This is a genomic window from Pseudomonas sp. PA-5-4B (assembly GCF_021606215.1).
Classification (GTDB): domain Bacteria; phylum Pseudomonadota; class Gammaproteobacteria; order Pseudomonadales; family Pseudomonadaceae; genus Aquipseudomonas; species Aquipseudomonas edaphica.
Genome location: NZ_WKDB01000035.1, coordinates 1 through 56,113, shown reverse-complemented (window position 1 = coordinate 56,113; position 56,113 = coordinate 1). Strand labels below are relative to the sequence as shown.

Sequence of the window (56,113 nt, the reverse complement as noted above, 5' to 3'; positions counted from 1 at the left end):
CTGGAAGCCGCCTATGCGCGTGGCGAGAGCGACGAGTTCGTCAAAGCCACCACCATCGGCGAGCCGGTGAAAGTGGAAGACGGCGACGCCGTAGTGTTCATGAACTTCCGCGCCGACCGTGCCCGCGAACTGAGCCATGTATTCGTTGACGCCGGTTTCAAAGACTTCGAGCGCGCCCGCCAGCCGAAGGTCGAGTTCGTCATGCTCACCCAATACGCCGCCAACATCCCGGCCCCGGCAGCTTTTGCCCCGGGCAGCCTGGAAAACGTGCTGGGCGATTACCTGGCGAAAAACGGCAAGACCCAGCTGCGCATCGCCGAAACCGAGAAATACGCCCACGTGACCTTCTTCTTCTCCGGCGGCCGTGAAGAACCGTTCCCAGGCGAAGAACGCATCCTGATCCCGTCGCCCAAAGTCGCCACCTACGACCTGCAGCCGGAAATGAGCGCGCCGGAAGTCACCGACAAGATCGTCGATGCCATCGAACACCAGCGTTACGACGTGATCGTGGTCAACTACGCCAACGGTGACATGGTCGGCCACAGCGGCAACCTGGAAGCGGCCGTTAAAGCCGTAGAATGCCTGGACCTGTGCGTCGGCCGTATCGTCGACGCCCTGGAGAAAGTCGGCGGCGAGGCGCTGATCACCGCCGACCACGGCAACTGCGAGCAGATGTCCGACGAATCCACAGGCCAGGCCCACACCGCTCACACCACCGAGCCGGTGCCGTTCATCTATGTCGGCAAGCGCGACCTGAAAGTGCGTGAAGGCGGCGTGCTGGCGGACGTAGCGCCGACCATGCTGAAACTGATGGGGCTGGAGAAGCCGAAAGAGATGACCGGTACTTCGATTCTGGTCTGAAACAGTTCGGGGGTTGCTCAAAGCGAGTAGCCCGTCAATAATGAAGGTGAGCGCGAAACCAGTTGCCTCCAGCGGCGATAACTGGCGTAGGAACCCCGTTGATGACTGGACATCAGCGTAGGGTGAGACCTCCACACCCCTGCTTGAGGGTGTGTATATGAATATCAAGCGCTCTAACTTAGGGCAGTTCGAGAGAACTGCCCTTTTCTTTGCCTGTTATAAAAGTTGGTAGCGTTTGTAAAGCAGCTCCCCATGGCGATGCTTATTCAGCGCCTTGGCATCGGTCTGCATGAAATTCAACAACACATTGCCTGCCTGGATATTCACCACCACCAGCATTTGTCGCTTGGTTTCATAAGCACCGATGAACGCCAGCCGAGCCGAGCCGTCGCTATAGGCGACACGCCAGATTTCCAGAGGCCCTGTCAGCGTATCCAGCGCGAATTTTACGTATCGTTCTCTGGCATCCTGCCGCTTTTCAACAATGTGCCCCAGCGTCGTGCGCTGGATCAACACCCTGCCCAGAGGGGAATCTATACAAACCTGAGGGCATGTCGAATCGGTAATCCCCAGATTTGAAGCTACGATATCGACAGCATCGGCAATGTCTTTGCCCGCCAACACCTCCTCGAGTGCGCAAGATCGTAGAGCCCGATCAAGGCTACGCAGGTCGGGCAATCCGTAATCGAGCCAGGTTTGCTGGCCTTTTGACTCATGAACACCGGACATTGCCGATCGCGCCAACTGACTGATTAGAGGGCTCGTGAGTCTATTCTCAGCAGCAAACACCAGTGCAGGTGGAGCGTTTCAAAGCGTTTCTTCGATAGTGTTTAACCTTCAAACCGCCCAATTAAATCGCCCTGAAAGGCTTTTTATGACGAACGCCTCAAAGCAGATGGCGTTGAGGCGTTTTTTTTGCGGCGCTTGGCGGGCATACTAGGCCGTCCATTTCCCTGGTGTCGCCCGCCTCTATGCTTCGCGCCTTGATTTCCCTCGCTCTTGTCTGCCTGCTCCAACCGGCGTTTGCCGATGAGCGCGCACAAACCCAACAACAGTTGGACGCTACGCGTCAGGACATTACCGAGCTGAAAAAGCTGCTCGGCAAGCTCCAGGAAGAAAAATCCGGGGTGCAGAAAGACCTGCGCGGCACGGAAACCGAGATGGGCAAGCTCGAGAAGCAGGTCCAGGAGCTACAAAAAGAATTAAAGAAGAGCGAGTCGGAACTGGAGCGACTCGACGCTGAGAAAAAAAAACTCCAGAGCGCACGCGTTGAACAGCAACGCCTGATCGCGATCCAGGCCCGCGCCGCCTACCAGAGTGGCCGCCAGGAATACCTCAAGCTGCTGCTCAACCAGCAGAACCCGGAGAAATTCGCGCGCACCCTCACTTACTACGACTACCTGAGCAAGGCGCGCCTGGCACAATTAAAGGGTTTTAATGAAACCCTGCGCCAGTTGGCCAATGTCGAGCAGGAAATCGCCGACCAGCAGTCGCAACTGATGGATCAGAAAACCGCCCTCGACACTCAGCGCGACCAGTTGGACAAGGTGCGCAAGGAGCGCCAGCAAGCCCTGGCCAAGCTCAACAATGACGTGAAGGCCCGCGACGCCAAGCTGCAGGCCCGCGAACAAGACCAGGCCGACTTGGGCAAAGTGCTCAAAACCATCGAGGAAACCCTGGCTCGCCAGGCACGTGAGGCTGAAGAAGCGCGGCAAAAAGCGCTGATTGCCCAGCAGGAAGCAGAAAAAAAGCGCCAGCGTGAAGCCGAGCTGGCCGCTACCACTGATGCGCCAGCGCCGCGTAAACCGGCGCGTGCAGCGCCCGGGCCGCTGGTTTCCAGCTCCGGCGAGAACTTCGGCGGCCCTTTTGCTTCAGCCCGCGGCAAACTTCCATGGCCCGTTGATGGTCGACTGCTGGCACGCTTTGGTGAAACCCGTGGCGATGACACCCGCGCCAAGTGGGATGGGGTGATGATCAGCGCCGCCGCCGGCAGCCAGGTCCACGCCGTTCACGGTGGCCGTGTGGTGTTTGCCGATTGGCTGCGCGGGGCCGGTTTGTTGGTGATTCTTGACCACGGCAATGGCTATTTGAGCCTTTACGGCCACAATCAGACATTACTCAAGTCGGCAGGTGATGTTGTAAAAGCCGGTGAATCCATCTCCACTGTCGGTAACAGTGGTGGCCAGGACACCCCGGCGCTGTACTTCGCTATTCGTCAGCAGGGCCGCCCGAGCGACCCTGCACAATGGTGCCGTTCCCAAGGATAGGGCTGCACCTACATTAGGAGTTCGTTCGACATGCTGCATTTGTCCCGCCTCACTTCGCTGGCCCTGACGATCGCCCTGGTGATCGGCGCGCCGCTGGCTTTTGCCGACCAGGCTGCATCGGCACCCGCCGCCACCGCAGCGACCACCAAGGCGCCGCTGCCGCTGGACGAGCTGCGTACCTTTGCCGAGGTCATGGACCGGATCAAGGCAGCCTATGTCGAACCCGTAGACGACAAGACCCTGCTGGAAAATGCCATCAAGGGCATGCTCAGCAACCTCGACCCGCACTCCGCCTACCTGGGGCCGGAAGACTTTGCCGAGCTGCAGGAAAGCACCAGCGGTGAATTCGGCGGCCTGGGCATCGAAGTCGGCTCCGAAGATGGCCAGATCAAAGTGGTCTCGCCGATCGATGACACGCCTGCGTCCAAGGCGGGCATTCAGGCCGGCGACTTGATCGTGAAGATCAACGGCCAACCAACCCGTGGCCAGACCATGACCGAAGCCGTCGACAAGATGCGCGGCAAGCTCGGCCAGAAAATCACCCTGACCCTGGTACGCGACGGCGGCAACCCGTTTGACGTGACCCTGGCCCGCGCGACCATCACGGTCAAGAGCGTGAAGAGCCAGCTGCTGGAGTCGGGCTACGGTTACATCCGTATCACCCAGTTCCAGGTCAAGACCGGCGACGAAGTGGCCAAGGCCCTGGCCAAACTGCGCAAAGACAACGGCAAGAAACTCAACGGCATCGTGCTCGACCTGCGTAACAACCCAGGCGGCGTGCTGCAGTCGGCGGTTGAAGTGGTCGACCACTTCATCACCAAAGGCCTGATTGTTTACACCAAAGGCCGTATCGCCAACTCCGAGTTGCGCTTCTCGGCCACCGGCAACGACCTGAGCGAAGGCGTGCCACTGGCCGTGCTGATCAACGGCGGCAGCGCTTCGGCGTCGGAAATCGTCGCCGGTGCCCTGCAAGACCAGAAACGCGGCGTGCTGATGGGCACCACCAGCTTCGGCAAAGGCTCGGTGCAAACCGTATTGCCGCTGAACAACGACCGCGCCCTGAAGATCACGACGGCGCTGTACTACACGCCGAACGGTCGCTCGATCCAGGCCCAGGGCATCGTGCCGGACATCGAGGTGCGCAGGGCCAAGATCACCAACGAGGTCGACAGCGAGTACTACAAAGAGGCCGACCTTCAAGGTCACTTGGGCAATGGCAACGGCGGCGCCGACCAGCCGACCGGCAGCGGCAGCAAAGCCAAGCCGATGCCGCAGGACGACGACTATCAACTGGCCCAGGCGCTGAGCCTGCTTAAAGGCCTGAGCATTACGCGCAGCCGATGATATGCGTTTTGCCCTGATCATCGCTGTGCTGTGCAGCCTGGCAGGCGTCGCCCATGCGACCCCTGCCGGCGAGCCGCAAAAAGCCTACCTGACCCTTATCATCGACGACCTGGGACAAAACCTGCCCAGGGACCGTCGTGTGCTGGCCCTGCCTGGGCCGGTGACCACGGCGATCATGCCCGACACGCCCCACGCCGCCGAATTTGCCCGTGAGGCACACAAGGCCGGCAAGATCGTGATCCTGCATATGCCTATGGACCCGGCCACCGGCCCGTTCGCCTGGCACCCCGACTTGCCTATCGAAGAACTCGGCAAACGCCTGGACGCCGCCTTCAAGGTTGTGCCCTATACCGCCGGCATCAACAACCATATGGGCAGCCGCATGACCGCCCAGCCAGCGGCGATGGCGTGGCTGATGGCCGAGCTGCAACGGCGCAACAAGTTCTTTGTCGACAGCCGCACCAGCGCACAGACCGTCGCCGCCGCCGAGGCGCAGAAGATCGGGCTGGCGCATGTGTCGCGGGATGTTTTCCTGGATGACGAACGCACCGAAGCGGCGATTGCCACACAACTGCAAACCGCGATCAAGCTGGCCCACAAGCAGGGCTCGGTGGTGATGATCGGCCACCCTTACCCGCAAACGCTGGCGGTACTGGAGCGTGAGTTGCCCAAGCTCAAGGCCCAGGGCATCGACTGGATTGATATCAAGTTGATGATCAGCGTGCGCAGCAACCTAGCCATGGCTGCACACGGTAAAAACGGGACGTATCTTCCGGCGCGTAGATAGTTACCGCTCGGCGCCGAGTGCACTGCTCGATAGTTGATGCTCCCATCAACTGGAGAGCCCTCCATGAAGCCTCTGCAATTCAATGACCTGCTCATCAGCTTTACCAGCGAGTTTCTGCCGCTGTGGAACGACAAGGGGTCGGGCGCGCACAAAGCCGTCGGCCTCTGGCGGCCGAGCACCGCCTCCGATGCACTGAGACCGTTTTTTACCTTGGGTGATATTGCGGTCGACCACTATCGCAATATCAACCAAGGCAACGTTGTCGCCGTCGTCAGCGACGCGAACAACGTCGACGGCACGGCCCTGCGTGCGCCCGTCGATTATCAATTGGTGTGGCAGGATGAAGGCTCCGGAGCGCTGAGCAATGCATCTATCTGGCGCCCGCTGCCGCCAGAGGGCTATGTGGCGATGGGGCTGGTGTACGGCGTGGACTACGACAAACCCTCACGCCATGCCGTGCGGTGCGTGCGAAAAGACCTGGTGATGGCCGCTAAAACGGGCGAATTGATCTGGGACGATAAAGGCAGCGGCGCCACCAACGACTTAAGCCTCTGGTCGGTGACACCTCCCGATGCACCCGCCGGCGAAATATACCTCGCCCCCGGCACCTTCATAGGCCATGGCGACTATGCCAAGCCAAGCCTTGAGACCTATTCACTGCGCCTGACATTGACAGCGCAACTGCACGACCTGCCGCCACCGCCCGCGCTCAGCGGGTACGAAAGCCCGGGCAATGATGAATCCGTCCACGCGCCTCAGGTGTGTGAGCTGCCATGGTTCTGTGTCAAAGACCCGGAGTTGGCCGTGATCGAACAGTTTCAGGCATCGCCCACCTACCGCCTGGAGCGCACGGACCGCCACCTGTGTGTCGGCTTTGGGCACAACACCGAAGCTACCAGTCAGCCATTCATGTGGACGGCCGCGAAAGGTGAAGTAAGCGGGACTGCCAAGGCAATGGCGGCCAACACCAGTATCGGTCTGGGCAAAGAGTGGCCGGTGGGCGAACACGTCTTTGAATTGAGTTTTTCGGCGCACCTGGATCGCGACTTCACACACACGCAGCGCTCGGCGAAAGGCTGGGACCAGGCTTCGTCGCTGGAAATCATCACTTATGTTCCGCCGAAAAAAGCCGTTGCGGCGTACCTTGTCCAAAGCGAATACCGCCTGCTGCGAGAAGACGGCAGTCAGGTTTCAAGCACCGCCAGCTATACCAATGGTGACCACGTGTACATAAGCGAGTCTCCAAACGCAGAGGTGCTGCCTGATGAGTCACCTCAAGCAGAGCCCGAACTAGAGGTAACGGGCCATGATCTGATCGACACCACCCTCACCCCGTAACTGCTCGAGTGCCGCCTGAAGCTTGGCCACCACCTCATCCGGCACGTCTTTGTTCAGCGCCAGGTACAACTGGGCACTGTTGAAGCGCAGCACGGTTTTCAGTTGGGTCACCCCCACTTGGCGAGCCAGATAACGGCCCGCCGGATCGCCGGTGGCCCACAGGTCGATCTGGCCATCCACCAGCTTTTGCGCATTGTCCTGATCACGCAGCGCAACGATGGGCTTAAGGCCCTGCTTTTCCAGGGTCTCGGCAATGGCGTCACCTTTGTAGGCGCCGACCTTGTATCGACGAGCCTGTTCAAGGTCTGTCAGCTCAATCTTGCTGTCGGCCTTGGCCAGCATCACCCAATCATCCGGGCCGATGGGGCCGACCCATTTGAACAGGGCTTCGCGGTCTGGCAGGCGCGCCATCACAAAGACACCGTAGCCGGGCTTTTCCAGGGCGAGTTTGTAGATGCGCTCCCAAGGAAAACGCAAAGTCAGGTTGTAGGAAATGCCGGCTCGCTTGAACGTCTCGCGCACGATATCGACGGCGATGCCCTCGATGTTTTCTTCCTTGGCGAAGTTCTTGCCGTTTTTCGCCATGTTGTAGGGCGGGAAGTTTTCCGTCAGCAACACCAGGGAGGCGTCGGACGGTTCCTCGGCGTGAGCCGAGCCCGTCAACAGAATGGACGTACTGGCGAGAGCAAGCAGAAGGGTCTTGAACATGAAGGCTACCGGAATCCATGGCAAGCGCAGAGAGTGCCCCGCGCCTGCCAGGGTGTCCAGCAGCGTTTAGCGAACGACGATACCGCGCGCGGCCATATAGGCTTTGGCCTCAGGCACGGTGTATTCGCCAAAGTGGAAAATGCTCGCCGCCAGCACCGCACTGGCGTGGCCTTCGATCACGCCGTCGGCCAGGTGCTGCAGGTTGCCGACGCCGCCGGAGGCGATCACCGGGATGCCCAGCGCATCGCTGATGGCGCGGGTCACGCCCAGGTCGAAACCGTTTTTCATGCCGTCCTGGTCCATGCTGGTCAGCAGGATTTCACCGGCGCCCAGGGCTTCCATCTTCATCGCCCATTCCACCGCGTCCAGGCCGGTCGGCTTGCGACCGCCGTGGGTGAAGATCTCCCAGCGCGGGGTTTCGCCCGGGCCGGAGACCTTCTTGGCGTCGATGGCGACCACGATGCATTGCGAGCCGAAGTGCTGCGCGGCTTCGCCGACGAACTCCGGGTTGAACACGGCGGCGGTGTTGATCGAGACCTTGTCCGCACCGGCGTTGAGCAGGTTGCGGATGTCTTGCACGGTACGCACGCCACCGCCCACGGTCAGCGGGATAAACACTTGGCTGGCCATGCGCTCGACGGTATGCAGGGTGGTGTCGCGGCCGTCGACGCTGGCGGTGATGTCGAGAAAGGTAATCTCGTCGGCACCTTGCTCATCGTAGCGACGGGCGATTTCCACCGGGTCACCGGCATCGCGGATGTTCTCGAACTTGACGCCCTTGACCACGCGACCGTTGTCGACGTCCAGGCAAGGGATGATGCGTTTGGCCAGCGCCATGGTCAGTCCTCAGCCGTTGTAGGCGTCGCAGTAAGCCTGGGCTTCGGCGACGTCCAAAGTACCTTCGTAGATCGCGCGGCCGGTGATGGCGCCGATGATGCCGGGCGCCTTGGCGTCCAGCAGCGACTTGATATCGCCCAGGTTGTGAATGCCACCGGAGGCGATCACCGGGATCCTGGTTGCAGCGGCCAGCGCAGCGGTGAACGGCACGTTGCAGCCCTGCATCATGCCGTCTTTGGCGATGTCGGTATAAACAATGGCGGACACGCCGTCGGCTTCGAACTGCTTGGCCAGGTCGATGACCTGCACGGTGCTGATTTCAGCCCAGCCGTCGGTGGCGACGAAACCGTCTTTGGCGTCCAGGCCCACGATGACTTTGCCCGGAAACGCGCGGCAGGCTTCGGCCACAAACGCGGGGTCTTTCACCGCTTTGGTGCCGATGATCACGTAGCTCACGCCAGCCTTGACGTAGTGCTCGATGGTTTCCAGGGAGCGAATGCCGCCGCCGATCTGGATCGGCAGGTTCGGGTAGCGCTTGGCGATGGCAGTAACCACTTCGCCATTGACTGGCTGGCCTTCGAAGGCGCCGTTCAAGTCCACCAGATGCAGACGACGGCAGCCCCCTTCTACCCATTTGGCAGCCATGCTCACCGGGTCATCGGAGAACACGGTGGAGTCTTCCATGCGGCCTTGGCGCAGGCGTACACAAGCGCCGTCCTTGAGATCGATAGCGGGGATAATCAGCATCTGGCAAACCTTATTCGATATTCAGCAATGCTTGGGAAATCAGGGTTTCTCAAGCGACCACAGGTCGCTTTCGATGCTTTCGAACCTTTCTTTAAGGAGCGTCTGCGTGTCGAAAATCGCCCTGTTGTAATAGTGCGGCGCCACTTCGGTGGTGAACAGCTCAAGAATCTCGGCGACCTCGAACGAGCCCAACTTGAGTTCGAAGCGGTCCTCCATGAAACGCTTGATCTTGTCGGTCGCCTCACGCTCCTGTTCGGGCGTGAGGTTCAAGATCGGCGGCTTCGGCTTCTTGGCCATTACCAGCGACCATCCCACGCGGCGAAGTTCTGCAGCAATTGCAGGCCATGGGTATGGCTCTTCTCCGGATGGAACTGCACGGCAAAGCGCGAACCGTCGGCCAGCGCTGCGGCGAAGTCGACGCCATAATGCCCGCCACCCACCACTTGGCGCGGGTTGCCAGCATTGATGTAGTAGCTGTGCACAAAGTAGAAACGCGCCAGGTCCGGAATGTCGTGCCACAGCGGGTGATCGACGGTCTGGCTGACTTCGTTCCAGCCCATATGCGGCACTTTCAAGTGCGCGCCGTCTTCGTGCAGGTCTTTGCCGAAGAACTTCACCTGGCCGGGGAACAGGCCGATGCAGTCGACGCCGCCGTTCTCTTCACTGCTGTCGAGCAAGGCTTGCATGCCCACGCAGATGCCGAGGAACGGGCGGTCCTGGCTGACTTCGCGCACCAGGCTGTCAAAGCCCAGGCGGCGGATCTCGGCCATGCAATCGCGAATCGCGCCGACGCCGGGGAACACCACGCGGTCGGCTTCGCGAATCACATTGGCGTCGCTGGTGATCAGCACCTTGCCGGCGCCCACGTGCTCGAGCGCCTTGGCCACCGAGTGCAGGTTACCCATGCCGTAATCGATAACCGCGACCGTCTGCATTACAGAACGCCCTTGGTCGACGGCATTTGCCCGGCCATGCGGTCATCCAGCTCTACGGCCATGCGCAGTGCGCGGCCGAATGCCTTGAACACGGTTTCGATCTGGTGGTGGGTGTTGGTGCCGCGCAGGTTGTCAATGTGCAGGCTGACGAGTGCGTGGTTGACGAAGCCCTGGAAGAATTCCTGGAACAGGTCGACATCGAAGCCGCCCACGGTGGCGCGGGTATACGGCACATGCATCTGCAGGCCTGGGCGGCCGGAGAAGTCGATGACCACACGCGACAGCGCTTCATCCAGCGGGACATAGGCGTGGCCGTAGCGACGGATACCTTTTTTGTCGCCGATGGCCTTGGCAAACGCCTGGCCGAGGGTGATGCCTACGTCTTCCACCGTGTGGTGGTCGTCGATATGCAGGTCGCCCTTGCTGACGATATCCAGGTCGATCAGCCCATGACGGGCGATCTGGTCCAGCATGTGCTCAAGAAAAGGTACACCGATATCAAATCGGGCCTTTCCGGTGCCATCCAGGTTGATCGAGGCTTTGATCTGGGTTTCCAGAGTGTCGCGCTCGACGGATACCTTACGTTCGGCCATCACCAGCTCCGCAAAATCATTGGGCGAAAAAGGCAGCCATTATAGGGGCGCGGGCGCTAAACAGAAACATCGAAGGGGATAAGACTGATGGAGTGTCGGGGATAGACATGTGCATACAAGCAGGCGCTCCAGGATGGTGCGCCCCGCCGCTGTCTTGAAACGAGTAGAGATCCAGTGTGGGAGCTGGCTTGTGTGGGAGCTGGCTTGCCTGCGATGCAGACACCTCGGTATTTCGGCCACACCGCGGTGATGCTATCGCAGGCAAGCCAGCTCCCACACAAGCGCGGTTCCTGTGGGAGCCGCGCTCGCCCGACTACAGCGGCATCAGTGGAACAACACCGCCGTCTTCTGCAGGGTCACCCACACACCCCACGCCAACGGAATACCTACCACCAGCCAGGCGGCAACAGCCATCGGCACAGTACCAGGGGCCGCTTTCCACTCCAGCGAAGTGCTGGCATCGGCGCCTTTGTCATGGCCCAGCGCCTGTTCGGCAGCCAGTTCAGCGTCGGTCATGAAGTACTTGTCGGCCACCGGGCGCACCAGCAGGTTGCAGAGGAAACCCAGCACCAGCAGGCCTGCAAGGATGTACAAGGTGATGTCGTAAGCCGCAGCGCGCGGAACGCCGATGCTCAGCTGGTATTCGCGAAGGTAGTTCACCAACACCGGGCCCAGCACGCCAGCCGCCGCCCATGCGGTCAACAGGCGACCGTGGATCGCGCCGACCATTTGGGTGCCGAACAGGTCGGCCAGGTACGCAGGCACAGTCGCAAAACCGCCGCCGTACATCGACAGGATGATGCAGAACGCCGCCACAAACAGCGCCACGTTGCCCAGGTGCCCCAGGTTCGGGATCAACGCGTACAGGGCAAAGCCCAGGGCGAAGAACACGAAGTAGGTGTTTTTACGGCCCAGGTAGTCGGAGAACGACGCCCAGAAGAACCGGCCACCGATGTTGAACAGGCTCAACAGACCAGTGAAACCCGCAGCGATGGCCGCAATAGAGGCCAACTGGCCCGCGTCCAGCTGGCCGAACGGCACATCCACACCCAGCAACTTGCCACCGAACACTTCCTGCAGCAGCGGCGAAGCCATGCCGAGGATGCCGATACCGGCGGACACGTTCAGGCACAGCACCAGCCATACCAGACGGAATTGCGGGGTTTTCCACGCCACGTTCACGTGCACGTGACGGTGGGTGATCATCGCGTTGCTGGCTTTTTTCGCCGGCGCGGTCCAGCCCTCAGGCTTCCAGCCGGTCGGCGGAACGCGGTAGGACAGTGCGCCACCGATCATGAACACGAAATAAATCACGGCCATGACTACAAAGCTCTGCCACACGCCCACGCTGGTTGGCGAGGCGAAGTGGCCCATCAGCGCTGCGGCCAACGGTGCACCCACCATTGCGCCACCGCCGAAGCCCATGATCGCCATGCCAGTGGCCATGCCGCGCTTGTCCGGGAACCACTTGATAAGCGTCGATACAGGCGAGATATAACCCAGGCCCAGGCCGATACCGCCGATCACGCCGGAGCCGATCCACATCAGCCAGATCTGGTGGGTATAAATCCCCAGCGCCGAGATCAACAGCCCGCCGCACCAGCACAACGCCGATACAACGCCCGCCTTACGTGGCCCGGCATGTTCCAGCCAGCCGCCCCAGATGGCTGCCGAGCAACCCAGGAAGATGAAGAACAGGGTGTAGATCCAGCCCAGCATGGAGATGGGCCAGTCGCACTGGGACGAGAAGACTTGCGCGATAAAGCTCATGTCCGGCGCGCAGGCGACCGGCGCGGTGATACCCAGAGCCTTGGACAGCGGCAGCCAAAACACCGAGAACCCGTAGGCCATGCCGATGCAGAGGTGGATGGCCAGGGCGGCCGGCGGAACCAGCCAGCGGTTGAAGCCGGGCTTGGCGATAATGCGCTCCTTGGACAGGAACGCGGGCTGCGCGGCAGTACTACCGGCCGCAGTGCTAGTGCTCATTGGTGTTTCCCCCAGTTATTAGTATGTGTCCGTCAGGCGCTCTCTCCCTCGACCTTGCACGCAGAGCGTTGGCCGTTGTTGTTGAGTAAAGCTCCTTTTAAGCGCGACGCTGTGTCGCAGACGACAGACGAACCCGCGAAGATTAGCACCAGTGGATGACAGAAAAACCAAACTGACATCACCTTTTTCACTCAACCTGATCTGCCTGACGGCAAAATCCTATTTTGCCGTCCCTGGATACAATGTAACGATGCGTGAACTGACGCAGGCCTTCGGGCGTTATACTCTGCGGCTAAATTTTGAAATCGACATACAAGGACTCGCCCATGAAAGCGTTCGGCAAAATCCTGGGTCTGGTACTCCTCGGGCTGTTGCTGATCATTGTGGCCCTGGGCTTTGCCCTGACCCACCTCTTCGATCCCAACGACTACAAAGACGAGATTCGCCAGATTGCCCGCGACAAGGCCCACATCGAGCTGACGCTCAATGGCGATATTGGCTGGAGCCTGTTCCCCTGGCTGGGCCTTGAGTTGCACGAAGCCAGCGTGGCAACCCTGACCACCCCGACCCAACCGTTCGCCGACTTGCAAATGCTCGGCCTGTCGGTGCGCGTGCTGCCACTGCTGCGCCGCGAAGTGCAGATGAGCGATGTGCGTGTCGAAGGCCTCAACCTGCGCCTTAACCGTGACAAGCAAGGCCACGGCAACTGGGAAGACATCGGCAAGAATGTGCCCGACGCGGCCGACATCGCCAGCGCCCCTGCCCCAGCACAAGCCCCTGCCGAACCCGAACCGGAGAAGCCACCCAAGCCGATCCGCCTGGACATCGACAGCTTGACCATCAACAACGCCCGCGTTGAATACAACGATGAACAAACCGGCAAACAGTTCAGTGCCGAAAGCATCCAGTTGAGCGCCGGCGCCGTGCACGAAGGCGCGAGTATTCCACTCAAACTCACTGCATTCCTGGGCAGCAACCAGCCGCTGATGCGCGTCAAAACCGAACTGAACGGCAACCTGCGCATCCAGCGTGCCCTGCAGCGCTACCAGTTCGAAGACATGAAACTCAGCGGCGAAGCCACCGGCGAGCCGCTGCAAGGCAAGACCGTGACCTTCTCCACCCAGGGCCAATTGCTGGTGGACCTGGCGGCCAACATCGCCGAGTGGACCAACCTCAAGCTCTCCGCCAACCAACTGCGCGCCTTGGGCGAACTGAAGGTCAATGACCTGAACAAATCCCCGCAAGTCAGCGGCGCGTTGTCGATTGCCCAGTTTGACCTGGCCAAGTTCCTCGACAGCATCGGCCACCCGCTGCCGCCCATGGCTGACGGCAGCCTGAGCAAGGTCGAGCTGGTCAGCCGCCTCAAGGGCACCCCGACCAGCGTGGCGCTGGAAGACCTGAACCTGAAACTCGACGGCAGCACCTTCACCGGTCGCATCGCCGTGGATGACTTCGCCAAGCAAGCCTTGCGCGTGCAGCTCAAGGGCGACACCTTCAACGCCGACAACTACTTGCCGGCCAAGTCCGAATCAGCCAAAGGCGCAACCGCTGCCCGCCAGGCTGAAGTACAGAACAGCGAAGCCGGCGCCATGGCCGCCGGTGGCACCACACCACTGCCGGAAGCTCCGACCAAAGGCGCGTGGAGCACCGACAAGCTGCTGCCACTGACCCGCCTGCGCACCCTGGACGTCAACGCCGACCTGGCTTTTGGGCAACTGACCCTGAGCAAGCTGCCGATCCAGAATGCAGCGCTCAAAGCCTCCGGCGCCGATGGCCAGCTCAAGCTCGACACCTTGAGCGGCGGCCTCTACAACGGCACCTTCCAGGCCAACGGCACACTCGATGTGCGCCAGGACATCCCGCTGCTGGCGCTGCAAACCCACATCAAGCAAGTGCCGGTTGAACGCATCCTGCAAGCCCAGGGGCAAAACCCGCCGGTCAAAGGCCAGGTTACTCTCGACAGCAACCTAACCGGCCGTGGCAACAGCCAAAAAGCGCTGATCGACAGCCTTAACGGTACCGCCAGCTTTGTGATCAATAACGGCGCGCTGCTCCACGCCAACATTGAACAGCAACTGTGCACCGGTATTGCCTTGCTCAACCGCAAGACCCTGAGCACCACGCCGCAGGGCAAGGACACGCCGTTCCAGGAACTGCGCGGCACGCTTAACTTGCGTAACGGCGTGGCGAGCAACCCGGACCTCAAAGTGCGTATTCCGGGCCTGGCGGTCAACGGCAACGGCGACGTCGACCTGCGTGTGCTGGGCATGGACTACCGCGTTGGCATCATCGTCGAAGGCGACCAGCGCGATGTACCGGACCCGGCCTGCCAGGTCGGCGCCAACTTCCAGAACATCGAAGTGCCGCTGCGCTGCCGTGGCCCGCTGGAGCTGGGCGCCAAGGCCTGCCGCCTGGACAAGGACGGCTTGACTCAGGTCGCCATCAAAGCCGCCGGCAACAAGCTCAGCGACAAAATCGAAGAGAAGCTCGACAAGGTTAATCCGCAGCTTAAAGACGCCCTTAAAGGCCTGTTCAAACGATGAGAAACGAGCAGTTTTCACAGGCGGTGCTGGATTGGTACGACCGCCACGGTCGCCATGACCTGCCCTGGCAACAGGGCATCACGCCTTACCGGGTGTGGGTCTCGGAGATCATGTTGCAACAGACCCAGGTGAGCACCGTGCTCAATTACTTCGACCGGTTCATGGCTTCCTTGCCGACGGTCGAAGCCCTGGCCGCCGCGCCGGAAGATGAAGTGCTGCACCTGTGGACCGGTCTGGGTTACTACACCCGTGCACGTAACCTGCAGAAGACCGCCAAGATTGTCGTTGCTGAATACGGCGGCGAATTTCCCAAGGATGTGGAAAAACTCACTGAGCTGCCTGGCATTGGCCTGTCCACTGCCGGCGCCATCGCCAGTTTGAGCATGGGCCTGCGCGCGCCGATCCTCGACGGCAACGTCAAACGCGTGCTGGCGCGTTTTACTGCGCAAGAGGGCTACCCAGGCGAACCCAAGGTCGCGAAACAGCTCTGGGCCACCGCTGAGCGCTTTACGCCACACGACCGCGTCAACGCCTACACCCAGGCAATGATGGACATGGGCGCCACCCTCTGCACGCGCAGCAAGCCAAGCTGCCTGCTGTGCCCGCTGGAAAAAGGCTGCGAAGCCCACATGCTCGGCCTGGAGACGCGTTACCCGATCCCCAAGCCGCGCAAGACCATCCCGCAAAAGCGCACGCTGATGCCACTGCTGGCCAATGCCGAGGGCGCGATCCTGCTTTACCGTCGCCCGTCCACGGGCCTGTGGGGCGGCTTGTGGAGCTTGCCGGAACTCGATGACCTGCAAGACCTGGAACACCTCGCCAACCAGCACGCGCTGGCACTGGGCGAGCAACAGGCGCTGCCGGGGCTGATCCACACCTTCAGCCACTTCCAACTGGCCATCGAACCCTGGCTGGTGCAGGTCGAGGAATCCGCCCATCACGTGGCCGAGGCCGACTGGCTCTGGTATAACCTCGCCACCCCGCCGCGCCTGGGCCTTGCCGCCCCGGTGAAAAAACTGCTGAAGCGCGCGGCCGACGTATTGAACGCAGGAGTTTCGTCATGACCCGCACCGTAATGTGCCGCAAGTACAAAGAAGAACTGCCAGGCCTGGAACGCCCGCCGTACCCAGGTGCCAAGGGCCAGGACATTTTCGAGCATATCTCTGCCCAAGCCTGGGGTGACTGGCTGAAACACCAGACCCTGCTGATCAACGAAAAACGCCTGAACATGATGAACGGCGAAGATCGCAAATACCTGGCGGGCGAAATGGACAAGTTCTTTTCCGGCGAGGATTACGCCAAGGCCGACGGTTACGTGCCGCCTGCTCAATAATTGATCAAAAACCGGGGTCGGCACGTAAGCGACGGTAATAATTAAATATTTTTTGAAAACTTGCTTGACGACCCCCTGAAAAACCCGTTTAATGCGCCCCGTTGCCCAGATAGCTCAGTCGGTAGAGCAGGGGATTGAAAATCCCCGTGTCGGCGGTTCGATTCCGTCTCTGGGCACCACTAATACCGAAAAACCCCAAGCGAAGATGATTCCTTGGGGTTTTTTATTGCCTGCGATTTGATGGCCGCGGGCCAATGCCCCGCCCGATTCACACCCGAGGGTTATTTATCCCGCTGCTCGATCGTTTAGCTGTTACTGAATTTTCTGTTGCAAGGTAGTTATTTGATGAACCGGTACTTGATCTGCGCGCTGTTGCTGCTGACGACGTTGCTCAGTGGCTGCGCCACACAAATGGATGTCTCGATCAACGCAACCCCCGATCCGGACTATCACTTTGATCGACAGGCACTGGTGCTGGTGACCACGTCCGTGGGCGGCAGCGCGCAAAACACGCTCAATGCCCGCTATTACCTGCGGGACATGGTCAGCGCCATGAAGGACCAGGGCTTTCGCGAGGTGTACACCGATGCCAGCCTGCCCAAGAACCATGGGCCAATCAAAATGACCATCATCCTGGACGTCGACAGCAAGCAGGTCACTTACCGCTATACCGCCACCGATTACGGCCAGGTGCCCACCAGCACCACCACCGAGTGCAAGAAGAACAAAAAGAAAGCCGACCAGCTGACCTGCACCAGCAAGCCGAACACCACCTACGGCCCGGTGGGCACCTCGGAGCGCACCGGCTACACCACGCTCACTACCTTCACCGCCACCGCGCGTGACGAAGCAAGCCGGCGCGCGGTGTACGTGTTGCGGGTGATGTCCTACAACGAAGACTGCCAGGCCACCAAGATCGAAGCGTTCCTGGTCGAACAGGGCCTGCAGAACCTCAACTTCCAGGACCGCGTGCAGCGCAACTACACCGTGACGATGCCCGAGGGCTACCAGTGCAAGTAGGCGCCTGCCTACTGCAGTAGAAACACCATCAGCGGGTTGTCGTTAAGCCGCCCTTCGAAGTTTGGCGCCTGCTGCTCCATCGGCGTGCCCTTGAGCAGTGCTGCTTCTTTGCGCGGCACCAGCACCCAGGATGGACGCGGCAGGGTGGCGAGCTTCTCAGGCTCGTTACCGGCGACGAACAGCGGTTGCTCATCGTACGTCAGGTTCATCATGTAGCGGATAGCCCAGGTGTCGCGGCCAAGGTCGACAAACACCAATGGCCCCGGCTGCGCCGCACGTAATGCCTCTACCTGGCTGACAAACTTGCGGGTGTCGTATTGCAGGTCCTTGGCCGGGTCGATCACCACCACCAGCAGCAACCATTGCGCCGCCAAGGCGATCACACTGAGCCACACCAGGCGCAACGGGCGACGCCAGGCAATCAGCGCCGCCACTTGCAGCACCACCCACACGCCAATCAACGGCGGCAGCGACACGTCGGGCCAGTAACCGTGCTTCTGCCAGGTGTGCCGGCAGATAAACAACACCACCACGCACAACGCCGGTAGCGCCACGACAAGCCATTCGTAGCAGCGGCGCACGCCAACGAACCAGTTTTGCGCCTGGAGCAGCCCATAGGCGGCGACAGCGGCAAACATCGGCACCATCGGCAGAATGTAGTAAGCGCGCTTGAAGTGCGGCACCGACAGCCCGAGCAGGATCATCAGGCCACAGGCCGCCAGCCGCACCACCATTTGCACGTCTTCGTTGACCCAGCGCTCAGACCAGCGATGCCGCAGCGCGATCATCGCCGCCAACGCCAACGGCACCACCGGGAAATAGCGATACAAACTCAGCTTGAAGTAGAAGTAGAACGGCTCGCCGGACTCGTCGAGGCGCCCACTGACCTGCATCCTGAACACATCGTCGGCAAAGGCCTCGCCACCGCTGAAACGCGCCAGCTTCATCAGCGCCCACCAGCAGGCCCCGAGCAACAGCAGCCCGACAAAACCATGGATCAACACCTGCTTGACCCGCTCGCCCGGCTTGCCCAACGCCCAGTAAACGCACACCACGCCGCAGACTTCGATAAGCCCCAAAGGCCCACGAATCGCGAAGGCCAGCACAAACAACGGGAACACCGCCAACTGTCGAAGCCGTGACCCGAGACGCTCGCCCGTGTGCAGCAGGTAGAAGCCGCCTACGCATAAGAGCGCGACCATCAGGTCCAGGCAGACCGAGCGCGACTTATCGAGCAATTGGGTGGTAAGCAGCGTCAGCAGCACCGTCAGCAATGCCCAAGGCCGACTGAACGGCACCAGCAGGCGATAGATCAGGGCGATCACGCCCGCCGCAGCAAGGGCCGTCGGCAGCACGTTGGCCAGGTGGTTCGGCGCGCCGAACAGGCGAGCAAACACAAAGCTGAAGAAAGTCGCAGTGCCGGGATAGTCCGGGTACGGCTGGCCGTACGTGGTAGGAAAAAGACTCGCGCCATGGCGAAACATTTCCTGCATGAACAACGCCCAGCGCCCGTCAAAGCCTTGGGGTTGCTCGTCCCAGATGCCCAAGGTAAACAGCAATAAAGCGATCAGAAACAGGCCCAGAGACTCCAGGCGATAACGGCTGCGGTGATCCATCGAATGTCCTTTCAGGTGGGGTACGCCGACTCCATGGTGCCGACTCCACCCCTGAATAACGCCTGAACAAATCCGAGTATTTATGGACTTATCGACCGGCGCGCCACACCAGCGCGGGAATCAGCCGGATGTAGAGTAGCTCGCCCACCAGCTCAAGCAGGGTTTGGAGGATCACCGCCGTTGCGGCCAGCCCGCGCACGTCTTCAGGCAGGGCCAACGCCAGTGGCAGCACCACCAATGAGTTGCGCGTCGAAGCACTGAAGGTCACCGCCCGCGCGGTAACAGCAGGCAACGCAAACAACCGCGCAGCCAGCGCGCCTATCAGCGGCGCCAGCAACAGGAAGCCGAGGTACACCGGGATCACCGGCAACAACAACGCAATATCGCGCACCACCGAAGTGATCTGCGAGCCGATCACCACAAACAGCACCAACGCCATCGCCGGCACCGGCAGCCAGGCCCAGGCGTTGTTCCAAACATTGATAGCGCTTGAGCGCCGCGCCAGGCAGGTGGTCAGCACCGCCAGGATCATCGGCAGCACAATCAGCAACAGGAACGCCTCGACAAACGGCCCCACCGCCACCACCACGGCGGACTGGGCGCCCAGCATGAAGCTCAGGTACACCGGCAGCAGCACCAATTGCAGCAACAACAACACCGGCGTCGCCGCCAGCATCAGCCGCGAGTCACCCTTGCCGATATGGGTAAACACCACCACATAGTCGATACACGGCGTGAGCAACACCAGCAGCGCGCCCACCAGCAACGCCGGGCGTTCCACCAGGCCCCGGGTCAACGCCCACACCAGCAAGGGCACCAGAATGAAATTGGCCAGCAGCAATGCGCAGATAAAGCGTTTATTACCCAGGCCCTGGCGCAGGTCCAGAAACGGAATTTGCAGGAACATGGCGTACATCAGCACTGCGATGGCAGGTGTGACCAGCACGCCAAGACCTTGGGCTGACAAAGGGGCGAACACGCCAAATGCGACCGCCAGGAGCACGGCGACGAAGTAGATCGGGATTTGGTTGTGTTCGAGGGTGTCACGGGTCATGGGCTGACTCTGGTTGATCAATTGATCGCAAGCCTAAGCACCGGGAGCGCCGAGGTCGAGCATCGCGACATTTCCTGCGCCCATCACGCGCTAAATTTGTTAGTTTCGGCTTCTTATAAAAGCGCGCGGATCAAGCCCGTACCAAAAAGCGCAAGTATCGAGCCGACTCATGAACCTGCCCACCCGCCCTGCCCCACAAACATTCTGCGAGCCCGCCGCCGACGGCTACCCAATCGGCGGCTTCACCTGGCGCCACCCGCGCACCGACTTCGAACGCCCGGTCGTCATCATCAACGCCGCCACCTCGGTCCGCTGCCGCCACTATTCACGCTTCGCCGACTACCTGTTTGCCAACGGCTTCGACGTGATCACCTACGACTATCGCGGCATCGGCGAATCCCGCAGCGGCGCGTTGCGAGGCTTCAAGGCGTCGTGGTCAGATTGGGGCGTGCTGGATTTCGAGGCGATGCTGCAGCGCGCACAGCGGGAGTTTCCGGGGCAGCCGATTGATGTGGTCGGCCACAGTTTCGGTGGGTGCGCGGCAGGCCTCGGTGCTTGCGGCGCAGTGATTCGGCGCATCGTCACGGTCGGCGCGCAGTTTGCGTACTGGCGCGATTACGCGGCGAGCGGGCGCTGGCGCATGTTTGCCAAATGGCATGTGGTGATGCCGCTGGTGACGGCCCTGTGCGGCTACTTCCCCGGCAAGCGCATGGGCTGGCTGGAGGACACGCCGGCAGGCGTGGTGCGCGACTGGAGCATGCCGACACCGCGCTATGAAACGCGCCCCAGCGGGCGCGGCCTGGGCGAGCTGCCTTTTTCTCGAGTGAAGGCGCAGTTGCTGGCCATTAGCATCACCGACGACCCTTTTGGGACTGTGGCAGCTATTGAGCGACTGCTGGGCTATTTTGAAAACAGCGCGCGCACTCACCTGCGAATCGCGCCCGATGACATCGGCGAAAAAGCCGTCGGGCATTTCGCTTTTTTTCGCAGTGAATATCAGGACCGGTTGTGGCCGATTGCGCTGGGATGGCTGCAGAAAGGCGAATTGGCGCCCGGCACACCCGGCGTGCGCGTCTAGATTTCCTTGGGATTTCCCCCAACCTGCGCTTCAATACCCCACCCCGATTAAGAACCCAAGGACGTTGAGCCCATGGCCTCGCCGAACAAGCAGCAAAAACGTGCCCACCGGGCCAAGGCCAAGGCCAAGCAAAACCGCACCCAGCGCGCCGTCGCGACCAAGCCGGATGCGTTCGCTGGCGACGACAGCCGCATTGACCTTGAGTCGGTGGATTTGACCGAATTGTTTGTCGAGATGCGCGCAGCCGGCGAGAGCAGCCAGCAGGCGTTGTGTGCGGCATTCCTGGCGCACCCACTGTTGGCCGTGGTGCTGGAGCAGGAAGGCGAAGAAGACGCGACAGATTTTATCCTGGCGGCGCTGATCGAGTATCGCCAGTGGGCGACGGACACCGAGGATGAAGCCGCGGCGCTGGCGTGGATTGAATCCCCGCAGTTCCAGGCCGATTACGTGGCGGCATCCCAGGCGCTGGCCAACTCCCAGGACTGATACACAACAAAGCCCGGCTCCCACAGGGTTCTGTGTTTTTGGCTGATTCAGCTGACTGACACAAAACAACTGTGGGAGCGGGCTTGCCCGCGATGGCGGTGTGTCAGGCGAGGAATTTATCGACTGCCAGCCCGTCATCGCGGGCAAGCCCGCTCCCACACTTTTTTGAACTGCGGCGCACTGCGCACCGCAGTTCATCACATCAATTGAGCACCGCAGCGCCTACCTTCTGCGCCTTGCGGCGGCTCGCCACGATCAGCCCCGCCAGCACTACCAACAAGCTCAGAATGCCGGTCGCGATGATCTCGACGCGGTGGGCTTCCTGGAACAGCATGATGGTCAACGTGCCGACGATGAACACCATCACCGCGTAGGTCAGGCCCGGGAACAGCCACATCTTGAAGACAATTTTCTCGCCAGCAGCGGTACGCTTCTGGCGCATGCGCAGTTGCGATACGGCGATCACCAGGTACACCAGCAACGCGATAGCGCCGGAGCTGGCCAGCAGGAATTCGAACACTGCAGCCGGCGCCACGTAGTTGGCGAATACCGCCAGGAACGCAGCACCGGTCGACAGCAACACCGCCCAGTAAGGCGTGCCGCTTTTGTTGGTGCGCTTGGCCACGGCCGGTGCATCACCGCGACGGCCCAGGGAGAACAGCATGCGCGAGGCGGTGTACAGCGCCGAGTTGAGGCAGCTGGTCACGGCAACCAATACCACCAGGTCGACGATCAGCTTGGCATTCGGGATGCCCATGCGTTCCAGCACGGTCTGGTAGGAACCTACCGCCGCCAGGGTCGGATCGTTCCATGGCACCAGGGACACCACGATGAAGATCGACAGCAGGTAGAACAAACCAATCCGCCAGATCACCGAGTTGGTGGCCTTGGTGATTTGCTGGCCAGGGTTCTTCGATTCGGCCGCAGCAATGGTAACGATCTCGGTACCCATGAACGAGAACATGGTGGTCAGGATCGCCGCCAATACCGCGCCCATGCCATTAGGCATGAAGCCCTGGGTGTCGAACAGGTGCGAAACACCGCTGACCTGGCTGGTCGGCAGGAAGCCGAAGATCGCCGCGAGGCCAAGGATCACAAAGGCTACGATCGCCACGACTTTGATCAGCGCAAACCAGAACTCAAACTCGCCGTAGTTCTTCACGCTGAACAGGTTGGTGGCCGTGAGCAGCAAGGTGATGATCAGGGTAAACGCCCAGATCGCCACATCGGGAAACCAGGCATGCAGGATGGTCGCGGCGGCGTTGGCTTCCAGTGGAATCACCAGCACCCAGAACCACCAGTACAACCAGCCGATGGTGAAACCGGCCCAGTGACCGATCGCACGGTCGGCATAGGTGGAGAACGAACCGGTGTCCGGGGAGGCCACGGCCATTTCGGCGAGCATGCGCATCACCAACACCACCAGCGTGCCCGCAGCGGCGTACGCCAGCAGTACGGCGGGGCCGGCGGCTGCAATCGCGTGGCCGGAGCCGACAAACAAACCGGCACCAATAACGCCGGCAATCGACAGCATGGTGACGTGACGCGGTTTGAGCCCCTGTTCGAGGTCATTGGAGCTTTGCGTACTACTCATTGACACACCTTTGCGAGGAATTGCGAAAACGGTCCGCCCGGCCTGCGATCCTTCTCGTGAAAAGAAACCAACGGGGCGTTCTTTATTTTTTACGCAAGATTTGCGCCAAAATATTACAGAGCCACGATTGACGTGGGCTGTAGGACAATTCATTAGCTCACGCAAGTCGTTGAGAACTATGGCATTCCGCTATAGCGTTACCGTGCGACCCAACTGCGACACGAAAATACGCACCAAAAACACACACAAAAAGTACGTGACGCTCCATAAAAGGGCTGATAAGGACCGTTTGCCCGGTTAACCCTTCCAACACCCGGCCAAAGCTGGCACCATCGCGCCCTTTTTTACGCGAAGCCTGTGGATTTATCGGGTTCAGACGTCTGTAGGTTGTTGATAGCGCGACACGCTGCTGTGCCGATGCGACACCTTGCCGCAGACCACCCGTTAACCGTCCGCAGCGCTGTTGGCTGCCATCCGAACGCTATGCTAGCTTGGCGCCTCGCCAGGAAGGCGGCCCAACAGCAAGAATGCACTGAACACAATGAGGACCGCACATGGCTGAGGCCGCGCCCGCGCTTGAAATCCGCAACTTGCATAAACGCTATGGTGAGCTGGAGGTACTCAAAGGTATCTCGCTGACCGCCCGCGACGGCGACGTGATCTCGATCCTGGGTTCCTCCGGTTCCGGCAAGTCCACCTTTTTGCGTTGCATCAACCTGCTGGAAAACCCGCATCAGGGCCAGATCCTGGTGGCCGGTGAAGAGCTCAAGCTAAAAGCCGCGAAAAACGGCGAGCTGATGGCCGCCGACGGCAAACAGATCAACCGCCTGCGCAGCGAAATCGGTTTTGTGTTTCAAAACTTTAACCTGTGGCCGCACATGAGCATCCTCGACAACATCATCGAGGCGCCCCGCCGTGTGCTCGGCCAGAGCAAGGCCGAAGCGATAGAAGTGGCCGAAGCCCTGCTGGCCAAGGTCGGCATCAGCGACAAGCGCCACGCCTACCCGGCGCAACTGTCCGGCGGCCAGCAACAACGCGCGGCCATTGCGCGCACCCTGGCCATGCAGCCCAAGGTCATCCTGTTCGACGAGCCGACATCGGCGCTTGACCCGGAAATGGTCCAGGAAGTACTTAATGTGATCCGCGCGCTGGCCGAAGAAGGCCGCACCATGCTGCTGGTCACTCATGAAATGGGCTTTGCCCGTCAGGTTTCCAGTGAAGTGGTGTTCCTGCACCAAGGCCTGGTCGAAGAGCAAGGATCGCCACAGCAGGTGTTTGAAAACCCGCTTTCGGCGCGCTGCAAACAATTCATGTCCAGCAACCGCTAACGGAGCAACATGCATGCAGAACTATAAAAAATTCCTTCTGGCCGCGGCCGTTTCGATGGCGTTCAGCGCCACGGCCATGGCAGAAACCTTGAAAATGGGGATCGAAGCGGCCTACCCGCCCTTCAACAATAAAGACGCCAGCGGCAACGTCGTGGGCTTTGACAAAGACATCGGCGACGCCCTGTGCGCCAAGATGAAAGTCGAAAAATGCGAAGTGTATGTGTCTGATTGGGACGGCATCATCCCGGCCCTGAACGCGAAGAAGTTCGACTTCCTGGTGTCTTCGCTGTCGATCACCGATGAGCGCAAGCAAGCCGTCGACTTCACCGACCCGTACTACTCCAACAAGCTGCAATTCATCGCACCTAAAGCCACAGCCGACTTCAAGACCGACGCCGGTTACCTGAAAGGCAAGATCATCGGCGCACAGCGTGCAACGCTGGCCGGTACTTACCTGGAAGACAAGCTGCCGGACACCACCGCCAAGCTCTACGACACCCAGGAAAACGCCTACCTCGACCTGACTTCCGGCCGTTTGGACGGGATTCTCGCCGACAAGTACGTGCAGTACGAATGGCTCAAGAGCAAAGACGGTTCGGCCTATGAGTTCAAAGGCGACCCGGTGGTAGAAAGCGACAAGATCGGTATCGCCGTACGCAAGGGCGACCCGCTGCGCGAGCGCCTGAACAAAGCCCTGGCAGAGATCAAGGCAGACGGAACCTACAAGAAGATCAACGACAAGTACTTCCCGTTCAGCATCGAATGATCTGAATGGCCTGACCGGCGCGCTTCTATAAGTAGCGCGCCGGCTTTCAGCAATGCCTGCCGCGATATGAAAACACCATGAATTTCGATCTCTACGGATTCGGCCCGGCGCTTGCCGCTGGCGCGCTGATGACCGTCAAACTGGCGCTCACGGCCCTGTGCCTGGGGCTGGTGCTCGGCCTTGCCGGCGCCTTGGCCAAGACTTCACCGTACAAGCCGTTGCAATGGCTGGGCGGCGCATACTCGACCATCGTTCGTGGCATTCCCGAGCTGTTGTGGGTGCTGCTGATTTACTTCGGCACCGTCAACCTGATGCGTGCCCTGGGCGAGTTTTTCGGTAACCCCGACCTTTCTCTCAGTGCCTTTGCCGCCGGGGTTATCGCCCTGGGCCTGTGCTTTGGCGCCTACGCCACGGAAGTGTTCCGTGGCGCGATTCTCGCCATTCCCAAAGGCCACCGCGAAGCCGGTGTGGCGCTGGGCCTGTCGAAGGTGCGGATTTTCACCCGCTTGATCATGCCGCAGATGTGGCGCATCGCCCTGCCGGGCCTGGGCAACCTGTTCATGATCCTGATGAAAGACACCGCGCTGGTGTCGGTGATCGGCCTTGAAGAAATCATGCGTCACGCACAAATCGGCGTGACCGTGACCAAGCAGCCGTTCACCTTCTTTATGGTGGCAGCCTTCATGTACCTGGGCCTCACCGTGCTGGCCATGACGGGCATGTACTTCCTGGAAAAACGCGCCGCCCGCGGCTTTGCAAGGAGCACCCAATGAGCGGTGACTACAGCTGGCTATCGCACTTCGACCTGGGCCTGAACTGGGCCGTGATCATCAAGTGGCTGCCCAAACTGGCCCAAGGCGCAACCCTGACCCTGGAACTGGTGGCCATCGCCGTGATCGCCGGCCTGCTGCTGGCGATTCCGCTGGGTATCGCGCGTTCCTCGCGCCGCTGGTACGTGAGCGCCCTGCCCTACGCCTATATTTTCTTCTTCCGTGGCACGCCGCTGCTGGTGCAGTTGTTCCTGGTCTATTACGGCCTGGCGCAGTTCGATGCCGTGCGTGAGAGCTTCATGTGGCCGTACCTGCGCGATCCGTTCTGGTGCGCCACGGCCACCATGACCTTGCACACCGCCGCCTATATCGCCGAGATCCTGCGCGGCGCTATCCAGGCCATCCCGCCGGGTGAGATCGAAGCGGCGCGCGCCCTGGGCATGTCCAAACCCAAGACGCTGTTCTACATCATCCTGCCGCGTGCCTCGCGCATTGGCCTGCCGGCGTACAGCAACGAAGTGATCCTGATGCTCAAGGCCAGCGCCCTGGCCAGCACCGTCACCCTGCTGGAACTGACCGGCATGGCGCGCACCATCATCGCCCGCACCTACCTGCCGGTGGAGATCTTCTTCGCCGCCGGGCTGTTCTACCTGCTGATGGCCTACATCCTGGTGCGGGGCTTCAAACTGCTCGAACGCTGGCTGCGCGTCGATGCTTGCCAGGGACGTTGAGGCTCGCTTTGCGGCGCTGGATGCGTTTCTAATCGAGCACCAAGGGCTGTGGCGACCACGGCCCTTTACGCACTTGCACTTACCCTGGGAACACCAGCACCCCGAGCTGGCCCAATGGCTGCGCCAGCGCTCGCTGGCCGATGCCGAAGCCAGTCACAACCCCCCCTATGACCTGCCGGCGCCTGCGCCATTTCCACAGCTGGCTTTTCAGGCAGCGCAGCTCAGCGCTGTGGATAAGTTACCCGCACACAGGCTGGAGCCTGCCCGCCATCGCCTGAACGTGGATGTGCCAGGGCGTAAATGGCAGCAAATTGAAGCGTTCGGCGCCGCGCTGAAGTTTGCCGCAACACCCAAGCATTGGCTGGACTGGTGCGCCGGTAAAGGCCACCTCGGCCGGCGCTTGCTGCAACCTGGCCAACAGCTGACCTGCCTCGAATACGACCCTACGCTGATCGCCTCGGGCCAGGCCTTGAGCGACCATCACGGCCTGGCTGTCACCCATCGCCTGCAAGACGTGATGGCCGATGTGGCGATCAGTGCCGAGCACACGCCCGTCGCCTTACACGCCTGCGGCGATCTGCATGTGCGGCTGTTGCACGTGGCCAGCGCGACGGGCTGCAAGCAGCTCGCGCTGGCACCTTGCTGCTATAACCGCATCGGCGCCGAGCGCTATCAGGCCTTGTCGACCGCCGGGCGCGCCTCGCAACTACAGCTTTCGGTCGATGACCTGGGGTTACCGCTGAGCGAAACCGTCACCGCCGGTAATCGCGTGCGCCAGCAACGGGACACCTCCATGGCCCGGCGCCTGGGTTTCGATCAGTTGCAACGCCACCTGCGTGGCTGCGATGAGTACCTCCCCACACCGTCCCTGCCTGCCAGCTGGCTGGACAAACCCTTCGCTGACTACTGCCGAGAACTGGCGCGTCTCAAGGATTTATCCACAGGTGAACAGGATTGGGCGGCGCTGGAGGCGCACGGCTGGCTGCGCTTGGCCGAGGTGCGCAACCTGGAGTTGGTCAGAGGATTGTTTCGGCGGCCGCTGGAACTGTGGCTGGTCTTGGATCGCGCGCTGTTCTTGAAAGACCAGGGCTACAAGGTTGAGATAGGCACCTTCTGCGAACCTACGCTAACGCCGCGCAACTTGATGGTGCTGGCGGAGCGCGATTAAAGGGCGAAACTTCCTACACGCGCCCTGTGGATAACTCTGTTGATGAATTCTTTACAGAGGCCGTAGCTATCAGCGCTACAGGCCAAAACGCACTCTGGTCATTTTTTGTTCACAAAATAAAACGCACACAAAACAGGCAGTTGCAGCGTGTTGAGAACGGCTCCACAAAATGGCTGTTTCGTGACAGGCCCGACCAACCGATTGTGCATAAGCATCTGGCGCTAACTGCATAAAGCGCGATTTATGCGGTTCTTTTCGGTGCTTTCAGCACGCGACAAATCTCGTTGATATCGTCGCCAGCCAGCCGCTTTGTGGCGTTATCCAACGGGTCGGCCGCAAACGCCAACGCTTCGTTGATCGCCATATCGCGGTGCATCTCCAGTGGCGCTTTGCCCAGCCGCTGTTTGAACGCCTCCAGCATGTCCAGGCTAAAGGCGTTGCTCTCATCCACTTGGTTGACCACCACATGCACCACCGGCGGGCGTTCACCCTCGAGGTGCGGCGCGAGCAATCCATCCAAATGATCAAGGGTACCCAGGCAGGCGGCGTCGGCCTGGGTGATAACCAGCACCACATCGGCCACGCTCAGCGCTTGATGGGAGTAAACGTTGTTACCGGCGGGCGTATCGATGATCACCGTCTGCCGCTCGCTCAAGCCCAGGGCCGCCAGGCGCTGCGCCAACCAGCTGGGTTCATGTTTGAGCCAGCGCTCGAGGCTTTCCTGCTGCTCAATGTCGATATCGCCAAAGGTTATGACCTGGCAACCGGCAAAGCCAAGCTGCTGCAGCGGGCTCCACTGCCCATGCTCCAGGCTGGTACGGCCGATACCCGGCAATGTCGCACTGAAGCCAAAGTGATGGTGCAAGGCATTCTGCGGGTCCAGGTCCAGCGCCACCACCGATTCGCCATGGCGCTGCAAACCGCTGCTCAACGCCGTGGCCAGAGTGCTGCGGCCGACACCACCATTGATCGACACCAACGCCACCACTTTGGGGCGCAGCGCTGCTGGATGAGTCGATTGGGAATGAGTGTTTTCGTTAGCGGGCACACTGCCAAAAACGTGCATGCGTGCATTGATGCCTTCGGCATCATGGCTGACGTTCTTACCGAACAACGTCAACAGCTCTTCGCTAAGGCTCATGGGCAGCTCCTCACGACGCAGCTAAAGACGTGAAGGTCGGCAAGCAGGCACTTACCGCCGGTCTTATTATGGGCGTCTTAGTGAGGCATTCTGTGTCACACGCAGGCAAGTGTCATTATTTTGGTGTTTCAGCTGATCATTTTTTAGACAAGCGGTAAATGGTCAATTTAATGGCTATTTCCAGGCTGATGCATCCGAAAGCTCAACGCACGGCATAACGCAGTTACATCCTGGCAGCCGCCGCTATTCAACGCTGGGTCAAACGGGTCGCGCCCATAGGCCTGCGCCTCCCCCACAAGGTACGGCGCGAGCACCTCGTGCATCTTGGCCAAACGGCGAAACGAAGCGGCCAGGCGCTTGGCGAGAAATGCCTGGTCCTGGCCGAGCCAGCGATTAAGGCTTTGCTGCTGCACAGCATCGGTTTCACCAAAGGTGGCCAGCCGGCAAACCCGCGCCTGGGCAACGCCTGCCAGGTTTGAAGATGAGCGGCATTACGCCATTTTTATGGCTGTTCTTTTGCCAGGAGATATACATCTATAAAACAACGCACGACGCGATCACTGTGTGTTTTTCAACCAATACAAGCTCGCCGTTCGTATCAACAAGTACATAGATCCCCACGCCATACACAACGAAACAAAACCTGCCCTGCGCGACACAGCCCGGATACCTCCCAGGCATTCAATGGCCTCACCCCACCATTGCACCTCAGAGGCCATCACCATGAACACCAACAACTGGAAAACCCTAATCGCCGCCAGCCTGCTTGGCTTGACCTTCACCGCCCACGCCGAGGCAAGTCATAAGCCGGATATTCAACGGGTGCTGTCGACCACCGAAGACACCCGCTCGGGATGCGGCGTGGTGAACGCGCGCATGACCTACCTGGACTCTAAAGGCGAGACGCAGGTGTTGGCGTACATGAAATTTACCGACCAGTGTGGCGACGGCAATTGAGTCGGATTTGAGGCTCCCGAGGGTGAGAAAAAGCAGCGAGCGTAAAAAAACCTTGGTTTCTGCAAAAATAGTCAGAATTCAGGGGTTTACAGAAGCTTGGCAATCGCTATAATCGTCGCCCTAACACGCCGGTATAGCTCAGTTGGTAGAGCAACTGACTTGTAATCAGTAGGTCCCGGGTTCGACTCCTGGTGCCGGCACCATATCTCGAAGCCCCGCAATGCGGGGCTTTGTGGTTTCTGAGGTTTGGGAAACCACAAAAAGTCAGATCACCGTTTTGGCCGAAATGCCCAAAAAGTGTCCACACTTAACATCTCGGGCTGCTTGCCTCAGTCCAAATCTCGATTTCTATGACGCCTTGCTCAGCTCAACGTCAGTCCCGGAAGACGTATTCTCCAAACCCACCGGACCACCAAAAGCCACCCTCACCCCGCCTCCCAAGTTTTATTCATAATTATGGCTAGCCAATAATTATGCCGCCCTCATAAAACCAATAATTTCACCAGCCACCTATTCGAACCGCCTCAACCGACCGAAAAAACAACCCATCAATTTTCCCGATTGCTCCGCACCCCTCACCACGCTAACCTCCCCCCGTCGCCACCACCCAGCGACCGGGCCTGAGAACCCGATTTGATGCAGGCGCCACTAGCGCCACGCATTCGTTGTCACAACGAACGTGTTGCTCTCACTCAATATGGGAGTTCCACCAATGACCGCAACAAACCCACCCGCACTCACCACCCTCGGCGTCACCCCTTTCTCCTTTCACTCCGACCAACCCCTGTTCCGCGTCAACAGCGGTGTTTGCCTGTATGAAGCCTTGCACCACGTTTCCGATTTGCTCCACGTCGCCAAGTTGCTCGCAGAGGATGCGGCGATGACGAAGGAGACGGACCGTTATGCCTGGGCGTCGCATTATTTGCAGGAGATGAGCAAGGCGGTGATTGATGATGTGGTGAAGGTGTTGGCGTCGCCCTGTAATGCTGAGCAGTAAGCGGTAAATGGGCTCGCCGGGCGGGCGCTATCGCAGTTCAGCCCGGCTCCCACATAGAAGCGCTTGGTTGTCGGATGCGCGTATCGCTCGGGCGCTAAGGGCTATTCATGCAACGCCGGCCAAGCAGGAAGGTCGCATCGGCGAGGTGGGTTTTGCGATTGGCTATGAGTCCGAGGCCGCGTTCAGCCGGGCCTATAAGGCCTTTTTCGGGCGCTCGCCACGGGATGACCACGCCCGACCGGGGTAGGCCAGGCGCGTCAGCGTGTCAGTGCCCGGCGCTTTGCCCGCCGTCCACATGCAGGATCTCACCGGTGACAAACCCCGCGCTTTCCAGGTAGGTGATCGCCTGGGCAATATCACTCACTTCGCCCATACGCCCTACCGGGTGCAGTTGCCCCAATGCAGCGTGGGAGTCTTCGCCATGCATCGGCGTCTTGATGATGCCCGGGCTTACCGCGTTCACTCGAATGCCGCGTTTGGCGTATTCAATCGCCAGGGATTTGGTCGCGGCGTTCAGCCCGCCTTTGGTGAGGCTGGCGAGTACCGAAGGCACGCCGTCGATGGCGTGATCGACCAGGCTGGTGGTCACATTGACGACGTGGCCAGCGCCGTGTTTTTCCATCTCGGCGATGGCCAGTTGGGTGATGTAGAAAAAGCCGTTGAGGTTCACCGCCAGCACGTTGGCGTAGTCGTGCTGGGTGTAGGCGGTGAAGGGTTTGGCGATGAAGATGCCGGCGTTGTTGATCAGGCTGTCGACGCGTCCGAAGGTGGCCAGGGCTTCGCGGATGACGCGCTGGGCGGTGGCCGGGTCGGCGATGTCGCCGGGCACCGTGAGGATGTTCGGGTCGGTGGATGGCTGAATCGAACGCGAGGTGGCCACCACGCGGTAATCGAGGGCGCGGTAGGCTTGGACCACAGCGGCGCCAATGCCTTGGGAGGCACCGGTGATGATCACGACTTTGCTCATTTTGTTTCTCCGGTAAGGGCTTGGGATTTGCGGTATTCGGTGGTGGTGATGCCGGCGTAGCCCCAGTTATCGGTGTCGATTTCTTCGATGACGATGTGGGTCAGGTCCGGGCACTTGTTGAGCACGCGTTCGAGGGTTTCGGTGAACTCGGCGATGACCTGGGCTTTTTGCTCAGGGGTCACGCCGTCACGGGTGATGCGCAGGCTGACGAAGGGCAGGGTGATGGCTCCAATGGGCGGACAGTGCAGCCAATTTAGGCCTGCGCCTGGAGCGGATAAAGATGGGCCGGAGTACTTCATTAGTGATGTGGTGTAACAAGTGTTCACGCCAGTTCCACAAGATTTCACACCCTGTTGCGGTACTGGCTAAGTAGCATCTTTCGGTGTTTCCCAACCCCATCAACCCGCATCTTCGCGATGCAGGGAGCTCTAATGTCGTGCGTTCCTCCTTCCTGCGGCGGCGGCACGCCACCGGCCGCCAGCAAAACCGGCAGCACCCAAACCGCCGATTCGGCGATTGCCAAGATGGAAGCCACGTTCAACATGGCTATCGATAAGTCGGCCAAGATTACCGAGATCAGCACGGCGAAAAAGGCCGAGTTAGACGCCACCAAGCAGCGTCCGCAAAACTGATGCGGGGAGGCTGACAGCACGTAAGTGTCGTTTGTCTTACTGCCTGCTGTTACCTCCCTAAACGACGCCCAGCATCACGTAGTCGCTATTGCACTATTGATCAGCAGGCAAGGCACAGCGCAATGGAATAACGCAGCCCCCGGCACTCGATTTTCCAGCCACTTTAAGCGATAGCGGCTGAATGTAGCGAAACCATGCGGGCGCCCTTATTACGTGTTTTTTTGATACGGGTTTAGGCACGGCCAAGCGCATATCACTGTTACGCGTTGCGAAGCATTGGTCGGATCGTTTGGGCCAATCTTTGAAGTTGGTATTTATAAGTGAGTCCGGGCACAGCAAAAGAACATCACCAAATGAATATAACGGAAACGCCGTGATATAGACTCGCCCGTCACCAAAAGTATTCGCACTCCAGGTAGCCTCATCAAATGCCATACCTTTGTACGCATCACCCACAATATAAATAGCAGATTCGCTTTGCCGTACACCTAAAATCCCGGCAGCCGAATAGGTGATCATACCCAGCGTGCCTGATGAAATCGTAATCACAAACAGGAATACCGCAATCGACGACAAAACCGAATAAAATACCCGCGTCCATAACTTACCGCTGAAGAGGTAAAACACGACAATCGGCAATAATGAAGCGATCATTGTGAGTGTCACAATACCCGCCACAACATTGACAGTTTCTGTCTCCAGATCACCAGAGTATGCGCGAAGTATCAATAAGGCCGGAGACGCACCCGATACCACTGTAAACATTACAAGAAACCAGACAACGGCAACAAAAACAACTGACTCGATTTTATTTTTATTAAAGCTTTTTTTATTACCCAACGCAAAAAGACCCGCGTCTCTCAGGTATTTAAACTGAAAGCCACCTATCAAAATCAAAGCCGTTACGAAGGCTATACACAGCATCGTCCAAAGTATATTGTAGTCTGGAAAGTAAAAAATGCCGATTGCGAAGAAGACAAACCCTACTATCACAGGAACCAGCAAACAAAGCGCTGCCGTTCTTTTGTCGACATCGCGCTTTCCAAACATGGATATTGCCAAACTGAAAAGAGAAGGTGTCGCTATCAAAACGAACATATAAGCAAACGATACAAATACAACCAGAAACAACCAGACAAACAGTGAAGCCTGTACAGATACCGAGGCCATAAAAATGTCTGTTCTACCAATGGTCCTGACGTACACATACAGCGCGAGCACCCCCAATGCCGAGCCCAGGAATGTCACGATAGGCCATTGCTCAGAAAAAGAGCGACTTAATCTATCTACGATAGTAATCAAACCGTCTTTAAAACTCTCTAAAAATAACGGCGTACTTTCTCTCACTGTCAGCGCTTGACTTTCACTCACACTATGATCCTTCACTTATTAACGTCCATAGAAAAACCCCGAACCAGTCGGGGTTTTTTATCGCCTGGCATCAGGCGCGACGTGCGATCAATTAGAAAACGTTGATCGGGTAGTCGGCGAACAGACGGATTTCGTTACCGCCTACGTTGTAGTTGCTGGCGTTGCTGGAGACGCGCAACCAGGACGCACGAGCGCGCAGGCTCAGGTCTTTGGCTGGGCCGCTTTGAACGACATATTTGAACTGGTTGAAGATTTCACGCTCGGTGCCACTGCCACGGTTGGAACCGTCGTCAATGTTGGTGCCGCGCACGTAAGCGATGTTGTAGGTCAGGCCAGGCACGCCGAAGGCGCTGAAGTCCAGGCCGTAGCCTGCTTGCCAGGAGCGCTCGTCCTTGCCGTTGAAGTCGGACCAGTAGGAGTTGGCCAGCAGGATGGTATTGCCGCCGTCGCCGATACCGCCAGCGTTGCGGTAGCCGCCGTACAGGTAGCCGGTGTCGCCGGTGCTGCGCTGGTGAGCGAGGGTGAAGCTGTGCGGGCCAACAGCCCAGGTAGCGCCCAGGCTCCAGATTTTGTTGTCGCGGGCGTCCGCATCACCTTGGTTTTCCAGGGCGAAGCTGCGGTCCAGCTTGGTTTTGTAGCCGTTGAAGTCAAAGGTCAACGATTGCTTTTCTGGCAGGGCCAGTACGTAGTTGACGTTGACGTATTGCTTCTTCAGCACGTCCTGCATGTTGGAGGCGTACAACGCGGCCGACAGGCTTTCGGTGAATTTGTAGCTACCACCGATGTAGTCGATGCTTTTCAGCGCGCCACTGTCAGAACCTTCGGCGCTCTTGCGAGCTTCCTTGGTGAAGTGACCAGCGTCCAGTTGCAGGCCGGCGATCTCTTTGGAAACGATCGAAGTACCGGTGTAGGTTTCCGACAACAGACGGGAGTTGTCGTACTGCAGCACAGGCACAGCCGGCATCTGGTCACCGTACTTGAGTACAGTGTTGGAGACACGGAACTTCACGGCAGCGCCGCCCTTGGCCAGGTCGTTGGCGGCTTCGCCGCTGTCGCCTTGCTTGAAGAAGTCGATACCGCCAGCGCCGCTGCGACCTTTACCACCGTCCAGGCGAATGGCGTATTGGCCGATCACGTCCACACCCACACCGACGGTGCCTTGGGTGAAGCCGGATTCGAACTTGCCGATGAAGCCCTGGCCCCATTCGGCTTTGTCTTGCTTGCCGTTTTTGTAGTCACGGCTGATGTAGGCGTTACGTGCTGCGATGTTCAGGTGGCTGTCGTCCACGAAACCCTTGGATTGCTCCTGGTCGTTAGCCATTGCTGTCGATGCGCTCAAAATCCCCAGAGCGATCAGACTCATCCGTTGCTTCAACATTTCTTATATTCCTTATTACTGGTTGAGTACGCGCTGTGACACCAGGCTCCGTGTCGCTTTTCTGGTGTCGACTTCCTCCAGAAAAAACAAGGCCCGCGGACGACTGAACTGCCGCGGGCCTTTTTTTATTGGATGAGTCATGGCGGTGAGCCACAGGCGTTGGGCGCAATCCTATGCGCGCGTTGAACTATGTGTCAATTTCGTGAATCGTCTGTATTTAGGCGAAATAATTCTAAGCGGTGCATTCCAAGGCCCTCGCTCGAGCCTGAAAAATCGTCTGATTCGTCAAGAAAACACATTATGTAACATTTTTAGCGAAGGTATGTTTGGGAATAGATAACTCGCGCAAATGCAAAGCATTACCATTCGCGCACTTTCCTTTTTCCAACACTTTTGGATTTATTCCCCATGCCTGCCTCTCGCCTGACGCCCATCACTTTTGGGCTTTCTGTTTTGCTGTCTGCCGGTTTCGCCTGTGCCGCCACGGTCTTGCCCGAAACGTCGGTGAGCGCCGAAGCCGACGAAGACGACCCGCGTGTCAAGGAGACCAACACCGCCACCCGTACTGCCACCTCGGTGCGTTACGTGCCCCAGGCCATCGACTCGGTTAAAACCGAAAGCCTGCGTTCCTACGGCACCAACGACCTGGGGCAGGCGTTAAGCGGCATTCCCAACGTCAGCAGCGGCGCCGATACGCGCTTCGACAGCCTGCGTATCCGGGGTTTTGACGCGAGCAATGACTTCTACCTGGACGGCATCCGCGACGACAGCCAGTACGTGCGCGACCTGCATAACATCGAGCGCATCGAAGTGCTCAAAGGCCCGGCCGCCGTGCTGTACGGGCGCGGCGGCCAGGGCGGCATCGTCAACCGCGTAAGCAAACTGCCCCAGGCGGGCCACACCTCCAGCATCGAAGCCCAAGGCGGCAGCCAGGATCTGCGCAGCCTGTATGCCGACCTCAGCACCGACCCAACGGATAACATCAGCCTGCGTCTGAACATGGGCAACCAGGACAACAACAGCTTTCGCGACGGTGTGAGCGGCAATCGCCAGTTGTTCGCGCCGTCGATGAGCTGGCAACTGACGCCGGACCTGAACTGGCTGGTGCAATACGAATACAGCCGTTACAACCGCACGCCGGACCGTGGCATTCCCGGGGTCAACGGCCGCCCGGCCGATGTGAGCCGCAGCACGACCTACTTCGATAGCCGCGATTACATCGACGATAAATCCCAGTCCCTGCGCTCCAAGCTGGCTTATGAACTCAACGCCAACTGGCAGCTGCGCCACACCCTCGGCGTGTTCAAGCTCGACAGCGATTTCGACAACACCTACCAGGTCGGCTACGACTCAAAAACCAACAAAGTCTCGCGCCAGCGCTGGCAACAAGACCTGAACACCCGCAACGTGTTCAACAACCTTGAGCTGGAGGGCGGGTTCGACACTTTCGGCCTGGAGCACCACCTGCTCACCGGCCTGGAGCTGGGCAGCCAGCGCCGTGATCCAAAGTTGTACAGCGCCACCGCCACCAACCGTGGCGGCCAGGCCGTGCCGAGCCTGGACCTCAACCAGCCCGACCGCCACTTGAGCCACACCGGGCGCATGAGTGTTTCCAGCAACAACCACACCGAAGTCGAAAGCCGCGCCCTTTACGTGCAGGACCAATTGCGCCTCAACGATCAATGGCAAGTGCTGGCCGGCCTGCGCTACGACCACTTTGAAGTGGACACCACCAGCAAGCTGCTCAATACCCAGCAGGCAGTCGACAGCCACAGCACCAGCCCGCGCATCGGCCTGGTCTGGACGCCGCTGGAACACCACTCGTTCTATGCCTCATGGAGCAAAACCTTCTCGCCGGCCGGCGGCGGCTTGATCGGCATCACCCCCAATGCTGCAGGCGCCGTCAACGACCTGAGTCCCGAGTTGACCAAGCAAAAGGAAATCGGGGTTAAAAGCGACTGGCTCGACGACCGCCTGAGCACCACCCTGGCCGTGTACGAGCTGGAACTCTACAACCGCCGCACCAGCGACCCACTGGACCGCACCATCACCCTGCTCACCGGCGAGCAACGCTCACGCGGCGTGGAGCTGACCGCCACCGGCAAAGTCGTCGGCAACTGGTATGTACGCGGCGGCATCGGCCTGCAGGATGCCAAGGTGGTGAAGGACAACAACGGCTTTGAAGGCAAACGCATCAGCGACGTCGCCAAGCGTAACGCCAGCCTGTTTATCACCTGGAAACCGGAGATGGGTTGGTACGCAGAAACCGGCCTGACCCTGGTGGGCGACCGTTACGCCGACAACCTCAACACCGTGGTGCTGCCTGGTTATGGCCGCTGGGATGCACTGGCCGGGTTCCGCCAGAAAGAATGGGACGTGCGTGCGGCGCTGAACAACATCGCGGACAAAAACTACTACGCCTCGGCCACCAGCGCAGCGCAGATCCAACCGGGCGAGCCACGTAGCCTGGTGGTAACCGGCACCTACAATTTCTAAGTTTCACTCGGTCAATGTGGGAGCTGGCTTGCCTGCGAAAGCGGTGTATATGCTGGAAAGTCGCTGGCTGACAGAATGCCTTCGCAGGCAAGCCAGCTCCCACTATTGATCTCAGTGGTCTTCAGTTTTTGCACTAGCTCACCGAGCCTGCGGGCAACAGGCACCTACAACTTCTAAATTTCACTCGGTCAATGTGGGAGCTGGCTTGCCTGCGAAAGCGGTGTATCTGCTGGAAAGTCGCTGGCTGACAGAATGCCTTCGCAGGCAAGCCAGCTCCCACAATTGATCTTGGTGTTCTTCAGGTTTTCAGTAGTTCGCACAACGCCAGCAGCTCATCCTCACTGAACAACCCCGCCGGGTAGCGCTCACTCATGACACTGCGCACATCAGGCTGTTGCTGCCTCACCTGTCGCGAGCCGTTTGCCTTCAACCAAAGCGCCAGCGCATGGATCGCATCACCACTAACCCGCGTCGGGTGGAACGGGCGCGTGTAGATCGGGTTGATATCGGCATTCATTTCAGCGCTCTCTCCTACTGCGTGAGCGGCTAACTTACTCAAGGTTTGTGACAGAACTGTGCAGTCATCACCTTGGGACACTGTGGCAACACCGATACAAGAGCTATGCCAATGTCCCGTGTTTATAGGCATTCGGACACAAAAAAGCCCGCAACCTAGCCAGGCTGCGGGCTTGCTGCAAGCGCTATAAACAAGTAGCGCTCGGCGTTCACTCAAACGCTGTTACAACCGCACTCAATTTTTGTGCGGTGCCGGCTGTTGTTGGGTCAGGCAATGGATATTGCCGCCGCCCAGTAACAGTTCACGGCCCGGCACCATCACCACTTCGTGCTGCGGGAACAGGTTCTGCAGGATCTCTTTGGCCTGGCTGTCCAGCGGGTCGTCGAAGCTTGGCGCGATGATGCCGCCGTTAACGATCAGGAAGTTCACGTAGGAACCCGCCAGGCGCACAGTAGGATTACGCTCCTGCGAGCCGTCTACCGGATCGACACCGGCGCATTCCTCTTCGGTGGCGTACAACGGGCCTGGGATCGGCATTTTATGCACTGTGAACGGGCGGCCTTTAGCGTCCGTGCTGCTTTGCAGCACGGCCATGGCGGCGTGGCAGCGCGCGTAGTTAGGGTCTTGCGGGTCATCGGTCCAGGCCAGCAACACTTCGCCGGGGCGCACGTAGCAGCAGAAGTTATCCACATGGCCGTCGGTTTCGTCGTTGAACAGGCCGTCCGGCAACCAGATGACTTTATCCACCGCCAAATTGTCACGCAGCACCGCTTCGATCGCCGCACGGTCCAGATGCGGGTTGCGGTTGCGGTTCAACAGGCATTCTTCGGTGGTGATCACGGTGCCTTCGCCGTCGACATGGATCGAACCGCCTTCCAGCACGAAGCCTTCGGTGCGGTAGCGCGGCGCACGTTCGATCTCGAGGATCTTGCCGCCCACCTGCGAATCGCGGTTCCACGGCGCATACAGGCCGCCGTCAAAGCCGCCCCAGGCGTTGAAATCCCAGTTCACGCCGCGCACTTCGCCGCTGTTATTGATCACAAAGGTCGGGCCGGTGTCGCGCACCCAGGCATCGTCGTTGGACATTTCCACCACGCGGATATTGGGCACATCCAGGCGCGCACGGGCGTTCTCGTACTGGCCGGCAGACACTGCGACGGTCACCGGTTCAAAGCGCGCAATGGCCTTGGCCACCGCCACATGGGCCGCCTGCGCCGGCTTGCCGCCCAGGCGCCAGTTGTCCGGGCGCTCGGGCCAGATCATCCAGGTTTGGGTTTGTGGCGCCCATTCGGCAGGCATGTAGAAGCCATCGGCGCGAGGTGTGCTGTGCAGGGTGGTCATGGCGTTCAGGACTCCGAATGGGGTGAAGGTCGACTTTATAACGGATAAAAATCGGCTTTAGAAGTGATAAAAGATCATAGCCGACAAGTATGACAAGCCTTAGTCGATAACAATCGACTACCTATAGTTGCTCATCGAGCACCTTCGACAACATGTCGACAAAGAAATCCACGCTGCGTTATGGAAACCCAACTCGCGCAGGCGATCAAGGCAACCCTTCTTCACCCGAGTATGCTTGCGCCGCCCCGTTGCGCCACTCAAGCTATGCTCTGGCTTAATCTCTGTCTTGGAAAAAAGGCTCTCTGAATGCGCATTCTCATCACCGGCGGCGCCGGCTTCATCGGTTCTGCCCTGGTTCGTCACTTGATTCAACACACCGAGCACGAAGTGCTCAACCTGGACAAACTCACCTACGCCGGCAACCTGGAGTCACTCACCAGCATCGCCGCCAACAGCCGCTATGAGTTCGTGCAGGCCGACATCATCGACCAGGCCGCCGTCAGCGCCGTGCTGGCGCGCTTTGAGCCGCAGGCCATCATGCACTTGGCCGCCGAGTCGCACGTCGACCGTTCCATTGATGGCCCCTCGGACTTTATCCAGACCAACATCGTCGGCACCTACAGCCTGCTGGAAGCCACCCGCGCCTATTGGCAGACCCTGGAAGAACCGGCCAAGAGCGCGTTTCGTTTCCACCATATTTCCACCGACGAAGTGTACGGCGACCTCCACGGCGTGGATGACTTGTTCACCGAAACCACGCCTTACGCACCCAGCTCGCCGTATTCGGCCAGTAAAGCCGCCTCCGACCACCTGGTCCGCGCCTGGCAGCGCACCTATGGCTTGCCGGTGCTGCTGACCAACTGCTCAAACAACTACGGGCCGTTCCACTTCCCCGAGAAACTGATCCCGCTGGTCATCCTCAACGCCCTCGCCGGCAAGCCACTGCCGGTCTACGGCGACGGCCTGCAGGTCCGCGACTGGCTGTTCGTCGAAGACCACGCCCGCGCCTTGTTGAAAGTGGTCACCGAAGGTGTGGTCGGCGAGACCTACAACATCGGCGGTCACAACGAGCAAAAGAACATCGACGTGGTACGCGGCATCTGCGGCCTGCTCGAAGAACTGGCGCCACAACGCCCGGCCGGTGTGGAGAAGTTCACCGACCTGATCACCTTCGTCAAAGACCGCCCAGGCCACGACCAGCGCTACGCGATCGACGCGAGCAAGATCGAAAACGAGCTGGGCTGGGTTCCGGAAGAAACCTTTGAAACCGGCCTGCGCAAAACCGTGCAGTGGTACCTCGATAACCTGGACTGGTGCCGCAGGGTCCAGGACGGCAGCTATCAAGGCGAGCGCCTGGGCAATACCGACCCAAAAGACCTGATCGCATAAGGTTTTGATCACACGACCTGTTCACCCGGCGAGTGCAACCGATGAGTGTGATCGCTACGGAGTTGCCCGAAGTATTGATCCTCGACCCCATGGTTTTGCGGTGCTCAGCGACTCTGCCGAGTTCCTCTACAAAACCACCGATTACTACACGCCTTCGGCAGAGCGTTGTATTCGCTGGGACGACACGGAACTCAAGACTGACTGGCAGTTTGAGGGCACACCGACCTTGTCCGCCAAGGATCAGAACGGCAAGGCATTGGCAGACGCCGATCTGTTTGCATGACCGGCGAGTGCCTTGCACGCCGGCCCTAGGCATAATGCGCCTGTTCCCACAGGCGCATGACTCCCATGACTCCACCCCTCCCGCGTAGACCTCGCTGGCGCAGCCTCGCCTTATTGGCGTTGTGCCTGGCACCGCTGCTGTGGCCGCTGGAGCATCTGGCCGAGCGCTATTACCGCAGCGAACTGGCCGGGCAAAACCGTCAGACCCTCGACCTGTACGTCGCCAACCTCCTCGGCACCCTGCACCGCTATGAAGTGCTGCCGCAGATCCTCGGTGACTTGCCGGCCCTGCGCACCGCGCTGGATGCGCCGCAGGTCAGTGCCAACCTGACCAACGCCAACCTGCTGCTCAAGGACGTTGCCGCCCAGGCCGGGGTGGAAGTGATGTACCTGATGGACACCACCGGCAAGACCCTCGCCGCCTCCAACTGGGACAAGCAGGACAGTTTTGTCGACCGTAACTTCTCGTTCCGGCCCTATTTCAGCGAAGCCATGGCCGGGCGCCTGGGACGGTTTTTCGGCCTGGGCACCACCTCGGCCAAACGCGGCTACTTCTTCGCCGCCGCTGTACGCGATGGCGCCAAAATAATTGGCGTGCTGGTGGTCAAGGTTGACCTGGACCACACCGAAAGCCTATGGGGCAAAACCCCCGAGCAACTGCTGGTGACCGACCACAACGGCGTGGTCATCCTCACCTCACGCCCGCAATGGCGCTTCCGGGCGACCCGGCCGCTCACGGCGCAAGAGCGTCAGGCAATCATCGCCATCCAGCCCTACCCGACCCGCGACCCGCAACCGCTGGCGTTGAGCACCACGGCATGGCTGCGCCAATCCACGGCCATCGCCGAGACCGGCTGGACCGTGGAAATTCTTGCACCGCGCTCGCTGATCAATCGCCCGGTGCGCACCGTAGTGGCCGTTGGCGGCGCGACGCTGTTGGTGCTGATGTTGCTGCTGGGTTTGATGATGCAGCGCCGTCGCCACTACCTGGAGCGCATCGCCTTCGAAGCCAAGGCCCGCCGCGAACTGGAAGCGCGTGTGATCGAGCGCACCAGCGACCTCGAAGGCCTTAACCGCCGCCTCAAACAGGAGGTGCTGGAGCGTGAGCACGCCCAGCAGGAACTGGTGCGCGCCCAGGATGACCTGGTGCAGGCCGGCAAGCTGTCGGCGCTGGGCACCATGTCGGCGAGTATCAGCCACGAACTCAACCAGCCGCTGGCGGCGATCCGTAGCTACGCGGAAAACGCCGAGATCCTGCTCGACCACGAACGTACCAACGACGCCCGTGGCAATCTCAAGCTGATCAGCGAACTGACCGGGCGCATGGCCTCGATCATCGCGCACTTGCGCGCCTTCGCCCGCCGCGACCGCCACGCCCCGGAAAGCGTAGCCCTGCAACCGGCACTCGACGATGCCCTGGCGTTGCTGGCCAAACGGCGGCGCTCGATGGAAGTCGAGTTGATCCGCGACTTGCCCGAGGCGACCTTGTGGGTGCAAGCCGGCGAAACCCGCCTGCGCCAGGTGCTCGGCAACCTGCTGGCCAACGCCCTCGACGCCCTCACCGAAAAAGGCCCGCCGCGCAAACTGTGGCTGAGTGCCCAAACCACCGAACAGGGCGTCAACCTGTACATTCGCGACAACGGCCCAGGTTTTTGCATGGAAGCCCTGGGCCGCGCCAGCGAGCCGTTCTACACCACCAAGACCCGCACCCAGGGTTTGGGGTTGGGCCTGGCGATCTGTGACACCTTGATGCGTGCCTTTGGCGGCGAATTGTTGTTCGCCAACCACAAGGAAGGTGGCGCACTGTTAACCCTGAAATTGCGTGCCGGCTCGCCGGGCGTGAGTCTGCAACCGTCCGAGGACCGCAGTGTATGAGTATCGATAACCAGATCCAGGTGGTGTTGATCGACGACGATCCACACTTGCGTCAGGCTCTGTGCCAGACCCTGGACCTGGCCGGGCTGAAAGTCCTGACTCTGGGCGAAGCCACGGGCCTCACGGCGCGCCTGTCCCGCGATTGGCCGGGCGTGGTGGTCAGCGATATCCGCATGCCCGGCATGGACGGCCTGGAGCTACTGGCTGAACTGCACGGCCAGGACCCGGACCTGCCGGTGCTGCTGATAACCGGCCACGGCGATGTGCCGCTGGCGGTGCAGGCCATGCGCGCCGGGGCCTATGACTTCCTCGAAAAACCGTTCGCCAGTGATGCCCTGCTCGACAGTGTGCGCCGCGCGTTGGCTTTGCGCCGCCTGGTGTTGGATAACCGCAGCCTGCGCCTGGCCCTCAGTGATCGCCAGCAACTGAGCACGCGCCTGGTCGGGCATTCGCCGCAGATGCTGCGCTTGCGCGAGCAGATCGGCGCCCTGGCGGCAACCCGCGCCGATGTGTTGATCCTCGGCGAAACCGGCGCCGGCAAAGAAGTGGTAGCCCGCGCCCTGCATGACCTGTCGAGCCGCCGCAGCGGGCCGTTTGTGGCGATAAACGCCGGCGCCCTGGCAGAATCGGTGGTCGAAAGCGAACTGTTCGGCCATGAGCCGGGCGCCTTTACCGGCGCGCAGAAACGCCGCATCGGCAAGTTCGAGTTCGCCAATGGCGGCACGCTGTTCCTCGATGAAATCGAAAGCATGAGCCTGGATGTGCAGGTCAAATTGCTGCGTTTGTTGCAGGAGCGAGTGGTCGAGCGTCTGGGTGGCAATCAGCTGATCCCGCTGGATATCCGCATCATCGCCGCCACCAAGGAAGACCTGCGCCAGTCCGCCGACCAGGGACGCTTCAGGGCCGACTTGTACTACCGTCTCAACGTCGCGCCGCTGCGCATTCCGCCACTGCGCGAGCGCGGTGAAGACGCACTGATGTTGTTCCAGCATTTTGCCGACGAAGCCAGCAGTCGCCACGGCCTGCCGTTGCACGAGCTGCAACCGGGCCAACGTGCCCTGCTGTTGCGCCACAGCTGGCCGGGCAATGTGCGCGAACTGCAAAATGCAGCCGAGCGCTTTGCCCTTGGGCTCGAACTGGCACTGGACGCAACGGCGGACAACCCCGCCGCGGGCGTGCTGACGTCAACCTCTGGCGGTTTGAGCGATCAGGTCGAGCAGTTCGAAAAAAGCCTGATCGCCGCCGAGCTGACCCGCCCCCACAGCTCGGTGCGCAGCCTCGCCGAAGCCCTGGGCATCCCGCGCAAAACCCTGCACGACAAACTGCGCAAGCACGGCCTGAACTTCGCCGACAGCGCCAGCCACAGCGCCGACGACGAATGACCCGCCAAGAGACCGCCATGAACCGCGACAGCCGCTACCTGGAATCGATCCTTCACCACGACATCCCCCTCACCCGGGAAATGGGCCTCAAGGTGCTCGGCTGGCAACACAGCCAATTGCAGCTGCACCTGCCCTTACAGGCCAATATCAACCACAAGAGCACCATGTTTGGCGGCAGCCTCTATTGCGGCGCCGTATTGGCGGGTTGGGGTTGGCTGCACCTGAAACTGCGCGAAGAAGGTGTCGAAGACGGGCATATCGTGATTCAGGAAGGGCAGATCAGTTATCCACTGCCAGTGACTCAGGATGCGATCGCTATTTGCGCGGCGCCGGAAGACAAGGTGTGGAAGCGCTTTGTGGCGACATACAAACGCTATGGCCGGGCGCGGTTGGCGTTGGAGACGTGGATTGTGAATGAGGGCAGTGAGGAGCGGGCTGTAGCCTTCACTGGCCAATACGTCCTGCACCGCTAACCGTCACAACACAAAACCAACTGTGGGAGCTGGCTTGCCTGCGATGAGGCAGTGTCAGTCGAATCAACTATCGACTGATACACCGCTATCGCAGGCAAGCCAGCTCCCACATTTTGACCTGTTGTGGCCTTAAGAACGGGCCAGGGTCAGCAGGCGCTCGCGCCACGCTGCCTTGGCCGGCAACGCCAGAAAGAACGGGTTTAACAACGAAGCCCGCGCCGGATAGCTGAACGGCGCGCCACTCAACTCCAACACTTCACCACCCGCCCCTTCCAGCACACCCTGGGCTGCGGCCGTGTCCCACTGCGACGTCGGCGCCAGACGCGGATAGCAATCGGCACTGCCTTCGGCCAACAGGCAGAACTTCAGCGAGCTGCCAATATTCGCCAATTTCAGCTCACCCAAACCTTCGCTCAAGCCACTGAGCAGGCGTTCCTGTTCCGGGCTGCTATGGCGGCGGCTGGCTACCACGGTAAACGCCTCGCCGGCCGCTGGGGTCTGGCGTACCTGGATCTGCTTGGGCGCCTCACTCACGTCCGAGCGCCACGCGCCCAGGCCCGCGCCACCGAAGTAGCAACGGCCACTGGTGGGCATCGACACCACGCCAAACACCACGCGGCCTTGCTCGATCAACGCAATGTTGACGGTAAATTCTTCGCTGCCGGAAATAAACTCCTTGGTGCCATCCAGCGGGTCCACCAACCACCAGCGCTGCCAGCCGGCGCGCACGTTCTGGTCGATATCGGCGTCTTCTTCGGACAGCACCGGGATGCTCGGGTCCAGAGCGGTAAGGCCCGCCAGGATCAGATGGTGAGCCGCCAGGTCGGCCGCCGTCACCGGTGAATCATCCGCCTTGGCGGTGACCGCTACGTCCGCGCGCCAATACGGCAGGATGACTTCACCTGCCTGGCGTGCCAGCTCGATCACAGGGGCAATAAACGGATGGCCTAAAAACAGTTCGCTCATGCGACAAAAGCTCCACGCTGGGTCAACAGGTCTCGTACCAAATACAGGGCCGCCAATGCACGGCCTTCACTGAACTGCTCGTTTTGCGCCAGCATCGACAGCTCGCGCAGGTTGACGCGCTCCACACGCATCGGCTCAGGTTCATCGCCTTCCAGGCGCTCTTCATACAGCTCGGTGGCCAGCACCACCTGGATTTTCTGGCTCATATAGCCAGGCGACAAGGACAGTTCGGTAATGTGCTCCAACTGGCGCGCGCCATAACCGGCCTCCTCCTTGAGCTCGCGGTTGGCCGCCGCCAGTACGTCCTCGCCAGGTTCGATCAGGCCCTTGGGCAACGACAATTCATATTCGTCGGTACCGCCGCAGTACTCTTCCACCAGCAACGCGTGGTCGGCATCGATCATCGCCACGATCATCACCGCGCCGTAACCGGCACCGCGGCCTACCAGGCGCTCGTAGGTCCGTTCAACGCCATTGGAAAAGCGCAATTGCACTTCCTCCACGCGGAACAAACGGCTACTGGCGACTATTTCGCGGGCGAGGACGGTGGGTTTCTGGCGCATAAGCGGCTCCTTGGCGTGATCGGGTTACTATACCGTGGCTTTTCCGATTGTCTGTGTCGGATATCTTTACTTACATGAGAACGCCCCATGCCCTCTTTGCCCTGGCACGCCATCGACACCGTCCTGCTGGACATGGACGGCACCTTGCTCGACCTGCACTTCGACAACCACTTCTGGATGGAGCACCTGCCCCAGCGTTACGCCGATTTGCACGGGGTGAGCCGGGCCATGGCCGACATGGAGTTGCAGCCGCTGTTCGAGCGTAACGCCGGACAGTTGCAATGGTATTGCCTGGATTTCTGGAGTGCCGAGCTGAACATTCCGGTGCGCGAACTCAAACTGGAAACCGCCCACCTGATCGCCCTGCGCCCGGACGCGGACACCTTTCTGGCGGCAATCAAACAGGCCGGCAAGCGTGTGATTTTGATCACCAACGCCCATCGTGATTCGCTGTCATTGAAGTTGGAGCGCATTGAACTGGCGCCGTATTTCGAGCGGTTGATCAGTTCCCACGACTACGGGTTCGCCAAGGAACACCGGCAATTCTGGGATGCGTTGCAAGCCGACATCCAGTTCGACCCGGCCCGCAGCCTGTTTATCGATGACACCTTGCCGATCCTGCGCAGTGCGCGCGAGTTTGGCGTGGGGCATTTGCTGGCGGTCAAAGAGCCGGACAGCAAGAAGGGGCCAAAGGACACAGGGGAGTTTGCGGCAGTCGATGATTACCGAGATCTGATTGCCGGGCTCTAATGTAAATGTGGGAATGTGAATGTGGGAGCTGGCCAGTGTGGGAGCTGGCTTGCCTGCGATTGCATCACCGCGGTGTGACTGACACACCGCGCTGCCTGCATCGCGGGCAAGCCCGGCTCCCACACAAAGCTGCTCCCACAGTTAGCTCTGTGTGTTACTCAGGAATACGCAGTACTTGCCCTGGGTAAATTTTGTCCGGGTGCGACAACAACGGCTTGTTGGCCTCAAAGATTTTTTGGTATTTGTTGGCATCGCCATATTCGCGCTTGGAAATAGCGCTGAGCGTGTCACCTTTTGCAACGGTGACAAAACGGGCGGCTGCCGCGGCCGGGCCAGTCACGGTGATCTGGTCATCCACACTGCCAACACCGGCGATATTGCCCGCAGCCAGGATGATTTTCTCTTTCTCTTCCTGAGTGGCAACTTCACCTTTAACGGTGACTTTGTCGCCCTCAACGGTTGCGGTGATGTTCGGATTTCCGAGCCCTACCTTGCTGATGTGATCCTTCAGCTCATCGCTCGCATTGGCATTACCCGGCGTCAACAGGTCAATCAACTTCTCGCCTGCTTCCTTAACAAAGCTAAAAATACTCATGGTGCGCTCTCCTTGGGGTTTAAGTTCCAGATGCCCAAGACTAGACCAGTCCTGCAGTCTTGGGTTCCAGGCACGCCAAAGACCCAAACACGCTAGCCTGCGCGCTGCCAGGAATAAGCCCGCAACACGCGCCTTGATCGACGCCATCTATCAATAGATCAGTACAGCCGATTAGACGCGACCCTTTGTCGCGCCTAGTCTAAACATTGATCATTCCCTCGGTGGTATTGCCCCATGAACGCCAAGCGCCCAGTCTGCGCGGCGCCTGCCCTCGAAACGCCCGCGCCGGCCGCCAGCCAGAGCTACCAGTTTTGCAATCTGGAACACACTGAAATTGCCAGCACTGCATTGGCCGAAGAAGTGGCGTTGGCGATTGCCTACAACGACATCAGCCAGGCGGTGATGCTGGTGACGCCCACCGACTTGGAAGACTTTATCGTCGGCTTCAGCATCGGCAGCGGCATTATCGCCGACGTTAGCGATATTTATGATCTAAAACTCAGCGGCACGGGATCTGCCCAATACGCTCACGTACAGATTTCCAGCCGGGCCTTCTGGAACCTCAAGCAGCAACGCCGCCAGTTGGCCGGCACCAGCGGCTGCGGCCTGTGCGGCGTAGAGGCCGTAGAACAAGCCTTGCCGGACCTGCAAGTGCTGCCCGGTGCGCCCTTGCCGCCCGCCGAATGGCTCGACGGCCTGCGCCAACGCATCAGCGCGTTTCAGCCCTTGGGCCAGTACAGCGGCGCGGTGCATGCGGCGATCTTTATGAATAACCAGGGCGAGTTGCTGATGGGCCGCGAAGACATCGGCCGGCATAACGCCCTGGATAAATTGATCGGCGCGCTGATCCGCCAAAAAATTCCGACCGACGGCGGCCTGGCCATTGTCACCAGCCGCTGCAGCCTCGAATTGATTCAAAAAGTGTTGCGCGCAGGCATCCAGACCCTGGTCAGCCTGTCGTCGCCCACCGGCCTGGCCCTGCAATGGGCGCGCCGGCACAACCTCAATCTCATCCACCTGCCGCAGAAAAGTGCGCCGCGGGTCTACAGCCCTGCGATGGAGAACCAGCCATGAGCCTGCATCACCAAGCCGACCAAACCCCGACTCCGCGCTACAAGCCTTACAAAGGCCCGGCCGGCGGCTGGGGCGCACTGATCAGCGTGGCGCAGGCCTGGCTGACCAGCGACAACGCCATGAAAAACCTGCGCATGATGCTCAAGACCAACCAGAACGGCGGTTTCGACTGCCCTGGCTGCGCCTGGGGCGACTCGCCGGAAAGCGGCATGGTCAAGTTCTGCGAGAACGGCGCCAAGGCGGTCAACTGGGAAGCCACCAAGCGCCGTGTGGACGCGGCCTTCTTCGCCAAGCACAGCGTGACTGCACTGCTGGAGCAGAGTGACTACTGGCTGGAATACCAGGGCCGCCTGACCGAGCCGATGCGCTACGACGCCGAGACCGATCGCTATAAAGCCATCAGCTGGGATGCCGCCTTTGACCTGATCGGCAAGCACCTCAACGCCCTGCCAAGCCCGGACATGGCCGAGTTCTACACCTCGGGCCGGGCCAGCAACGAAGCAGCGTACCTGTACCAGCTGTTTGTGCGCGCCTACGGCACCAACAATTTCCCGGACTGCTCGAACATGTGCCACGAAGCCAGCGGCGTCGCCCTGGCGCAAAGTGTGGGCGTAGGCAAAGGCACCGTGACCTTTGATGACTTCGAACATGCCGATGCGATTTTCGTCTGGGGCCAGAACCCCGGCACCAACCACCCGCGCATGCTTGAACCGCTGCGCGAAGCGGTAAAACGTGGCGCCCAGGTGGTGTGCATCAACCCGCTCAAAGAGCGTGGCCTGGAACGCTTCCAGCACCCACAACACCCGCTGGAAATGCTCACCAACGGCGACAAACCGACCAACACCGCGTACTTCCGCCCGGCACTGGGTGGCGACATGGCCATCCTGCGCGGCATGGCCAAGTTCCTGCTGCTGTGGGAACGCCAGGCCCAGGCCGAAGGCAAAGAGGCGGTGTTCGACCACGACTTCCTCAATGAACACAGCGTCAACGTGCTGGAGTACCTGGGCCAGATCGACGACACCCCATGGGATGAAATCGTCGCGCAGTCCGGCCTCACCCTGGTCGAGATCGAGCAAGCGGCGCGCATGTACGCCAAAGGCAAAAACGTGATCATGTGCTGGGCGATGGGCATTACCCAGCATCGCCATTCGGTGCCGACCATCCAGGAAATCGCCAACCTGATGCTGCTGCGCGGCAACATCGGCCGTCCAGGCGCCGGGCTGTGCCCGGTGCGCGGCCACAGTAACGTGCAGGGCGACCGCACCATGGGCATCAACGAACGCCCGCCGGTGGCGTTTTTGGATTCGCTGGAGCGCCGCTTCCAGTTCCAGGTGCCGCGTACCAATGGCCACAACGTGGTCGAAGCGATCCACGCCATGCTCGAAGGCCGCTCCAAGGTGTTTATCGGCCTGGGCGGCAACTTCGCCCAAGCCACGCCAGACAGCCCGCGCACCTTTGAAGCCCTGCGCAGTTGCGACCTGACCGTGCAGATCAGCACCAAACTCAACCGCAGCCACCTGATGCACGGCAAAGACGCGCTGATCCTGCCGTGCCTGGGCCGTACCGACATCGATATCCAGGCCGACGGCCCGCAAGCCGTGACAGTGGAAGACTCGTTCAGCATGGTGCACGGCTCCAATGGCCAGTTGCAGCCGCTGTCGAAGCTGATGAAGTCCGAGCCGGCAATTCTGGCCGGGATTGCCGCCGCCACGTTGGGCAGCAAGCCGGTGGACTGGAACTGGCTGGTGGCCGACTACGGGCGCATCCGCGACTTGATCGCCGATACCATCCCAGGCTTCAAGGACTTCAACGAACGCATCAAACACCCAGGCGGTTTCTACCTGGGCAACTCCGCCGGTGCACGCCGCTGGAACACGCCGTCGGGCCGCGCCAATTTCCGCCCGAACGTGCTGCCCAAAGACCTGATCCACGAACGCACCCACGCCACAGGGCGGGTGCCGGACCTGATCATGCAATCGATGCGTTCCCACGATCAGTACAACACCACCATTTATGGCCTAGACGACCGCTACCGTGGGGTCAAGGGCCAGCGTGACGTGCTGTTCGTCAACGAAGCCGACATCATCCGCCTGGGCTTCAAGCCGGGTCAGAAGGCTGACATTGTGTCGCTGTGGGAAGATGGCCGCGAGCGCCGCGTGAAGGGCTTTACCTTGCTGGCGTTTGATATTCCGGCGGGCCAGGCGGCGGCGTACTACCCGGAAGTGAACCCGCTGGTACCGCTGGAAAGCACCGGGGATGGCAGCCATACGCCGACGTCGAAGTTCGTCGCGATTTGCCTGGAAGCGGCGAGCGACAGTGGCTTGATCATGGCCCGTTCAGCCTAAGCAGAGCCCATCGTGGCGAGGGAACTTGATCCCGCTCGGGTGCGTAGCGCCCGTAATAATGTTGGGGTCGCTGCGCAACCCAGCGGGAGCTTGCTCCCTCGCCACAAGAGAACAATGCCGGCAGTTTTACTCAGGCACAAAAAAAGGCCGCTTTTGCATAAAAGCGGCCCTTCCGAAGTAGCTAAAGACTCACAAAGTCGACTTAAGTTCCCTATACAAAACAGCAACTTAGCGAATTGTATACAACCTCTACCGCCGGTCGGTTTTCGATTGTCAGCGCCTCGATACAACCTCAGGATCGCGCCGTCATCCTCTTGAGGTCTCTCTATGAAGTTCTCCTCGATTCTCTTGTTGTCCCTTGGCCTGGTCAGTGGCGCAGCCATGGCCGGTGGCACCACCGAAGCCGGTGTGGGCGGCGCATTGGGCGGGGTTCTAGGTTCGGTTGTCGGCCAGCAGTTGGGCGGCAACACAGGTTCCACCATCGGCGCAGCCTTGGGTGGCGCAGGCGGCAGTGCGGTGGGTGCCGATAGACGCAGCCGTGGCGAAGCCGCCATTGGTGGCGCACTGGGCGCAGCCGGCGGCAACGTCGTGGGCCGCAGCATGGGCGGCAGCACCGGCGCACTGGTCGGCTCAGCAGCCGGCGGTGGTGCAGGTGGCGCGCTGGGCAACTACATGGGCAACAAGAGCGATGACGACGACCGCCGCTACCGCGGGCGTGACAACCGTCGTTACGATCGAGATGACCACCGTGGACGCGGGCATGCCTACGGGCATCGCAAGAACAAGCACCACTACCGTCATCGGTAAGTTCTAAAGAACACAGCTGGCCCCCTGTGGGAGCTGGCTTGCCGGGTCGCCGCATCGCTGCGATAGCGGTGGGTCAGGGTTAGATGTGCGTCCTGACCCACCGCTATCGCAGGCAAGCCAGCTCCCACATTTGACTTTCATTGCATGAAAAAGGGCCTCAAACCACCAACCGCTCCAACGCCTCGCGCAACTTCCCCGCAATCGCCACCGGCTGGTTCGATGCCCGATCCACAAACACATGCACAAAGCGCCCCGCCGCACTGGCTTCGTCCTCTCCGGCCTTGAACACCGCCAACTCATATTGCACCGAGCTGTTACCAAGCTTTCCAACCCGCAGGCCAATATCCAGGCGATCCGGAAACGCGATCGAAGCAAAATAATCGCACGCCGAACTCACCACAAACCCCACCACCTCACCGTCATGAATATCCAACCCACCTTCTTCAATCAGGTAGGTATTCACCGCCGTGTCGAAAAAGCTGTAGTAGGTGACGTTGTTCACATGGCCATACACATCGTTGTCGTGCCAACGCGTGATGATCGGCTGGAAGTGACGGTAGTCAGCGCGTTGCGGCATTGAGTCAGGCATGGGCGGTTCTCTGGAAAGTGGGTTTACAGGTCATTCAGGTGGGCTTGCGCCCACTCACGCACCTCGGCGTATGGGTAGTCCTCCAGCGCAGCAAAACCCGGTATGCCCCGCGCCTTCAGCTTGGTAAACAGCGGCACGCTGATACCGCCGAGAAACCGCGCCAGCCGTTCCGCTTCTGGCAGGTTCGTGGTGTGTTCATGATGCCTGTGGATAAAATCACCGCACAGCCCCATGAAGTTTTTATCCACAAGTGGCGGCAAACTCGGCGGCGGCGGCAAATGTGCGACGTGGCCGTGGCATACCGAACAATGCCCGCAGCGTTGAGGGGCATTTTCATCACCAAAGTACTTGGCCAGACGCTGCCCCAGGCAATGCTCGGTAGCAAAAAGCTCGAGCATGGCGTGGATCCGCGCCACTTCCGTCACTTCATGGTGCTTGAAGCCTGTGTATAACTCGGCGCTCAGCACCCGTGGATCAAAGTCGGTATCGAGCAGGCTGTAGACCTCGGTCATCTGCTTGCTTTCCAGCTCGATCAGGCCCTGTTCCTGGAAGTAATCCAGCGCCTTCACCACCCGGCTGCGCTCGGCATTGTGCTGTTGGTACAGCGCATCGAAATCCACCGTCGCCCAGGTTTTCGCGCGTTTACATACCTGGATGATCGCCGCGACAAACTGCTGCCGCTCGCCGGAAAACCGCGCCAGCAACGCCTCGGGCTCGATCAGGTATTTGAAGCGGTATTCGGCGTAAAACGCATAGCGCGGTGCGATCACACCCTTGAGCTCCAACTGCACCAGCAGCGTCTTGAGCGGCAGCTCGCGGATGTTGCTGTGGTCCGACAGCGACCTCATCAGGAACTCCCACTGGCCCTCGCTTCGCGCCGCCTGCAACTCCTCCAGTACACGGCGAATGCCCTCCTGCTCCGGCGTATCGCCATACACAAAGTTTTCCAGCACATTGAGGCTGTCGCGGTTGGCCAGCACCAGGCAATCGGACGGCTGCCCATCACGCCCGGCGCGGCCGATTTCCTGGCTGTAGTTCTCGATAGACTTGGGCAGGTCGAAGTGCACCACGTTGCGAATATCACTCTTGTCGATGCCCATGCCGAACGCGATGGTGGCAACAATGCAATTGGAGCGCCCGCCCATGAAACGCTGTTGGATACCTTCGCGTTTATCGTGGGGCAACCCGGCGTGATACGCCTCGGCCTGGATGCCATTGCGGTTCAGGTGTTCGGCAATCTGCTCGGCGGTTTTTTGCAACGTGACGTAAACGATGCTCGGCTGATTGGCCCGCGCGCTCATCCACTCGACCAAGCGCCGGCGTTTGTCGTGGCCGCTCACCGGCTCTACCAACAAGTTGAGATTGGGCCGGTAGAAGCCCGTGGTGATCACATCATCCGGCGCAATGGCGAACTTGGCCTGCATGTCGGCAATCACCTTGGGCGTGGCTGTAGCCGTCAGCAGCAGCGCTTGTGGGATATTGAACTGGCGCTGGTAGTCCGGCAGCTTCAGATAGTCCGGGCGGAAGTTGTGGCCCCATTCGGAAATACAGTGCGCCTCATCCACCACCAACAAGGAAATCTGTACGCTTTGCAGGAAGTTACGGAAGCGCTCGTTCTTTAAGCGCTCCACGGAAATCATCAAAATCTTCAACTCACCCGAACGCGCGCGGGCCATCACCTCATTGGCATCTTCACGGCTCTGCGCCGAATCGATACTGCCAGCACAAATGCCATGGCGTTGCAGGAAACCCAACTGGTCCTGCATCAGCGCCAACAGCGGCGACACCACCAGCGTCAGGTGCGGCAACAGCACCGCCGACAGCTGATAACACAAAGACTTGCCGGAACCAGTGGGGAAAATAGCGGCAGCCGAACGACCGGCCAGCACCGCGCTGATCGCGGCCTCCTGGCCCAAACGAAACTGTGGGTAACCAAAGACCTGTTGGAGGGTGTTGTGCATAAGCTGTCACTCCGTTGACCGCTGAACGAGTCAAAAACATAGACCAGCGATCAGTAAAAGGTCGGGGATAAACGCTACAAACTGATACAGAGAAAACCAGCAAGACCGTGCAAAAATGCAGACAGTAGCACGCTTGATTACAAGCCCCGACAAGGAGTCGTGAATGTCTCGCATGCCACCGTTTTCTTTGCTCCTCGCAATGCCCTTGCTGCTGATGGGCTGTGCAACGCCGCCGAAACCCACCTCCGAGCAACTGGCCGTGCATGCCTTTGAAATGCCCGAATACTTCTCCGCAAATGCACTGCCTATCGTCAAGGCATCCACCCTCTATGCCCAGTTGATCCCCATGCAGTCTGTCGACGACCGTCCCATGACCCCGTCCTGACTGAGCGTTCCTCACGCTCTGCGTGGGAATGCCGCCTGGGACGCTCCGCGTCCCGCCACCCGCGCCCGGCTTTAAGCTTGGGCATTGGTGACGCAGAGCGTCACGGGAGGCATTCCCACGCAGGAGCGTGGGAACGATCTAAAAAATGACCCCGCAGCAGGTTCGCGAACGCTTGCTCAGCACCGCCAATCGGACGGGCATCTATGCCAACAGCGAAGCCTACGGACGCGGGTTGATGGACCTGGATGCGGCTTCGCGTCTGTAGGATTGGCGATGGCCGTCCCTTGAAGCCGTTCTGACTGATCGTTCCGCACGCTCTGCGTGGGAATGCCGCCCGGGACGCTCCGCGTCCCACCTCCGCGCACGGCTTTAAGCTTGGGCATTGGTGACGCAGAGCGTCACGGGAGGCGTTCCCACGCAGGAGCGGGGGAACGATCAGGAAACCTGTGGGAGTCGGGCTTGCCCGCGATGGCGGTGTGTCAGGCAGGGAAATATTGCCTGACACACCGCCATCGCGGGCAAGCCCGGCTCCCACATTGGCTGTGTGTTGCCAAAAAAAACACTGTCAAACCGCAAATGCCGGAAAGCTTTGTGGGAAGCAGACAAACACCGTGTAGTCCTCTTCCCAAACTGATCAAAACACCTGCCAAGCCCTCTACATAACCTCCCTTCACATGACCGAAACTAGTGACCTCTCAACTGTCCCGGCAAAAACCGTGAACATCGAAAGGACTCAACGATGGTCGACTACAGCTCTTGGGGCTCGCTCCTCATTCTTATTGCCCTTACTGTCCTGCTCGATAGTAAGTTGAAGCATCCCGAGCTCAGAAAATGGTTCGGACTGGCCCTCATCCTCACCGGACCAATGCTTCTAATCGTCGCCACTTCCTGGCTGAGCGAATTACAATTCGACAGTCTTCCGACATTCGCCTTTATCATTGGCATCCGTCTCTTTTTCACCCGAAACAAATTCCGCCGCCAACGCAATCC

The 56,113-nt window shown here is 60.0% G+C and carries 54 protein-coding genes, 2 tRNA genes and 3 pseudogenes (1 of these 59 cut by a window edge); 35 read left to right on the top strand and 24 right to left on the bottom strand.

Going from position 1 to position 56,113, the window contains the following annotated elements:
- Positions 1-861, top strand: partial view of a 2,3-bisphosphoglycerate-independent phosphoglycerate mutase gene (gene gpmI / locus GIW28_RS18205; protein WP_236447331.1) — the 3' portion only. It extends 666 nt beyond the left edge of the window; only the last 861 of its 1,527 coding nucleotides appear in the window; its start codon lies beyond the left edge, outside the window; the stop codon is at positions 859-861.
- A 216-nt stretch (positions 862-1,077) separates the two neighbouring features.
- On the opposite strand, the gene GIW28_RS18200 is transcribed toward gpmI, so the two are convergent.
- Positions 1,078-1,590 carry a PBECR2 nuclease fold domain-containing protein gene (locus GIW28_RS18200; RefSeq protein ID WP_236447330.1) on the bottom strand — a complete coding sequence of 171 codons (513 nt, stop codon included), beginning with the start codon at positions 1,588-1,590 and terminating at the stop codon, positions 1,078-1,080.
- 242 nt (positions 1,591-1,832) lie between these two features.
- On the opposite strand from GIW28_RS18200, the gene GIW28_RS18195 reads away from it, so the two are divergent.
- The 4 genes from GIW28_RS18195 (at position 1,833) to GIW28_RS18180 (ending at position 6,597) form a co-directional block, all read left to right on the top strand.
- A complete protein-coding gene (locus tag GIW28_RS18195) occupies positions 1,833-3,128 on the top strand; it encodes a murein hydrolase activator EnvC family protein (protein WP_017138638.1) in 1,296 nt (431 codons plus the stop codon).
- A gap of 30 nt (positions 3,129-3,158) precedes the next feature.
- Positions 3,159-4,472: a S41 family peptidase gene (locus tag GIW28_RS18190; RefSeq protein ID WP_017138639.1), complete on the top strand. Its 1,314-nt coding sequence runs from the start codon at positions 3,159-3,161 to the stop codon at positions 4,470-4,472.
- A gap of 1 nt (position 4,473) precedes the next feature.
- Positions 4,474-5,259, top strand: coding sequence for a divergent polysaccharide deacetylase family protein (locus GIW28_RS18185; RefSeq protein ID WP_138449379.1), 786 nt, complete (start codon positions 4,474-4,476; stop codon positions 5,257-5,259).
- Between the two features lie 63 nt (positions 5,260-5,322).
- On the top strand, positions 5,323-6,597 hold the full coding sequence (locus GIW28_RS18180) for a Vps62-related protein (protein WP_236447329.1): 1,275 nt from the start codon (positions 5,323-5,325) through the stop codon (positions 6,595-6,597).
- Here the strand turns inward: GIW28_RS18180 and GIW28_RS18175 are convergent.
- The 7 genes from GIW28_RS18175 to GIW28_RS18145 form a co-directional block, all read right to left on the bottom strand.
- Complete coding sequence (locus GIW28_RS18175; RefSeq protein WP_017138642.1) at positions 6,550-7,305, bottom strand: substrate-binding periplasmic protein; 756 nt, start codon at positions 7,303-7,305, stop codon at positions 6,550-6,552. The two genes, GIW28_RS18180 and GIW28_RS18175, sit on opposite strands and share 48 nt — an antisense overlap.
- A gap of 66 nt (positions 7,306-7,371) precedes the next feature.
- Positions 7,372-8,142, bottom strand: a complete 771-nt coding sequence (gene hisF / locus GIW28_RS18170) for an imidazole glycerol phosphate synthase subunit HisF (protein WP_017138643.1) — start codon at positions 8,140-8,142, stop codon at positions 7,372-7,374.
- Between the two features lie 9 nt (positions 8,143-8,151).
- Complete coding sequence (hisA, locus tag GIW28_RS18165) at positions 8,152-8,889, bottom strand: 1-(5-phosphoribosyl)-5-[(5-phosphoribosylamino)methylideneamino]imidazole-4-carboxamide isomerase (RefSeq protein WP_008435688.1); 738 nt, start codon at positions 8,887-8,889, stop codon at positions 8,152-8,154.
- Between the two features lie 39 nt (positions 8,890-8,928).
- Positions 8,929-9,186: a DUF2164 domain-containing protein gene (locus tag GIW28_RS18160; RefSeq protein WP_005783916.1), complete on the bottom strand. Its 258-nt coding sequence runs from the start codon at positions 9,184-9,186 to the stop codon at positions 8,929-8,931.
- Complete coding sequence (hisH, locus tag GIW28_RS18155; RefSeq protein ID WP_017138644.1) at positions 9,186-9,824, bottom strand: imidazole glycerol phosphate synthase subunit HisH; 639 nt, start codon at positions 9,822-9,824, stop codon at positions 9,186-9,188. Before hisH ends, GIW28_RS18160 begins: the two co-directional genes overlap by 1 nt.
- Positions 9,824-10,417 (bottom strand): imidazoleglycerol-phosphate dehydratase HisB, encoded by a 594-nt coding sequence (gene hisB, locus GIW28_RS18150; RefSeq protein WP_017138645.1) that lies wholly within the window; start codon positions 10,415-10,417, stop codon positions 9,824-9,826. Before hisB ends, hisH begins: the two co-directional genes overlap by 1 nt.
- A 324-nt stretch (positions 10,418-10,741) precedes the next feature.
- Complete coding sequence (locus GIW28_RS18145; protein WP_099549501.1) at positions 10,742-12,403, bottom strand: OFA family MFS transporter; 1,662 nt, start codon at positions 12,401-12,403, stop codon at positions 10,742-10,744.
- A gap of 326 nt (positions 12,404-12,729) precedes the next feature.
- Here GIW28_RS18145 and GIW28_RS18140 point away from each other — a divergent pair, with 326 nt between their 5' ends.
- From GIW28_RS18140 to GIW28_RS18120, 5 genes are all read left to right on the top strand, one after another.
- Positions 12,730-14,946: an AsmA family protein gene (locus GIW28_RS18140; RefSeq protein ID WP_236447328.1), complete on the top strand. Its 2,217-nt coding sequence runs from the start codon at positions 12,730-12,732 to the stop codon at positions 14,944-14,946.
- Positions 14,943-16,010, top strand: a complete 1,068-nt coding sequence (gene mutY, locus GIW28_RS18135; RefSeq protein WP_138449385.1) for an A/G-specific adenine glycosylase — start codon at positions 14,943-14,945, stop codon at positions 16,008-16,010. The genes GIW28_RS18140 and mutY overlap by 4 nt, the downstream gene beginning before the upstream one ends.
- Positions 16,007-16,279 carry an oxidative damage protection protein gene (locus GIW28_RS18130; RefSeq protein WP_017138649.1) on the top strand — a complete coding sequence of 91 codons (273 nt, stop codon included), beginning with the start codon at positions 16,007-16,009 and terminating at the stop codon, positions 16,277-16,279. The genes mutY and GIW28_RS18130 overlap by 4 nt, the downstream gene beginning before the upstream one ends.
- Before the next feature lie 103 nt (positions 16,280-16,382).
- Positions 16,383-16,458, top strand: a tRNA-Phe gene (locus tag GIW28_RS18125).
- A gap of 166 nt (positions 16,459-16,624) precedes the next feature.
- Positions 16,625-17,299 carry a hypothetical protein gene (locus GIW28_RS18120; protein WP_169986633.1) on the top strand — a complete coding sequence of 225 codons (675 nt, stop codon included), beginning with the start codon at positions 16,625-16,627 and terminating at the stop codon, positions 17,297-17,299.
- A gap of 8 nt (positions 17,300-17,307) precedes the next feature.
- Here the strand turns inward: GIW28_RS18120 and GIW28_RS18115 are convergent, their stop codons facing one another.
- Both GIW28_RS18115 and GIW28_RS18110 read right to left on the bottom strand, forming a co-directional pair.
- A complete protein-coding gene (locus GIW28_RS18115) occupies positions 17,308-18,915 on the bottom strand; it encodes an ArnT family glycosyltransferase (RefSeq protein ID WP_236447327.1) in 1,608 nt (535 codons plus the stop codon).
- Positions 18,916-19,003: 88 nt separating this feature from the next.
- Positions 19,004-19,969 (bottom strand): arsenic resistance protein, encoded by a 966-nt coding sequence (locus GIW28_RS18110; RefSeq protein ID WP_169986638.1) that lies wholly within the window; start codon positions 19,967-19,969, stop codon positions 19,004-19,006.
- A gap of 169 nt (positions 19,970-20,138) precedes the next feature.
- On the opposite strand from GIW28_RS18110, the gene GIW28_RS18105 reads away from it, so the two are divergent.
- Together GIW28_RS18105 and GIW28_RS18100 are read left to right on the top strand one after the other, a co-directional pair.
- Positions 20,139-21,047, top strand: a complete 909-nt coding sequence (locus tag GIW28_RS18105) for an alpha/beta hydrolase family protein (RefSeq protein WP_099549507.1) — start codon at positions 20,139-20,141, stop codon at positions 21,045-21,047.
- Between the two features lie 72 nt (positions 21,048-21,119).
- On the top strand, positions 21,120-21,533 hold the full coding sequence (locus GIW28_RS18100; protein ID WP_017138654.1) for a hypothetical protein: 414 nt from the start codon (positions 21,120-21,122) through the stop codon (positions 21,531-21,533).
- A 202-nt stretch (positions 21,534-21,735) separates the two neighbouring features.
- On the opposite strand, the gene gabP is transcribed toward GIW28_RS18100, so the two are convergent.
- Positions 21,736-23,127, bottom strand: a complete 1,392-nt coding sequence (gene gabP / locus GIW28_RS18095) for a GABA permease (RefSeq protein WP_099549508.1) — start codon at positions 23,125-23,127, stop codon at positions 21,736-21,738.
- 554 nt (positions 23,128-23,681) lie between these two features.
- On the opposite strand from gabP, the gene GIW28_RS18090 reads away from it, so the two are divergent.
- From GIW28_RS18090 to GIW28_RS18070, 5 genes are all read left to right on the top strand, one after another.
- A complete protein-coding gene (locus GIW28_RS18090; protein WP_017138656.1) occupies positions 23,682-24,455 on the top strand; it encodes an ABC transporter ATP-binding protein in 774 nt (257 codons plus the stop codon).
- A 13-nt stretch (positions 24,456-24,468) separates the two neighbouring features.
- Positions 24,469-25,221 (top strand): ABC transporter substrate-binding protein, encoded by a 753-nt coding sequence (locus tag GIW28_RS18085; protein WP_017138657.1) that lies wholly within the window; start codon positions 24,469-24,471, stop codon positions 25,219-25,221.
- A 77-nt stretch (positions 25,222-25,298) separates the two neighbouring features.
- Positions 25,299-25,994: an ABC transporter permease gene (locus tag GIW28_RS18080; RefSeq protein ID WP_017138658.1), complete on the top strand. Its 696-nt coding sequence runs from the start codon at positions 25,299-25,301 to the stop codon at positions 25,992-25,994.
- Positions 25,995-26,032: 38 nt separating this feature from the next.
- On the top strand, positions 26,033-26,722 hold the full coding sequence (locus GIW28_RS18075) for an ABC transporter permease (protein ID WP_026013808.1): 690 nt from the start codon (positions 26,033-26,035) through the stop codon (positions 26,720-26,722).
- Positions 26,703-27,890, top strand: a complete 1,188-nt coding sequence (locus GIW28_RS18070; RefSeq protein ID WP_236446703.1) for a methyltransferase — start codon at positions 26,703-26,705, stop codon at positions 27,888-27,890. Before GIW28_RS18075 ends, GIW28_RS18070 begins: the two co-directional genes overlap by 20 nt.
- Before the next feature lie 241 nt (positions 27,891-28,131).
- Here the strand turns inward: GIW28_RS18070 and bcsQ are convergent, their stop codons facing one another.
- Both bcsQ and GIW28_RS18060 read right to left on the bottom strand, forming a co-directional pair.
- On the bottom strand, positions 28,132-29,031 hold the full coding sequence (gene bcsQ / locus GIW28_RS18065) for a cellulose biosynthesis protein BcsQ (protein ID WP_236446701.1): 900 nt from the start codon (positions 29,029-29,031) through the stop codon (positions 28,132-28,134).
- 167 nt (positions 29,032-29,198) lie between these two features.
- A complete protein-coding gene (locus tag GIW28_RS18060) occupies positions 29,199-29,444 on the bottom strand; it encodes a hypothetical protein (protein WP_236446699.1) in 246 nt (81 codons plus the stop codon).
- A 310-nt stretch (positions 29,445-29,754) separates the two neighbouring features.
- Between GIW28_RS18060 and GIW28_RS18055 the strand changes: the two genes are divergently transcribed.
- The 4 genes from GIW28_RS18055 (at position 29,755) to GIW28_RS18040 (ending at position 31,232) form a co-directional block, all read left to right on the top strand.
- Positions 29,755-29,988, top strand: coding sequence for a DUF2790 domain-containing protein (locus GIW28_RS18055; RefSeq protein WP_099549510.1), 234 nt, complete (start codon positions 29,755-29,757; stop codon positions 29,986-29,988).
- Between the two features lie 127 nt (positions 29,989-30,115).
- Positions 30,116-30,191 (top strand) — tRNA-Thr (locus tag GIW28_RS18050).
- A gap of 509 nt (positions 30,192-30,700) precedes the next feature.
- Positions 30,701-30,985 (top strand): DUF3077 domain-containing protein, encoded by a 285-nt coding sequence (locus GIW28_RS18045; protein WP_236446697.1) that lies wholly within the window; start codon positions 30,701-30,703, stop codon positions 30,983-30,985.
- 7 nt (positions 30,986-30,992) lie between these two features.
- Complete coding sequence (locus GIW28_RS18040) at positions 30,993-31,232, top strand: helix-turn-helix domain-containing protein (RefSeq protein ID WP_442963237.1); 240 nt, start codon at positions 30,993-30,995, stop codon at positions 31,230-31,232.
- A gap of 18 nt (positions 31,233-31,250) precedes the next feature.
- Here GIW28_RS18040 and GIW28_RS18035 read toward each other — a convergent pair whose 3' ends face one another.
- Complete coding sequence (locus GIW28_RS18035) at positions 31,251-31,952, bottom strand: SDR family NAD(P)-dependent oxidoreductase (RefSeq protein ID WP_017135396.1); 702 nt, start codon at positions 31,950-31,952, stop codon at positions 31,251-31,253.
- Positions 31,949-32,170: a tautomerase family protein gene (locus tag GIW28_RS18030; RefSeq protein ID WP_236446706.1), complete on the bottom strand. Its 222-nt coding sequence runs from the start codon at positions 32,168-32,170 to the stop codon at positions 31,949-31,951. Before GIW28_RS18030 ends, GIW28_RS18035 begins: the two co-directional genes overlap by 4 nt.
- A 213-nt stretch (positions 32,171-32,383) precedes the next feature.
- Here GIW28_RS18030 and GIW28_RS18025 point away from each other — a divergent pair, with 213 nt between their 5' ends.
- The gene (locus GIW28_RS18025) at positions 32,384-32,584 is read left to right on the top strand and encodes a hypothetical protein (protein WP_236446695.1); all 201 of its coding nucleotides are present in this window, start codon (positions 32,384-32,386) and stop codon (positions 32,582-32,584) included.
- Between the two features lie 93 nt (positions 32,585-32,677).
- Here the strand turns inward: GIW28_RS18025 and GIW28_RS18020 are convergent, their stop codons facing one another.
- Both GIW28_RS18020 and GIW28_RS18015 read right to left on the bottom strand, forming a co-directional pair.
- Entirely contained in the window at positions 32,678-33,955 is a 1,278-nt protein-coding gene (locus GIW28_RS18020; protein WP_236446693.1) for a hypothetical protein, read from the bottom strand.
- 91 nt (positions 33,956-34,046) lie between these two features.
- Complete coding sequence (locus GIW28_RS18015; protein WP_056860697.1) at positions 34,047-35,333, bottom strand: OprD family porin; 1,287 nt, start codon at positions 35,331-35,333, stop codon at positions 34,047-34,049.
- A gap of 408 nt (positions 35,334-35,741) precedes the next feature.
- Here GIW28_RS18015 and GIW28_RS18010 point away from each other — a divergent pair, with 408 nt between their 5' ends.
- Entirely contained in the window at positions 35,742-37,829 is a 2,088-nt protein-coding gene (locus GIW28_RS18010) for a TonB-dependent receptor (protein WP_236446692.1), read from the top strand.
- Between the two features lie 298 nt (positions 37,830-38,127).
- On the opposite strand, the gene GIW28_RS18005 is transcribed toward GIW28_RS18010, so the two are convergent.
- Positions 38,128-38,346, bottom strand: coding sequence for a hypothetical protein (locus tag GIW28_RS18005; protein ID WP_017135392.1), 219 nt, complete (start codon positions 38,344-38,346; stop codon positions 38,128-38,130).
- A gap of 234 nt (positions 38,347-38,580) precedes the next feature.
- On the bottom strand, positions 38,581-39,687 hold the full coding sequence (aguA, locus tag GIW28_RS18000; protein WP_236446690.1) for an agmatine deiminase: 1,107 nt from the start codon (positions 39,685-39,687) through the stop codon (positions 38,581-38,583).
- A gap of 306 nt (positions 39,688-39,993) precedes the next feature.
- Here aguA and rfbB point away from each other — a divergent pair, with 306 nt between their 5' ends.
- From rfbB to GIW28_RS17975, 5 genes and pseudogenes are all read left to right on the top strand, one after another.
- On the top strand, positions 39,994-41,076 hold the full coding sequence (gene rfbB, locus GIW28_RS17995; protein WP_138450815.1) for a dTDP-glucose 4,6-dehydratase: 1,083 nt from the start codon (positions 39,994-39,996) through the stop codon (positions 41,074-41,076).
- Positions 41,077-41,164: 88 nt separating this feature from the next.
- A pseudogene (locus tag GIW28_RS17990) lies at positions 41,165-41,359 on the top strand (dTDP-4-dehydrorhamnose 3,5-epimerase family protein); the annotation flags it as partial.
- Positions 41,360-41,424: 65 nt separating this feature from the next.
- Positions 41,425-43,233 carry a sensor histidine kinase gene (locus GIW28_RS17985; protein WP_017135388.1) on the top strand — a complete coding sequence of 603 codons (1,809 nt, stop codon included), beginning with the start codon at positions 41,425-41,427 and terminating at the stop codon, positions 43,231-43,233.
- Positions 43,230-44,615: a sigma-54-dependent transcriptional regulator gene (locus GIW28_RS17980; protein ID WP_017135387.1), complete on the top strand. Its 1,386-nt coding sequence runs from the start codon at positions 43,230-43,232 to the stop codon at positions 44,613-44,615. Before GIW28_RS17985 ends, GIW28_RS17980 begins: the two co-directional genes overlap by 4 nt.
- A 17-nt stretch (positions 44,616-44,632) precedes the next feature.
- Positions 44,633-45,088 (top strand): thioesterase domain-containing protein, encoded by a 456-nt coding sequence (locus tag GIW28_RS17975; RefSeq protein ID WP_017135386.1) that lies wholly within the window; start codon positions 44,633-44,635, stop codon positions 45,086-45,088.
- A 129-nt stretch (positions 45,089-45,217) separates the two neighbouring features.
- On the opposite strand, the gene cysQ is transcribed toward GIW28_RS17975, so the two are convergent.
- A complete protein-coding gene (gene cysQ, locus GIW28_RS17970; RefSeq protein WP_017135385.1) occupies positions 45,218-46,054 on the bottom strand; it encodes a 3'(2'),5'-bisphosphate nucleotidase CysQ in 837 nt (278 codons plus the stop codon).
- Complete coding sequence (gene nudE / locus GIW28_RS17965; protein ID WP_017135384.1) at positions 46,051-46,617, bottom strand: ADP compounds hydrolase NudE; 567 nt, start codon at positions 46,615-46,617, stop codon at positions 46,051-46,053. The genes cysQ and nudE overlap by 4 nt, the downstream gene beginning before the upstream one ends.
- An 87-nt stretch (positions 46,618-46,704) precedes the next feature.
- Between nudE and yrfG the strand changes: the two genes are divergently transcribed.
- Positions 46,705-47,367: a GMP/IMP nucleotidase gene (gene yrfG, locus GIW28_RS17960; RefSeq protein WP_138453660.1), complete on the top strand. Its 663-nt coding sequence runs from the start codon at positions 46,705-46,707 to the stop codon at positions 47,365-47,367.
- Positions 47,368-47,521: 154 nt separating this feature from the next.
- Here the strand turns inward: yrfG and lysM are convergent, their stop codons facing one another.
- Positions 47,522-47,962, bottom strand: coding sequence for a peptidoglycan-binding protein LysM (gene lysM / locus GIW28_RS17955; RefSeq protein ID WP_138453661.1), 441 nt, complete (start codon positions 47,960-47,962; stop codon positions 47,522-47,524).
- A gap of 234 nt (positions 47,963-48,196) precedes the next feature.
- Between lysM and fdhD the strand changes: the two genes are divergently transcribed.
- The 3 genes from fdhD to GIW28_RS17940 all read left to right on the top strand — a co-directional run bounded on the left by fdhD (position 48,197) and on the right by GIW28_RS17940 (position 52,188).
- Positions 48,197-49,036 (top strand): formate dehydrogenase accessory sulfurtransferase FdhD, encoded by an 840-nt coding sequence (fdhD, locus tag GIW28_RS17950; RefSeq protein WP_017135381.1) that lies wholly within the window; start codon positions 48,197-48,199, stop codon positions 49,034-49,036.
- Entirely contained in the window at positions 49,033-51,381 is a 2,349-nt protein-coding gene (locus GIW28_RS17945; protein ID WP_170039542.1) for an FdhF/YdeP family oxidoreductase, read from the top strand. The genes fdhD and GIW28_RS17945 overlap by 4 nt, the downstream gene beginning before the upstream one ends.
- A gap of 327 nt (positions 51,382-51,708) precedes the next feature.
- The gene (locus GIW28_RS17940; protein ID WP_017135379.1) at positions 51,709-52,188 is read left to right on the top strand and encodes a YMGG-like glycine zipper-containing protein; all 480 of its coding nucleotides are present in this window, start codon (positions 51,709-51,711) and stop codon (positions 52,186-52,188) included.
- 157 nt (positions 52,189-52,345) lie between these two features.
- Here GIW28_RS17940 and GIW28_RS17935 read toward each other — a convergent pair whose 3' ends face one another.
- A complete protein-coding gene (locus GIW28_RS17935) occupies positions 52,346-52,777 on the bottom strand; it encodes an acyl-CoA thioesterase (RefSeq protein WP_017135378.1) in 432 nt (143 codons plus the stop codon).
- A gap of 23 nt (positions 52,778-52,800) precedes the next feature.
- A complete protein-coding gene (locus GIW28_RS17930) occupies positions 52,801-54,738 on the bottom strand; it encodes a RecQ family ATP-dependent DNA helicase (RefSeq protein ID WP_236446688.1) in 1,938 nt (645 codons plus the stop codon).
- A gap of 163 nt (positions 54,739-54,901) precedes the next feature.
- On the opposite strand from GIW28_RS17930, the gene GIW28_RS17925 reads away from it, so the two are divergent.
- The 3 genes and pseudogenes from GIW28_RS17925 to GIW28_RS17915 form a co-directional block, all read left to right on the top strand.
- The gene (locus GIW28_RS17925; RefSeq protein ID WP_236446686.1) at positions 54,902-55,123 is read left to right on the top strand and encodes a hypothetical protein; all 222 of its coding nucleotides are present in this window, start codon (positions 54,902-54,904) and stop codon (positions 55,121-55,123) included.
- 142 nt (positions 55,124-55,265) lie between these two features.
- Positions 55,266-55,388: pseudogene (locus GIW28_RS17920) on the top strand (serine protease); the annotation flags it as partial.
- A 474-nt stretch (positions 55,389-55,862) separates the two neighbouring features.
- Positions 55,863-56,113 (top strand): annotated as a pseudogene (locus GIW28_RS17915) (DUF1493 family protein); the annotation flags it as partial.

Coding starts and splice junctions, on each gene's coding strand:
- GIW28_RS18015 (WP_056860697.1), bottom strand. CDS start 35,333: ATGTTGAAGCAACGGATGAGTCTGATCGCTCTGGGGATTTTGAGCGCA.
- GIW28_RS18130 (WP_017138649.1), top strand. CDS start 16,007: ATGACCCGCACCGTAATGTGCCGCAAGTACAAAGAAGAACTGCCAGGC.
- GIW28_RS17980 (WP_017135387.1), top strand. CDS start 43,230: ATGAGTATCGATAACCAGATCCAGGTGGTGTTGATCGACGACGATCCA.
- nudE (WP_017135384.1), bottom strand. CDS start 46,617: ATGCGCCAGAAACCCACCGTCCTCGCCCGCGAAATAGTCGCCAGTAGC.
- GIW28_RS18190 (WP_017138639.1), top strand. CDS start 3,159: ATGCTGCATTTGTCCCGCCTCACTTCGCTGGCCCTGACGATCGCCCTG.
- GIW28_RS18010 (WP_236446692.1), top strand. CDS start 35,742: ATGCCTGCCTCTCGCCTGACGCCCATCACTTTTGGGCTTTCTGTTTTG.
- GIW28_RS18105 (WP_099549507.1), top strand. CDS start 20,139: ATGAACCTGCCCACCCGCCCTGCCCCACAAACATTCTGCGAGCCCGCC.
- GIW28_RS17935 (WP_017135378.1), bottom strand. CDS start 52,777: ATGCCTGACTCAATGCCGCAACGCGCTGACTACCGTCACTTCCAGCCG.
- GIW28_RS18100 (WP_017138654.1), top strand. CDS start 21,120: ATGGCCTCGCCGAACAAGCAGCAAAAACGTGCCCACCGGGCCAAGGCC.
- GIW28_RS18085 (WP_017138657.1), top strand. CDS start 24,469: ATGCAGAACTATAAAAAATTCCTTCTGGCCGCGGCCGTTTCGATGGCG.
- bcsQ (WP_236446701.1), bottom strand. CDS start 29,031: ATGAGCCTTAGCGAAGAGCTGTTGACGTTGTTCGGTAAGAACGTCAGC.
- GIW28_RS18120 (WP_169986633.1), top strand. CDS start 16,625: ATGAACCGGTACTTGATCTGCGCGCTGTTGCTGCTGACGACGTTGCTC.
- GIW28_RS17925 (WP_236446686.1), top strand. CDS start 54,902: ATGTCTCGCATGCCACCGTTTTCTTTGCTCCTCGCAATGCCCTTGCTG.
- cysQ (WP_017135385.1), bottom strand. CDS start 46,054: ATGAGCGAACTGTTTTTAGGCCATCCGTTTATTGCCCCTGTGATCGAG.
- GIW28_RS18035 (WP_017135396.1), bottom strand. CDS start 31,952: ATGAGCAAAGTCGTGATCATCACCGGTGCCTCCCAAGGCATTGGCGCC.
- GIW28_RS17940 (WP_017135379.1), top strand. CDS start 51,709: ATGAAGTTCTCCTCGATTCTCTTGTTGTCCCTTGGCCTGGTCAGTGGC.
- GIW28_RS18070 (WP_236446703.1), top strand. CDS start 26,703: ATGCTTGCCAGGGACGTTGAGGCTCGCTTTGCGGCGCTGGATGCGTTT.
- GIW28_RS18005 (WP_017135392.1), bottom strand. CDS start 38,346: ATGAATGCCGATATCAACCCGATCTACACGCGCCCGTTCCACCCGACG.
- GIW28_RS17930 (WP_236446688.1), bottom strand. CDS start 54,738: ATGCACAACACCCTCCAACAGGTCTTTGGTTACCCACAGTTTCGTTTG.
- mutY (WP_138449385.1), top strand. CDS start 14,943: ATGAGAAACGAGCAGTTTTCACAGGCGGTGCTGGATTGGTACGACCGC.
- GIW28_RS18025 (WP_236446695.1), top strand. CDS start 32,384: ATGTCGTGCGTTCCTCCTTCCTGCGGCGGCGGCACGCCACCGGCCGCC.
- rfbB (WP_138450815.1), top strand. CDS start 39,994: ATGCGCATTCTCATCACCGGCGGCGCCGGCTTCATCGGTTCTGCCCTG.
- GIW28_RS18090 (WP_017138656.1), top strand. CDS start 23,682: ATGGCTGAGGCCGCGCCCGCGCTTGAAATCCGCAACTTGCATAAACGC.
- GIW28_RS17985 (WP_017135388.1), top strand. CDS start 41,425: ATGACTCCACCCCTCCCGCGTAGACCTCGCTGGCGCAGCCTCGCCTTA.
- GIW28_RS18180 (WP_236447329.1), top strand. CDS start 5,323: ATGAAGCCTCTGCAATTCAATGACCTGCTCATCAGCTTTACCAGCGAG.
- GIW28_RS18140 (WP_236447328.1), top strand. CDS start 12,730: ATGAAAGCGTTCGGCAAAATCCTGGGTCTGGTACTCCTCGGGCTGTTG.
- GIW28_RS18175 (WP_017138642.1), bottom strand. CDS start 7,305: ATGTTCAAGACCCTTCTGCTTGCTCTCGCCAGTACGTCCATTCTGTTG.
- GIW28_RS18110 (WP_169986638.1), bottom strand. CDS start 19,969: ATGACCCGTGACACCCTCGAACACAACCAAATCCCGATCTACTTCGTC.
- hisB (WP_017138645.1), bottom strand. CDS start 10,417: ATGGCCGAACGTAAGGTATCCGTCGAGCGCGACACTCTGGAAACCCAG.
- fdhD (WP_017135381.1), top strand. CDS start 48,197: ATGAACGCCAAGCGCCCAGTCTGCGCGGCGCCTGCCCTCGAAACGCCC.
- gabP (WP_099549508.1), bottom strand. CDS start 23,127: ATGAGTAGTACGCAAAGCTCCAATGACCTCGAACAGGGGCTCAAACCG.
- GIW28_RS18115 (WP_236447327.1), bottom strand. CDS start 18,915: ATGGATCACCGCAGCCGTTATCGCCTGGAGTCTCTGGGCCTGTTTCTG.
- hisF (WP_017138643.1), bottom strand. CDS start 8,142: ATGGCGCTGGCCAAACGCATCATCCCTTGCCTGGACGTCGACAACGGT.
- GIW28_RS17975 (WP_017135386.1), top strand. CDS start 44,633: ATGAACCGCGACAGCCGCTACCTGGAATCGATCCTTCACCACGACATC.
- GIW28_RS18185 (WP_138449379.1), top strand. CDS start 4,474: ATGCGTTTTGCCCTGATCATCGCTGTGCTGTGCAGCCTGGCAGGCGTC.
- hisH (WP_017138644.1), bottom strand. CDS start 9,824: ATGCAGACGGTCGCGGTTATCGATTACGGCATGGGTAACCTGCACTCG.
- GIW28_RS18145 (WP_099549501.1), bottom strand. CDS start 12,403: ATGAGCACTAGCACTGCGGCCGGTAGTACTGCCGCGCAGCCCGCGTTC.
- hisA (WP_008435688.1), bottom strand. CDS start 8,889: ATGCTGATTATCCCCGCTATCGATCTCAAGGACGGCGCTTGTGTACGC.
- GIW28_RS17945 (WP_170039542.1), top strand. CDS start 49,033: ATGAGCCTGCATCACCAAGCCGACCAAACCCCGACTCCGCGCTACAAG.
- GIW28_RS18200 (WP_236447330.1), bottom strand. CDS start 1,590: ATGTCCGGTGTTCATGAGTCAAAAGGCCAGCAAACCTGGCTCGATTAC.
- GIW28_RS18055 (WP_099549510.1), top strand. CDS start 29,755: ATGAACACCAACAACTGGAAAACCCTAATCGCCGCCAGCCTGCTTGGC.
- yrfG (WP_138453660.1), top strand. CDS start 46,705: ATGCCCTCTTTGCCCTGGCACGCCATCGACACCGTCCTGCTGGACATG.
- aguA (WP_236446690.1), bottom strand. CDS start 39,687: ATGACCACCCTGCACAGCACACCTCGCGCCGATGGCTTCTACATGCCT.
- GIW28_RS18195 (WP_017138638.1), top strand. CDS start 1,833: ATGCTTCGCGCCTTGATTTCCCTCGCTCTTGTCTGCCTGCTCCAACCG.
- GIW28_RS18160 (WP_005783916.1), bottom strand. CDS start 9,186: ATGGCCAAGAAGCCGAAGCCGCCGATCTTGAACCTCACGCCCGAACAG.
- lysM (WP_138453661.1), bottom strand. CDS start 47,962: ATGAGTATTTTTAGCTTTGTTAAGGAAGCAGGCGAGAAGTTGATTGAC.
- GIW28_RS18045 (WP_236446697.1), top strand. CDS start 30,701: ATGACCGCAACAAACCCACCCGCACTCACCACCCTCGGCGTCACCCCT.
- GIW28_RS18080 (WP_017138658.1), top strand. CDS start 25,299: ATGAATTTCGATCTCTACGGATTCGGCCCGGCGCTTGCCGCTGGCGCG.
- GIW28_RS18040 (WP_442963237.1), top strand. CDS start 30,993: ATGGGCTCGCCGGGCGGGCGCTATCGCAGTTCAGCCCGGCTCCCACAT.